The sequence below is a fragment of the Bradyrhizobium tropiciagri genome (genome assembly GCF_018130545.1).
Lineage (GTDB): Bacteria > Pseudomonadota > Alphaproteobacteria > Rhizobiales > Xanthobacteraceae > Bradyrhizobium > Bradyrhizobium tropiciagri_A.
Map to the genome: position 1 here is coordinate 614,140 of NZ_JAFCKF010000001.1, position 57,261 is coordinate 671,400.

Consider the following 57,261-nt stretch of genomic DNA (forward strand, 5'->3'; position numbering starts at 1 on the left):
CGATCGCGCTACTGCGCAAGGCGGCCCGGCAGAACAGCCCGATCGCGCAGAACCGCCTCGCCCATGTGCTGGCGACCGGCGCCGGCGCCCCGGTCGACAAGGTCGAGGCCCTGAAATGGCACACCGTCGCCAAGACCGCCGGCAAGGGCGACCCCGATCTCGACGACATCCTCGCCGATATGACCCCGGAAGACCGCGCCAAGGGCGAGGCAGCCGCGCGAAAATGGATCGGAAACAACGTCAAATGACGCCTTGACGGCGCCACTTCCAGAGGGCACCCAGTCCGGAAACTCGGGTGGCCATGCCGTTCCCCTGCTGACCCGTCATCCTGAGGAGCGCGAAGCGCGTCTCGAAGGATGAACGGCCCGGTCCGGGGCCGTGCACCCTTCGAGGCTCGCTCCGCTCGCACCTCCAGCGGCAAAGGCGTAGCCTTTGCGCAGGGATGACGGGTTGATATTTACGCGCGCCGCCTGATCGACTTTCACATTTCTCGGGTCACAAGTTCTCATCATGCTCTACTCCGCCCTCATCAATGTCATGGTCAAGGCCGCGCGCCGCGCCGGCCGCAGCCTCAAGCGCGACCTCGGCGAGATCGAACACCTCCAGGTGTCGCTGAAGGGGCCGGCGAACTTCGTCTCGCTCGCCGACAAGCGCGCCGAGGAGATGCTCTACACCGACCTCGAAAAGGCCCGCCCCGGCTACGGTTTCCTCGGCGAGGAAGGCGGCAAGCGCGAAGGCTCGGACAAGAGCCACACCTGGATCGTCGATCCCCTGGACGGCACCACCAACTTCCTGCACGGCATCCCGCAATTCGCGATCTCGATCGGGCTGGTGCGCGAGGACACCGTGATCGCGGGCGTGATCTACAATCCCGCCAATGACGAGCTCTACATCGCCGAGCGCGGCAAGGGCGCGTTCCTCAACGACCAGCGGCTGCGCGTCGCCGGCCGCCGCCAGCTCAACGAATGCGTGGTCGCCTGCGGCCTGCCGCATATCGGCCGCGGCAACCACCAGCTGGCGCAGCAGGAGATGGCCGCGCTGCAGACCAAGGTCGCGGGCTTCCGCCGCTTCGGCGCCGCCTCGCTCGACCTCGCCTTCGTCGCCGCCGGCCGCTTCGACGGCTTTTGGGAACGCAATTTGCAGCCCTGGGATATCGCGGCCGGCCTCTTGATGGTCCGCGAAGCCGGCGGCACGATCTCCGGCATCCAGGGCAATGACGACCCGCTGCAGACCGGCCACGTCGTCTGCGGCAACGAGTTCGTGCACGGCGAGCTGATCAAGATCCTCAAGCCGCTCGGGCAATAGGGCGACGGCGCGATCTAATCGTCGTCGTCATCGTCCTCATCGTCTTCTTGCCCGTCACGAAACTCGCCGCTGAGGGTCAGGCCCTCGATGGTCGTGGCGCCCTTCGCCTTGACCACCCGGCGCAGCGGCACCGAGCTCTCGCTGCGCAACGCCTCCATCAGTTGCTCCGAGTGGGTGACGATCCAGATGTCGGCACGGCGCGACGCCCTGGCGATCAGCCGGGCCAACGGCGCCAGCAGCGATGGATGCAGGCTGGTCTCGGGTTCGTTCAGCGCGATGAACGGCGGCAGCCGATAGCCCATGAACACCGCGAGCAGGCAGATATATTTCAATGTGCCGTCGGATAGTTCGTGCGCCTTGAACGCACGCGGCATGCCCGCCTGCTGCAGCTCGAACTCGCACTGCCCACGATCTTCCCACGCCCGGAGCTCGGCACCCGGGAATGCATCCTCGATCGCATCCTGCAGGTCGACGGCATCCTGCCGGATCGCGCTGAGCGTTGCCAAGGCGGCGGCCAGATCGCTGCCATCGGCGCTGAGCGACGGCGTCGTGATCGCAAGACAGGGCTTGCGGATCGGCGATGCCGGATCGGTACGAAAATCGTGATAGAAGCGCCAGCTCTGCAACGCATTCCTGATCAGGCCGACTTCGGGAGATGTCTGGCCGTCGACGAAATCGGCAAGCGCGGTTTCCGACGGCAGCACGGCATTCTTGTGCTCGCTCCAGGCGCCGCTCTCGCCGCGGACGCTGACATGCGAATTGGTCCGCTCCATCATCAGGACCTTGCGCTTGCCGTGGATCGCCTCGATGCGCTCCGACTTGATCATCGGCTCGCCGGGAAACGCCGCCTCGACCGGGCCGGGATGTCCGAGCTCGATCGCGTAATTGACGTGCTCGAATCTAACCGCCAGCCGCAGCCGCGCATCCTCGCCCCGCCTGCGCATGCCGGACCAGCAGACCGAGTTCAATCCACCTTCATCGGCAATCGTGCGCGTGATCCGGCCTGTGGCCGCGTCGCGCAGCAGCGACAGCGACTTGTAGAGATTGGATTTGCCGACGCCGTTCTCGCCGACGAACACCGACAGCGGTTGAATGGCCATCGAGAGCCGCCGGATCGAGCGATAATTCGAGATCGCAATATCGCTCGGCCGCATCACATGCTCTCAATCCTCGGGTTGCCTTAACGCTTCCCGTTCAATCCAGAGCTGCAATTTGGATTGACTATGTCGGGAAAGCAAGCCGCGGGCTTGACGGCAACCGATCTCGGACATCAGTGGCCGCCCGTTACCGGCGCAGGCGGGCCATAGACTTCGGGCTTCTCGACCTTCTCCCGGTCACCGGCCAGCACGCGCTGCACGCTGACGAAGAACACCGGCACCAGGAGCAGCGCGAGGATCACCACCGCGATCATACCGCCCATCACCGAGGTGCCGAGCGCCTGCTGGCTGGCGCCGCCGGCGCCGGTCGCAATCGCCATCGGCAGCACGCCGCAGACGAAGGCAAGACCCGTCATCAGGATCGGGCGGAATCGGAGACTGCACGCCTCGATGGTCGCCTCGACCAGCGGCTTGCCCTGCGCCCGCAAATCCTTGGCGAACTCGATGATCAGGATCGCGTCCTTCGCCGCAAGGCCGATGATGGTGATCAGGCCGACGGTGAAATAGACGTCGTTCGAAAGCCCGCGCAGCGTCGCCGCCACCACGGCGCCGAGAATGCCGAGCGGAATCGTCAGCAGCACCGCGAGCGGAATGGTCCAGCTCTCATAGAGCGCGGCGAGCAACAGGAACACCACCAGCACCGACAGCGCGAGCAGGAACGGCGCCTGCGAGCCCGACAGCTTCTCCTGCAACGACTGGCCGGTCCACTCATAACCGAAGCCGCGCGGCAGCTTGTCGGCGAGCCGCTCCATCTCGGTGATCGCATCGCCCGAGGTGAAGCCCGGCTTCGCCTCGCCGGAGATGCGCACCGCCGGATAATAGTTGAAGCCCGCGATTTGCGTCGGCCCCTTCGACCATTCGACGGTGGCGAAGGCCGAGAACGGCACCAGCTGGCCGCGGCTGTTCTTGACGTTGTAATTGAGGATGTCGTCCGCATTCATGCGGCTGGTCTTGTCGGCCTGCACGATGACGCGCTGCATCCGCCCGCGGTTCGGGAAGTCGTTGATGTAGTTCGAGCCGAGGTTGGTCGAGATCGTGTTGTTGATGTCCTCGAAGGTGAGGCCGAACGCGCCCGCCTTCTCGCGGTCGATCATCAGATTGACCTGCGGCGCCGGCGGCAACCCTTCGACATAGACCTTCTGCAGGATCGGGCTGGCGTTGGCCTCCGCGATCAGGCGGTCGGACGCCGCGATCAGCGCCGCATAGCCCTTCTGGCCGCGGTCCTGCAGGCGGAACGAGAAGCCCGAGGAATTGCCGAGGTTGTCGATCGGCGGCGGCTGCAGCGCCGAGATCCTGGCATCGCGGATCGACGACAGGTCGCGGTTGATGTCGGCGACGATCGCGGCGGCGGAATCCTTCGTGCCGCGCTCCGACCAGTCCTTCAGCGTGATGAAGGCCTGCGCGGTGTTCATGCCCTGGCCGAGGAAGCTGAAGCCGGTGAGGAACGTGACGTTCTCGATGCCGGCGCGGTCCTTCAGGTACTTCTCGACCTGCTCGACCGCAGCCTCGGTGCGTGCATAAGACGATTCCGACGGCGTCTGTACGTCGGTCGTGATGAAGCCCTGGTCGTCGACCGGCAGGAAGCCGCCGGGCAGCCGCACGAAGCCGTAGGCGACGCCTGCGAACAGCACGAGATAGATCAGCATCAGGCGGCCGGTGCGCTTCAGCGAGCCCTGCACCGTGCGCGTATAGCCGGCGCGGCTGGTGTCGAGCACGCGGTTGAACCAGCCGAACACGCCCTTGCGGGCATGACCGTGGCCCTTCTCGACCGGCTTGAGCAAGGTCGCGCACAGCGCCGGCGTCAGCGACAGCGCGAGCAGCGCCGAGAATGCGATCGCCGCCACCATGGTGACCGAGAACTGGCGATAGATGATGCCGACCGAACCCGGGAAGAACGCCATCGGCACGAACACCGCCATCAGCACCAGCGTGATGCCGATGATGGCGCCGGTGATCTGCGACATCGCCTTCCTTGTGGCTTCCTTCGGCGGCAGGCCTTCTTCGGCCATGATGCGCTCGACGTTCTCGACCACGACGATGGCGTCGTCGACCAGGATGCCGACCGCCAGCACCATGCCGAACATGGTCAGCATGTTGATCGAATAGCCTACGGCCATCAGCGTGGCGCAGGTGCCGAGCAGCGCCACCGGAACCACGATGGTCGGAATGATGGTGTAGCGGATGTTCTGCAGGAACAGGAACATCACGACGAACACCAGCACCACCGCCTCGACCAGCGTCATCAAGACCTTCTCGATCGAGGCCTTCACTACGGGCGTGATGTTGTAGGGGATTTCGTAGGAGATGTTGGCCGGGAAGAAGCGCGACAACTCCTTCATCTTGGCCTCGACCGCGCTCGCGGTCGCCAGCGCATTGCCCTTCGGCGACAGCAGCACCGAGAGGCCCGCCGTCGGCTTGCCGTTCACGCGGGTGTTGAACTGATAGCTGAGGCCGCCGACCTCGATCCGCGCGACGTCGCGCAGCCGGACCGTCGAGCCGTCGGGATTGGCGCGCAGGATGATCGCACCGAACTCGTCCGGCGAGGAGAGCTGGCCCTTGACCAGCACCTGCGCGGAGATCTTCTGCGTGTCGGTGCTGGGCTCGGCGCCGATGCTGCCCGAGGCGACCTGGGCGTTCTGCGCCGTGATCGCCTTGTTGACGTCGTCGGCCGACAGGCCGTAACCGACCAGCTTGGCCGGATCGATCCAGATGCGCAGCGAACGCTCGGTCGAATACAGCGTGGCGCGGCCGACGCCGGGGATGCGGCGCACCTCGCCCAGCACGTTGCGGATCATGAAGTCGCCGAGGCCCACTTCATCCAGCGAGCCGTCGGTCGAGTTCAGCGTGATGATCTGCAGCACAGCTGACGAGGCTTCCTCGACCAGGATGCCCTGCTGGATCACGGCGCGCGGAAGCCGCGCCTCGACGCGCTTGAGGCGGTTCTGCACCTCGACCGAGGCCTGGCTGGTGTCGGTGCCCGGCTTGAAGTTGGCGATGATCTCGACCTGGCCGAGCGAGTCGGAGGTCGATTCGAAGTTCAGGATGTTGGCGGCACCGTTGAGCTCTTCCTCGATCAACCGCGTCACGCTGTTGTAGAGGTTCTCCGGCGACGCGCCGGGATAGCTCGTCGAGATCGAGATCGAGGGCGGCGCGATGATCGGATACTGCGCGACCGCAAGCAGCGGAATCGAGATCGCGCCGACCAGACAGATGAACAGCGCGACGACCCAGGCGAAGATCGGCCTGTCGATGAAGAAGCTAGGCATGTCGGATCACTGCTTCGCGTGGGCGGTCTGCTGCGAATCCGACTGTGCTGCAGCAGCATCGACCTCACGCCAGGCCAGCGGCCGGACCTTGTCGCCGGCGGCGAATTTCTGGAAACCCTCGACGACGACCCTGTCGCCGGCCTTCAGGCCCTCGGTCACGAACCAGGTGCCGTCCTGCAACGAGCCGGTGCGCACCGGCTGCACCGCGACGAGATTGTCGTCCTTGACGACGAACACCTCGCTGCCGCCGCCGCCATTGCGCTGGATCGCCTGCTGCGGCACCGCGATCGCGTCCGAGTCGATGCCCTGCTCGATCTGCACGCGGACATACATGCCCGGCAGCAGGATGCGATGCGGGTTCGGGAACTCACCGCGCAGGGTCACTTGCCCGGTATAGGCGTCGACCTTGGCGTCGGAAAACAGCAGCTTGCCCGGCAGCGGATAGATCGAGCCATCGTCAAGCACGAGACGCACCTTCATCGCATCGGGCGCGATGCGGTCGAGATCGCCGCTCTCGAAGGCGCGGCGGAGCTGGTTCATCTCGGTCACCGACTGCTGGAAGTCGGCGTAGATCGGATCGAGCTGCTGGATGGTCGCAAGGCTCGCGGCGTCGTTCTGCACGACGAGCGCGCCCTCGCTGATCACAGCAGCACCGATGGTGCCGTCGATCGGCGCACGGATCGTCGCGTAATCCAGGTTGAGCTTGGCACGCGCGACGTCGGCCTCGCGGCCCTGCACGTCGGCTTCGGCCTGCTTCAAATTGGCGATCGCCTTCTCGTTCTCGGCCTCCGAGGTCGCGCGCTGTTGGGTGAGGGTCGCGATGCGGCGGGCCTGCAGCGCGGTCTGCTCGAGCACCGCCTTGGCGCGCGCCAGTGCCGCCTCGGTCGACTGCAATTCGACCTCGAACGGGCGCGGATCGATCTGGTACAGGGGATCGCCGACCTTCACCTCGCTGCCCTGATGGAACATGCGGTTGACCACGATGCCGGAGACACGCGGGCGCACCTCGGAGACGCGGGTCGGCGCGATGCGGCCCGGCAGCTCGCGCACCATCGCGCGGGCCTGCGGCTTCACGGTGACGACACTGACGTCCGGCTCGGGTGCTTGTACGGCGGCGGTTGCGGTTTTCGGCTCGTCGCAGCCAGCAAGCAGTGGCGCCGTCACGGCCAGCATCAGAGCAATGCATGCCGATTGCGCGCGAAGTCCAGACATTGAGATGATCGCCCCTGTGGTTGTTGGGAATAAACAAACGGCGGCACCACAGCGGCACCGCTCCTGCCGCCAAAAATAAATCCTGCTTGCTGCGACGCAATGCGTTTGTCGGGCGGCTCAATGTCACACAAACCTATCGCTCTGATTTCGCGGCATGTTTTGTCGACTCACCGGATTGTGAGCGGGTTCCATCGCAGGCTGTGGGGATGCGTTAAGGACTGCGGGCGCGGGAACGCGGCCTGTTGCCTGCGCGGGAATGCCGCAGATTGCCAATTCGTCATGTGCGGCGCGCGAATCGCCGATCGCCCGCGCCGATCGTCGCGCACCCACCTGGCGGGTGCATCCCGCGTTCGTCTCGCGATCTGCGCGCGGGATTGGCACCTTCTGCACACGCCGATGCGGCTGTGTCCCCGAAAGCCGCGCAAGTCGGCAACACTCCGCTCCGTATCAACCCAAGGACCTGCCGACAGCCTTTGGATTCGGCTTTCCTCACTCCGCCGCTGTGCCATATTGCTGGCAGATGCGGCCTTCGCGAACGGATGACCAGGCAATGCCCCCTTCCCGCTCCGACATGGAGATCGAACTGAGCAAGCTGTCCTCGCCCAGGATCTTCCTGGTGCGGATGCTGGTGTTCCTGGTGCTCTGCGGCCTAGTCGGGGTGGTGCTTTACAAGCAGATCGTCACCGCCTTCTTCGCCAATCCCGGCCTGAACGCCCTGATCGGCGCGGTGCTCCTGATCGGCGTCATTCTGGCGTTCCGCCAGGTGATCCGGCTCTATCCCGAGGTCGCCTGGGTCAATAATTTCCGCATCGCCGATCCCGGCCTTGCGATCGACCGCCGCCCAACGCTGCTGGCCCCCATGGCGGCCATTCTCGGCGGCGAGCGCACCGGGCGGATGTCGATCACGCAGCAGACCATGCGGCACCTGCTGGATTCGATCGCAACCCGGCTGGATGAGGCCCGCGACATCTCGCGCTACATGACCGGCCTGTTGGTGTTCCTCGGCCTGCTCGGCACCTTCTGGGGCCTGATCGAGACGGTCGGTTCGGTCGGCAAGGTGATCGACGGGCTCAAGGTCGGCGGCGACGCCGGCGCGTTGTTCGACACGCTGAAGGAAGGTCTCGCCGCCCCGCTCGGCGGCATGGGCATCTCGTTCTCGTCCTCGCTGTTCGGCCTCGCCGGCTCGTTGATCCTCGGCTTCCTCGATCTGCAATCGAGCCAGGCCCAGAACCGCTTCTATACCGACCTCGAGGACTGGCTCGCCACCACGGTGCGCGGCATTTCCGGCGACGAGGCCGGCGCTGGCGGCGCCGACATGCAGGGCGCGATCGACCGGCTACGCGCCACGCTCGAGGAAGGTGGCGGCGGCGCGGGCGGCCGCAGCACCACGGCGGCGATGGCCAATCTGGCCGAGGCGATCCAGGGGCTGGTTGCGCACATGCGCACCGAGCAGCAGATGATCCGCGAATGGGCCGACGGCCAGGGCGAGCAGAACCGCGAGATCAAGCGGCTGCTCGAACGCCTCGCCCGCCAGCCCGAGAAGAGCTAGCCGGGGAGCAAGCCCAAGGAGACATTCATGGCCCTCGCCCGCTCGCGCCGCAGCGAATCCGGCTTCAACTACTGGCCCGGCTTTGTCGACGCGCTGTCGACGCTGGTGCTGTCGATCGTGTTCCTGCTGTCGGTGTTCCTGGTGGTGCAGTTCTTCCTGTCGCAGGAAGTCACCGGCAAGGACAAGGCGCTGGAGCAGCTCACCGCGAAGATCGCCCAGCTCAACGACCTGCTGTCGCTGGAGAAGCTCTCCAAGCTGACGCTCGACGACCAGGTGTCGCAGCTCCGCGCCGGCCTTGCCTCCGCCGAAGGCGAGCGCGACCGCATGAAGGGGCTCTACGAGGGGCTCGCCAATTCCGGCAACGACGCGCAGGGCCGCGCAACCGAGCTCAACAAGGCACTGGAATCCGAGAAGAGCGTGTCGTCGCGCGCGCTGGCGCAGATCGAGGTGCTGAACCAGCAGATCAGCGCGCTGCGCCGCCAGCTCGCCGCGCTCGAGGAGGCGCTCGACGCCTCCGAGAAGCGCGACAAGGAATCACAGAACCGGATCGCCGATCTCGGCCAGCGCCTCAACGTCGCGCTGGCGCAGCGGGTGCAGGAACTGTCGAAATATCGTTCGGAATTCTTCGGCCGGTTGCGCGCGATCCTCGGCAACCGCCCCGATATCCGCATCGTCGGCGACCGCTTCGTGTTCCAGTCGGAAGTGTTCTTCGACACCGGCCAGGCGACCTTGCTGCCGGACGGCAAGACCGAGCTCGATACCGTGGCGAACGCGCTGATCGACCTCGACAAACAGATCCCACCCGAGATCGCCTGGGTGCTGCGCGTCGACGGCCACACCGACTCGCGGCCGATCACCAACAGCCCGCTGTTCAAGTCGAACTGGGAATTGTCCTCGGCGCGCGCGATCTCAGTGGTGCAATATCTGATCTCGCTCGGCGTGCCGGCGCAGCGCCTGGTCGCCGCGGGCTTTGCCGAATTCCAGCCGCTCGACACCGCGCAGACCGAAGACGCCTACAAGCGCAACCGCCGCATCGAGCTGAAGCTGACGGAGCGCTAGTCGCCGCGAGGCGAAGGCAACGCGCTAACCATCCGTCGTCCTGGCGAAAGCCAGGACGACACAAAGTGTGTGGCACTGCTTGTATCCACAATCGTCGTCCCTGCGAAAGCAGGGACCCATAACCACAGGGTTCGGTCGTTGCAGAGGGCTGTGGCCCCGGCGTCGCACGACAATTGCCGTCGGTGGTTATCGGTCCCGGGACAAGCCCGGGACGACACTGAGTGTGTGGCTCGACTTCCTTAACGCCCGACCATCTGTTGCAATTGCTCCGGATAGCGCGCGCCCTGCACCTCGATCGCGGCGACCGCCTTGCCGATCTCTGCCAGATCGGCAGCGGTCAGTTCGACGCGCGCGGCGCCGATGTTCTCCTCGAGCCGGTTGAGCTTCGTGGTGCCCGGGATCGGCACGATCCACGGCTTCTGCGCCAGCAGCCAGGCCAGCGCGATCTGCGCCGTCGTCGCGCCCTTGCCGGCCGCGATCCGGCCGAGCTGATCGACCAGCGCCTGATTGGCCCGGCGTGCTTCCGGCGTGAAGCGCGGCACGAGATTGCGGAAGTCGTCACTCGCGAACGTCGTGGACGCGCTGATCGCACCGGTGAGAAAACCGCGGCCGAGCGGGCTGTACGGCACGAGGCCGATGCCGAGCTCCTGGAGCACCGGCAGGATCTCCGCTTCCACCCCGTGTTCCCACAGCGAATATTCGCTCTGCAATGCCGTGACCTTCTGCACCGCGTGGGCGCGGCGGATGGTCTGCGCGCCGGCCTCCGACAGGCCGAAATGACGCACCTTGCCGGCGGCAATCAGGTCCTTGACGGTGCCGGCGACATCCTCGATCGGCACCGCGGGATCGACCCGGTGCTGATAGAACAGGTCGATGACATCGATCTTCAACCGCTTCAGCGAGGCGTCCGCGACCGCCTTGATGTGCTCAGGTCGGCTGTTCAGCGACCGGTGCCGTTCGGCCATGGAGCCGGTATCGAAGCCGAACTTGGTCGCGATCACGACCTGGTCGCGGACCGGCGCCAGCGCCTCACCGACCAGTTCCTCGTTGACGAAGGGGCCATAGACCTCCGCGGTGTCGAAGAAGGTGATGCCGCGCTCGACCGCGCCGCGGAGCACCGCGATGCCCTGTGCCTTCTCGAGCGCAGGGCCGTAGGCGAAGCTGAGGCCCATGCAGCCGAGGCCGATCGCCGATACCTCGAGGTTGCTGCTGCCGAGTTTGCGTTTCTGCATGATGTCTCTCCACGTCGATGACTGGAATTCGTCACCGCGGGATTTAGGGCGTGCTTCGGCGGATCATTAGACGTAAAAATCAGGATGGACTTATGAGCAGGACTCATGAATGGCCCGGCATGACGTCAACGACCTGATCGCCTTTCTCGCGGTGGCGCGCGAGCGCAGCTTCACCCGCGCCGCAGCGAGGCTCGGCGTGTCGCAATCGGCACTGAGCCACACCCTGCGGGCGCTGGAGGAACGGCTGGGCGTGCGGCTCCTGACCCGCACCACGCGCAGCGTCGCGCCGACCGCAGCCGGCGAACGGCTGCTGCAGGGCGTCGGCCCGCGCCTCGAGGAGATCGAGGCCGAGTTGTCAGCGCTCAGCGCGCTGCGCGAGAAGCCGGCCGGTACCATCCGCATCAACGCCGGCGAGCACGCGGCCGAGACGATCCTGTGGCCGGCGCTGGCCGAGTTCCTGCCGCGCTATCCCGACATCAAGGTCGATCTGACCGTCGACAACGGGCTCGCCAACATCGTCGCCGAGCGCTTCGACGCCGGCGTCCGGCTCGGCGAACAGCTCGCCAAGGACATGATCGCGGTGCGGATCGGGCCGGATTTCCGCATGGTCGTGGTCGGTGCGCCCGCCTACTTCAAGCGGCGCGAGCGGCCGAAGCGGCCGCAAGACCTGACCCAGCATGCCTGCATCAACATCCGCCTGCCGACCCATGGCGGCATCTATGCCTGGGAGTTCGAGCGGCGCGGCCGCCCGCTCAAGGTCCGCGTCGACGGACAATTGGTGTTCAACAGCGTGACCTTGCGGATCAAGGCAGCGCTGGCCGGGCTGGGGCTTGCCTATGTCGCCGAGGATCAGGTGCGCGGGCTGCTCGCCAAGGGACAGCTGATCCAGGTGCTCGACGACTGGTGCGCGCCGTTTCCCGGCTACCACCTCTATTATCCAAGCCGGCGGCAATCCGCGCCGGCCTTCGCGCTACTGGTCGATGCGCTGCGCTATCGCGGCTGATATGGGTCGAGGTCCAGCACACGCACATGTGCTTCACGGGTGCGCGATGGGCCCCTTGGAACGGGACCAACACATCCGACGTTATCAGTGATATCATCGCGCGGGCTTGACGGACGTCACATCATCCGCCGCGGCTGTGCATCCCGCTGCAGCCCCCCGCGCCATTTCGGACCAGCTCATGCTCAAGACCACATTCGCCATCATCGTCGCCGCCGGCCTCACCCTCGCGCCGGCCCAGCTTCTCGCGCAAGGCGCCGGCGGCTCCCCCCTGCCGCCGCGGCCCGGCGACCGCGCGGCTCCGTCGGGCGGCGCGGGCGGCAGCGCGCTTCCGACCCAGAGCGGCCAGCGCTATGCACCGTCCTCCGGCGGGAATTTCAGCGCAGCGCCGGTGCTTCCCGGGTCGACGACCGGCAATGCCGGCAACACCAATAGCGCGCAGGGACGATGACCTGAAAGCACGCTTGAGCCTTTTCCGTTCCGATTGAATTGGAACAGGGCTCCGGTTTTTGGTGCGTCTTCTTCACACCAACCCCATCCACGTCGTCCGAATCGTGGAACCCGCAGGGGTTTGACGGTATGCTCTTACTAATCCATAGGTTGTGTTCCAGAGTATAACTGAATATTAAGAGCCGGCACGCGACATGGCCGCGTGACTACCACAGTTGAACTAACGGAACACCACAACCGCAGCCGGATTCTCGGCGCGATATCCGCGATGCTTGTCGCGGTCCACCTCGTCGCGAGCGGATTTCGCGTCCGCTTCATCCAGGTGTTCCTGAACGCCGCAGCCCGGCTTCCGATCTGGTCCAGCTGGAGCATGGGTCGCGCGTTCCAAAATGCACTGCGCGCGAGCGGACAAGCAGGACTACCCGCCGATGCACGCGCCCCTGACCAAGACGCCTGCCACCACGTTCAATTGATGTGCGAAGCGGCTTGGCCGTGGCTGGCGACGGCGGTGGCGCTTGCGATCGTGTTGCTGGCTCCGCTTCTCGTCATCGACGTGCCGCCGCTCACGGACTATCCAAATCACCTCGCGCGGTTCTTCATCCTGGCCCATCCGGACGATCCGGTCCTCTCGAAGATGTATGCGCCGCACTGGACGATCCTGCCCAATCTCGGCATGGACGTCATCGGGGCAGGGCTGCTGCGCGTCACCGATACCCACACGGGTGGCCGAATATTGCTGGCGCTGTGCCTGCTCGCGCCGGTAGGCGGCGCGGTCGTGTACCACCGGGTCGCCTTCGGCTGCCGTTCCTACTGGCCGCTGGCGTCGGGCCTGGTCGCCTACAACGCAGCCTTCTTCATGGGCTTCATGAATTTCCTACTCTCGCTGGGCCTGGCGCTGGTCGGTGCGGCCGCCTGGGTTGCGCTGCGCCGGCGGAATCGTCCCGGGTGGAAGACGCTGGCCGGCGCGATCGCCGCGGTCGCGACCTTCTTCACCCACATCTTCGGGCTCGCCTTTCTATTCCTCCTGATCGGTGCGGAAGAGGCAGCGGAGATCCGGAAACGCTGGTCATCGGGCACGGCCACCGCGCACGATTTCATGCAGGCCGCGATCCCGATCCTGGTCGCGCTCGCTCCGGCGGCCGTGTTGTATCGGCTCAGTCCGTTCGGCGACGCCGCCACGTCGCTCGGCGCGTGGCATGCGATCGTCAAATTGATGAGGCTGTTCAGCCCGTTCACGATACCGGACATCAACCTGACGATCGTGACCGCCGTCGCCTTCATCGTCGCGATGTTCGCCATGCGTCGTCATCTCGCCTTCACTCCGGGGCTGCGGCTTGCGATTGCCGTGCTGGCAATCGTTTACATTGCCGCGCCGCTGCGGATGAAGGGAGGCTCCCACATCGATCTGCGGGCTGCGGTGATGATCGCATTGCTGCTGTTCGCGGGCGTGCAGCCGCGGATCGCGCGGCGCGAGGCAATGATGTTCGGCGTCGTCTTTGCAGCCTTGATTCTCGTCCGCTCGGCCTATGTCGCTGCGACGTGGATGGACAGCCGGGACGACCTTGCCGATCTGCGCGCGGCAATCGCCGGCGTTGAGCCCGGTGCGCGCGTGCTGGCCGCGACGGGCTCGACGGAAGAACGGACGATGGCGCCTCCGGCGCGACGCACGCTGCCCGGCATCTACCGGCTGACCTACCACCTCCCGGCATTGCTCCTCGTCGAGCGCAGAGCGTTCTGGCCATTGTTGTTTGCCGACCCGGCGCAGCAACCGGTGACCATTCTGCCGCCGTTCGATCGAATGTCTCACTCGCTGACGGAGCCGATCGACTGGAAGGTGCTGGCCAACGAACCGTTCTCGGCGGAAACCCTGCGATGGGAGCGCTACCTGGTCGACTGGCGTTCGAACTTCGACTATGTGCTGCTGATCGATCCAAAGCCCGGATTTCAGGCGATCGAGAAGCTCTCGCCGCTCCATGACGGCCAATTCGCGAAGCTCTATCGGGTCGAACGGCCGGATGCGCTCGCGCCGCATCGAACGGGCCGCGAGGCGGTAGCGCCGTCCGGCTACACCGCGCCGGCAGGCTCCGCAGCCGGTTCATCCGGTTCGGCTTCCGCCATCACGAATTTGAGCCCATAGGTGTTGCCGCGACGCCAGACCACCTCGCAGGGGTAACGCTTGGCGTGATCAGCGAGCAGCGTCAGCGCAAGGCGGTCCTTGACGTCGAACGCGACCTCGGTGGTGATCTTGGCGCCGCCAGGCGAAATATCGACCACCGCACATGCGCTCTCGGTTGCGCCATCATCGACCGTGATCCACGCCGCACGATTGTTGAGCTGGCGCCGCGGCTCGCGACTGACCTTGATCCGTGCTCCATTGCTCGCCATCGTCATCGTCCTTGAAGACATTGGTCATTGAAAACTGGAGACCGCGCAGGTCGATCGACGCGCCCGGCACAGAACCGCACCGGCCACAATGCCGTTCCCCCGTAAAGTCCGGCTTAGCGTGATCGCTTGAACTTTACCGGAATCTTGACGGGGCTTTTATCGAATGGGGATTCCGCAATTCCATCAGCGGGATACCGGCCGCGTGCAGAGACATCGGCTTGACATCGGGACTGCATAGTTGGTGAAGTGGTCGCCGTGGCGTTGGCCACATCCCTGCAACAAGAGCGCTTCAAGCCGCCATTTTCCGACGGAAACGACCCATGCTTCTCCCCCTCGCCGACGTGCCGCGCTGGTATGCCGAACGCAAGCCCGCTGATGCGATCGCCGTCAGCCATGGCGCGGAGACACTGACCTGGCATCAGCTCGAGCGCCGCGCCAATGCGCGGGCGCGCGCCTTCGCCGCCAAGGGCGTCAAGCCCGGCGACTTCGTTGCGATCGGGCTGCCCAACAGCAACGCGTTTTTCGAGACCAGTTTCGCGGTGTGGAAATGCGGCGCGACGCCGACCTCGCTGTCGTGGCGGCTGCCGCGCGGCGAGGCCGCCGCGGTGCTCGAGATCCTGAAACCGTCATTGGTGGTCGGCGGCGAGGCCGACTGGAATGCGCCGAACTCGCTGCCGGTAAATTTCGTGCCGGAGGGATTTTCCGAGGAGCCGCTCGACGCGCCGGTCGCGCGCTACTGGAAGGCGATGACCAGCGGCGGCTCGACCGGGCGGCCGAAGGTGATCCTCGATCACAACCCCGCCGTGATCGAGACCACGACACCGCTGATGCTCGGGATTCCGCATCAGGCCTCGCTGCTCAATCCGGGCCCGCTGTATCACAACGCGCCGTTCATCCTGGCGCACTCCGCGCTGTTCGGCGGCGGCAAGCTGACCGGCATGGTGAAGTTCGACGCCGAGGAGACGCTGCGGCTGATCGAGCGCGAGCGCGTGCAATGGGTCAATTTCGTGCCGACCATGATGCACCGGATCTGGGCACTGCCGGACGACGTGCGCAACCGTTACGACGTCTCCAGCCTGCAGATCGTGTTTCACATGGCTGCTCCGATGCCGCCCTGGCTGAAGGAGAAGTGGATCGAATGGCTCGGGCCGGAGCGGGTCTGGGAGCTTTATGGCGGCACCGAGCGACAGGGCGCCTGCGTGATCTCGGGTGTCGAATGGATGGCGCACAAGGGCTCGGTCGGCAAGATCGGCGAGACCGCGAAGCTCCGCATCATCGGCGAGGACGGCAACGACGTTAAGCCCGGCGAGACCGGCGAGATCTATTTCCTGCCCAATGACGGCGCCGGCTCGACCTATCACTATCTCGGTGCTGCGCCGAAGCGGCGGCCAGACGGCTGGGAATCGCTCGGCGATATCGGCCGGCTCGATGAAGAGGGCTATCTCTATCTCGGCGACCGGCTCGCCGACATGGTGCTGCGCGGCGGCGCCAACATCTATCCGGCCGAGGTCGAGGCCGCGGTCAGCGAGCATCCCGAGGTGCGTTCCTGCGTCGTGGTCGGATTGCCCGATCCGGAATTCGGCCAGCGTGTGCATGCGATCCTCGAACTCGCCGACAACGCCGATGCGCAAGCGATCGCCGACGGCATGGGCGATTTCCTGAAAGACCGGCTCAGCCGCTACAAGCATCCGGAAAGTTTCGAGCGCGTCGGCACCGCGCCGCGCGATGATTCCGGAAAAGTCCGCCGCACCATGCTGCGCGATGAGCGCGCCAGCTGGATCAAGGATAACCGCGCCTTCCGCATCATGCCGGCACGCGCGGCAAAAACCGAATAGGTTCATTGATCTTGCGAGGGGCAGGTCTGCACGCCAGATGAGCTGTGCAGGCCGCCGCGCAGGGTATATCATTCCATCTTCCCTGCCGGCAGAACCTCGGACTACCATGAGGTTCCAGCACGCTGCACGCCAGGAGATCCCTAATGCCCTCCACGACAGAATGGAAAGTGCCAGCGGCCTTTCAGCCCCGCCCCGAGGATTATCGCTATGACCTCGATCGTGCACTGATGAGCGTGGTCGGGCTGCATTCGATCATTCCACCTGACGCGTTCAGTGCCGAGACGCTCGGCACGGAGCGCACCGGCAACGGCGTGGTGATCGACCGCGGGCTGGTGCTGACGATCGGCTATCTGATCACCGAAGCCGCCACGGTGTGGCTGCATCTCGGCGACGGACGCGCGGTCGAAGGCCACGCGCTCGGCTTCGATTTCGAATCCGGCTTCGGCCTGGTGCAGGCGCTGGGACAGCTCGACATCGATCCGCTGCCGATCGGCTCGTCGGCGGCGACGCAGGTTGGCGACAATGTCGTGCTCGGCGGTGCCGGCGGCCGCACCCGCTCGGTCGCAAGCCAGATCGCGGCCAAGCAGGAATTCGCCGGCTACTGGGAATACTTGCTCGACGAAGCGATCTTCACCTATCCGGCGCATCCGAACTGGGGCGGCACCGGACTGATCAACAAGGACGGCGAGCTGATCGGCATCGGCTCGCTGCAGCTCGAACGCGAGCGCTCGAGCCGTTCCGAACATGTCAACATGATCGTGCCGATCGATCTGCTGCGTCCAGTGCTGAGCGACCTGCGCAGGTTCGGCCGGGTCGACCGACCGGCGCGGCCGTGGCTCGGCATGTACACGACCGAGATCGACAACCGCCTCGTCGTGGTCGGCGTCGCCAGCAAGGGGCCAGCGGCGCGCGCCGAGCTGAAGACCGGCGACGTGATCCTCGCGGTCGACGGCGACAAGGTGACCAGCCAGACCGCCTTCTATCGCAAGCTCTGGTCACTCGGCTCGGCCGGCGTCGACGTGCCGCTGACGGTCTACCACGAGGGCGTCACCTTCGACGTCGCGCTGACCTCGATCGACCGTATGAAGCTGTTGAAGGCACCGCGGCTGCACTAACCAAAAGAAGAGGCGGTGGCGATGAGCGAGGCCGTGGTTGACGACATCGTGGCCGTGCTGCCGCCGCTGTTGCAGACGCTGGAGTCGCTGGCCTTCGTGGCGCGCAACCTCAATCCGCCGGACTTCGATCGCGTGATGCAGATCGCGGGCGAGCCGGAGCAAGCCTTGCAGGCGGTGCGGCCGCGGCTTGCCGGCTGGCCGGAGAAGTTCGCGCACATCAAGACTGCACTTGAGGCAGCGATCGAGCCGGCGCTCGCCGGCTATGCGGGGCTGCGCGCGGTGCAGAACGGCGAAGGCGATCTGGTCAGCGTATTCCGCGCGCTGCGCTACCTGCCGCGCGCGCAGGAGGCGCTTTATCCGCTAACGGAATTGCCGCCGGTCAGCGGCTTCTTCATCGCGCCCGATTTGCGCGAGAATGCTGCTCTGCAAGCCAAGCTCGCCGCGACGCCCAACGCCGACACCGGCATCTTCCACGAGCGCAACGAACCCGGCAGCCGCGGCGGCTTCTCGATGTATGTGCCGGAATATTACACGCCGGATCGCGCCTGGCCGCTGGTAATGGCGCTGCATGGCGGCAGCGGCAACGGCCGCGGCTTCCTGTGGAGCTGGTTGCGCGACGCGCGCAGCCGCGGCGCCATCCTGGTGGCGCCGACCGCAACCGGCCAGACCTGGGCGCTGATGGGCGACGACAGCGACACGCCGAACCTCAACCGCATCCTCGACCAGGTGCGCGAACGCTGGCGGATCGATGAAACGCGCATGCTGCTGACCGGCATGAGCGACGGCGGCACGTTCAGCTATGTCAGCGGGCTCGACGGTGCCTCGCGCTTCACGCATCTGGCGCCGGTCGCGGCGACCTTCCATCCGCTGATGGCCGAGATGGCCGATGCGGAGCGGCTGCGCGGTCTGCCGATCTTCATCACCCACGGCAAGCTCGACTGGATGTTCCCGGTGCAGACCGCGCGGCAGACCCAAGGCTTGCTGTCGGCGGCCGGTGCCAGGGTGGTCTATCGCGAGATTGACGACCTCAGCCACACCTATCCGCGCGAGATCAACGCGGAGATCATGCAGTGGCTGAGCGGTGAACAGAGCGACGCCGCGTAACGAATCTTTCTCCGTCACCCTGAGGAGCGCAAAGCGCGTCTCGAAGGGTCGACGGCCTCGGTGCGGCTGCATCGGGGCCGTGCACCCTTCGAGGCTCGCAAGCGCTCGCACCTCAGGATGACGGTTGATAGATAGATGCCGTGGATAGGGCGCAGCGGACTACTCATTCACCCGCGGCTTGAGCAGGTCTGCGAAACCGACCCGGTGCAGCATCTCGTTGCGGACGCGGTCGATCACGGCGAATGCGACCTCGGCACCGTCCTGGGTCGGATCGATATGGACGCGGAACGGCCGCTTGCCGAACGGCGTGTCGACGACGTCAACGATCGCGTCCGCAACCAGCGACGCGTCCGCATCCTCGGGCACGATCGCCGCGAACGCCTTCATGATCTCTTCGCCGAAGCCGGCATAGGGACCGGCTTCATATTCGGCGACGCGCGCTTCATCGGCCGGACGGCCGGAATGCGCGAAGTGGTTGGTGCCGCCGGTGAAGGCGCCGGGCACGATGATCGAGGTCTCGATGCCCCAACGAGACAGCTCGCGGGCATAGATCACCGCCATCGCATCCATGCCGGCCTTGGCCGCGAAATACGGCGCGAGATAGGGCGGCGTGCCGCCGGCCGAAGAGCTGCTCGACACCCAGACCACGAGCCCCCGGCCCTGCTTGCGCAGCTGCGGCAACGCTGCGCGATTGACGCGCTGGGTCGAGAGCACGTTGACGTCGTAGAGCTCGGCGAGCTGCTCGGGCGTGAAGGCTTCCGCCGGACCGAACACCATATGGCCGGCATTGTGCATCACGACGTCGAGGCGGCCTTCCTCAGCAACGATCTGCGCGATCGCCTGATCGACCGACGCCTGCGAGCCGACATCGAGCTCGAGCGAACGCAGATCGACTTTATTGTCGCGAGCGAACTCCTCGATATCGGCGACCGCGGCGGCATTGCGGCCGGTGGTGTGACGCATCGAGGCGTAGACAGTGTGGCCGGCCTTGGCGAGCGCGTTGGCGGTGAGGCGGCCGAAGCCGCTCGAGGCGCCGGTGATGACGATGACCTGTTTCATGACAAACATCCTTGTGAAGTCGGGCTGAACGAGCGTTGGGTTGAGGGACGGCGTCAGACCAGGCCGCCATTGGCGCGCAGGGTCTGGCCGTTGATCCAGGAGCCGTCGGGGCCGGCGAGGAACGACACGGCATTGGCGACGTCGTCGGGCGTGCCGAGCCGCTCCAGCGGCACCATCTTGGCGAAGCGCTCGATCAGCTCATCCGACTTGCCGTGCAGGAACAGGTCGGTCGCGGTCGGGCCGGGCGCGACGGCATTCACGGTGATGCTGCGGCCGCGCAATTCCTTGGACAGGATCGCGGTCAACGATTCCACCGCCGCCTTGGTCGCGACATAGATGCCGTAGGTCTCGAGCTTCGTTCCGACGACGCTGGTCGAGAGGTTGACGATGCGGCCGCCGTTGCGCAGCCGGCGGGCCGCCTCGCGCATGGTGTTGAAACTGCCCTTCAGGTTGATCGCGATCTGCTGGTCGAACGCCGCATCATCGCTGTCGGCGATCTTGCCGAGCTTCATGATGCCGGCATTGTTGACCAGCACGTCGACGCCGCCGAACGCCGCTTCCGCCGCGTCGAACATGCCGCGCACCCCATCGGCGTCGCTGACATCGGCCTTCGCGGTTAGCGCCCGGCCACCGGCGGCCTCGATCCTGTCGGCCACCGCCTGGGCGGCTTTGGCGTCGCCGGAGTAGTTGATGACGACGGTGAAGCCGTCCTTGGCGAGGCGTTCGGCAACCGCTGCGCCGATTCCGCGCGAAGCGCCCGTTACCAGTGCTACCTTGTTGGTTTGGTTGGTCATTTTCAGTCTCCATCGGGTTATGCGGCTCAGCCGCGTTCGATGGAAGAACCCTAGATCTTGGCACTGTCCGGATAATCATGCATCATCTGGCATCACTATTCGGATATATCGGACAATAAATGGACCGCTTCGACGCGATGCGCGTGTTCACCCGGGTGGTGGAGCGGCGCAGCTTTTCGCTGGCCGCCGACGATCTCGGCCTGCCGCGCTCGACCGTGACGGACGCGGTGAAAGGACTGGAAGCCCGGCTCGGCGTGCGGCTGCTCGAGCGCACCACGCGCACGGTACGCCCGACGCTCGACGGCGAGGCGCATTACCGCCGCTGCCTGTCGTTGATCTCGGACCTCGAAGACGCCGAGGGCGCGTTCGGCGGCGCGCGGCCGAAGGGCCTGCTGCGGCTCGAGGTACAGGGCACCCTGGCGCGGCACTTCCTGCTGCCGAACCTGCCGGGCTTTCTCGCGCAATATCCCGATATCGAAATCAACATGAGCGAGAGCGATCGCTGGGTCGATCTGATCCGCGAAGGCGTCGACTGCGTGCTGCGCTTCGGCCAATTGCCCGACAGCGACATGATCGCGCGGCAGGTCACGATGCTGGAGCGACTGACTTGCGCCACGCCGGATTATTTTGCGCGCTGGGGCATGCCGACCGATCCGCTCGCGCTCGACGGTCATCGCATGATCGGCATTCGCTCGCTGACGACAGGACGGTTGCGGCCGATGGAATTCGTGATCGACGGCGTGCTGAAACAGTTTCCGCTGCCCGCACCGATGTCGGTGACCGGCCCCGAGAGTTATCTCGCAAGCGCCAAGCTCGGCCTCGGCCTCGTGCAGGTGCCGCGCTTCCACGCCGAAGCCGATCTCGCCAACGGCACGCTGATCCCGGTGCTGCAACACTGCCCGCCGCCATCGGTGCCGGTGAGCCTGCTCTATCCGCGCAACCGCCAGCTGTCACCACGCGTGCGCGTGTTCATCGATTATGTCATGCGTGTGTTCGCGCGCAGTTGAGCGACCGCCGGAACACAGCGAACCCCACGACGTTATCCTTCCGACACCGGAGGGATTGAGCGATGCGGACGTTTTTCGGCATGATCTTGGGCGCGCTGCTGCTGGTTTGCGGCGTCTATGTGGCCGATTCGATACGAACATCGGGCGCGGCCAATGGCGAGGTTGCGCAGGAGACGCGCACCATCGTCAATTGGGATGTCGCAGCCCATGACTGGAATCTGCTGAAGACGCGGACCCGCGAGCAGTGGGACAAAATCGCGTCGAAATAATCGCTGACGTCACAATCCAATCGCGGACGCCGCCAGGGCCGCGGCGAACCCGGCTCCCAGCGCGGCCCATTCGCGCGTCGTGATCGCCATCGTCACCAGTGCGACCACGGTCCCGACAAGGCCTGCCGGCCCGCCCGACAGGCAGCCGCCGACAATGAACGCAATGAACAGATTGCCGGGCGCGAGCCGGAGAAACCGCGCGGCGATACCATCCTCGCGCATCGATGCGGCGAGCAAATATCCGCCGGCGCGCATGGCATAGCATGTGATGCCGAGCATGCAGATGACGGCGAACACTTGCAGATCATGCATCGGTCGGCTCCATCATGCTCACGAGCGTGCCGCATCCGCCCCCGATCAGCATCGACCAGCTGGGATCCACGAAGCGGGCAACGAGCAGCGCTGCGGCCGCCGAGGTCAGCCACGGCCAGGGCGATCGCGCGTTCTTCCACTGGCTCGGAATAAGGGTCGCGATGAACATCGTCGGCAGCAACGCGGCGGCAAGCCTGAGCGGGCCGTTTGCGGCGAGCGGGGCGGCATAGGCGAACGCGGTACCGCCAACCCAGCCAACCGCCATCGGGATGCTCGATCCAAGCAGATAGCCCGCGTCAGGTCCGTTGCGGTCGACGTCCGCGCTCGTCATCAGCCACGACGCATCCGCGAGCAGAAACAAGGTTGGCAGCATCTTCCGGGGTGCCAATCCGCCAAACAGCTGGCGCAGATGGGCGCCCATCAGTAAGTATCGCGAATTCGTGGCGATGCAGGCGACCACCATGGCGACGATCGGCAGCGGACTGGCCCACATGCTCAACGTGATCGCTTGCGCCGTGGCGGAGTAGACCAGCAGGCTGAACAGGATTGCATGCGCCGCGCCCAGCCCAAGCCCCTTGCAGGTCAACCCCATCACCAGGCCGGCGGCGCCATTGCTGAGCAGGAAAGGCAGCGCCGCGACCAGGCCCCGCCGGAATCCGGCTGTTGTCATCGTCGGGACGGATCGGGATGGCTGAACGCTTGTAATGGTCATGACCATTAGATTAGACTTTGTGAGAGGCCGTGATGTCAAGAGACCCCGCGCGGGCAGCGACGCAGTTCTTTGGTGGACGGGTCTGCCTTGACTTCGCCAACACGCTCGATTGGCGCACCTCCAACGATCCGCAGGAGCTGATCCCGGATTATGCGGCGCTGTTGGCCTGGAGCGAACGCCGCGGGACCTTGCCGCTTGCCGCGACCAAGAAGCTGAAAGCGCGTGCGTCGAGCAGCGAGGCCGCTAGCGCGATGCAGACGGCGTATGATCTGCGCCGCGACATCTGGAGCATCTCGGACGCGCTGCGTGGCGGCCGCGGCGCGAACCTTGGTCTCGTCAATCGGCTGCTTGCGGCGGCACCGCGGCAGCCCGACCTGGTGCGGCAGGATCGCGGCTATCGCCATGCGCTGGCGGGGATCGACGTGACCGAACCGCTATGGCCGGTGCTGTGGTCGCTGACGGCGCTGCTGGCGTCCGACGACGCCAGCCGGATCGGATGCTGCGAGGCTGATGGCTGCGGCTGGTTCTTTGTCGACGAGAGCCCGAACCGGACCCGCAGATGGTGTTCGAGCGAAGTGTGCGGCAATCGCGAGCGCGCGCGGCGCGCCTATGCCAAGCGCAAGGGCTCCGCGTGAGTCAACGCCAGGAGGCTCAGTTCTGCTCGGTCTTGCGGCCCATATTGGCCTTGCGGGCGTCGGCGATCACCTGCTCGAACTGATCCATGCTGAGCACACCAGGCACGCGATACTTGCCGACGATGAAGGACGGCGTGCCGTTGAAGCCGAACGCCATCGCCTGCTCGTTGTTGCGCGCCAGGACCGCGTCGATCGCCTTGGCGTTGGTGTCGAGATCCTTCTTCAGCCGGTCCATGTCCAGCCCGGCGCCCGCGAGCAGCTCTGCGATGCGCGGCTCGGTGATGCGCGAATTGGACGAGATCATCGCCTCATGCGCGGCCTCGAACTTGTCCTGGTATTTCGCCGCCAGCGCCATCCGCGCCGCGACCTTGGAGACCGGCCCGAGGATCGGCCAATCCTTCAGCACGAGGCGCACCTTGCCGTCGTCCTGCACCACCTGGCGAAGCTCAGGCGCGAGCTTGCGGCAATAGGGGCAGTTGTAGTCGAACCATTCGACGATGGTGATGTCGCCCTTGCCATTGCCGATCACGGGAATATCCGGATCGCGCAGCACCTGCTCCTCGGTCAGGACCTTGTCGTCCTCGGCGCGCACGCCGCCCGCGGCCATGAGCGCGATGCCGGCACCGATCAGGCCGAGCGCGCCGCGCCGGGTGGCACTGGCGTTGATCAGGGGCGATGTCGTCAATTCGTTCATGGCTGGCTTCCGGAAGGGCTGTTTGCCCTTCTACGTTCAGGACAGATTGATGTTACGCAGCAGCATATAGATCGCCACCACGATAATCACAGTCGCAAAGACAATATTCAGGGCGCCGCGGCGTTCCGACAGGTGCCGGGCGCTACGGGTGCCCAACAGGCCACCCGCGATGCCGCCGGCGACGAATAGCCCCGCCAGGCCCCACGACACCAGCCCGGACCACGCATAGCTCAGGGCCGTGGTCATGCCGAAGGCAGTGACGGCCACCAGCGAGGAACTAACCGCGTTCATGATCGGCATTCCGGTCGCCAGCATCAGCGCCGGCACGATCAGGAAGCCGCCGCCGATGCCGAAGAAGCCGGACATGGTTCCCGTGGCAAGCCCAAGGCCGATGATCGCCGGCATGTTGGACATCGAGATCTTGACGTCGGTCAGCCCGACCCGCGCGCGGGTCTTCAGCATCAGGCCCGCGATGACCAGCATCACGATCGAGAACAGCGCGAGCAGCTTCTGCCCGTCCAGCATCTTGCCCAGGATCGAGCCGCCGAAAGCGCCGAACATGCCTGACAGCGCGAACACCAACGCACAGGACCAGATCACGGTGCCGCCGCGGGCGTGGTTGGAGAGGTTGATGGCGGCATTGGCGGCGACCGCGATCGCGGAGGTGCCGATCGCGATATGCGGTTGGGGCACGCCGACCACATAGACCATCAGCGGCACGGCCAGGATCGACCCGCCGCCGCCGACCAGGCCCAGCGAAAAACCGACCAGCATGCCCGATGCCAGCCCAAGCACGCTTTGAGTTGCAGAGAAGACCAAGGGGAACAGACTCGCGTTTGAGGCGGCGACCCTAGAAGGATTTACTGTCCAGCGCCACACCAATAGCACAAAACTGCCCTGCAACCATGCTCAGCGCAGCAGATATGTCACAGCCAGCGGCACCAGCAGCGAGGTAACCAGCGCATTCAGGCTCATCGCAATGCCGGCAAAGACCCCGGCGACCTCGTCGACCTGGAAGGCGCGCGCGGTGCCGATGCCATGCGCGGCGATCCCTGCGGCAAAGCCGCGGCCGCGATAGTCGGTGATGCCGGTGAAGTTCATCAGCGGCGTGACGATGATCGCTCCCATGATGCCGGTGAGGATCACCGACACCGCGGTCAGCGACGGATCGGCATGGAGGGATTCGCTGATGCCCATCGCGACGCCGGCGGTCACCGATTTGGGCGCCAGCGACAGGATGACGTCGCGCGGCAGGCCGAAGGCCCGCGCCAGCAGCACCACCGAGACGATCGCCGTCAGCGAGCCGACCGTGAGCGCGACCAGCATCGGCAACACCGCGGCCGCGACCCGCTTGCGGTTCTCGTAGAGCGGCACCGCAAGCGCCACCGTCGCCGGCCCGAGCAGGAAGTGCACGAATTGCGCACCGGCAAAATAGGTGGTGTAGGAGGTTTTCGTCAGCAGCAGGAATGCGCCGATGATCCACAGCGAATGCAGCACCGGATTGGCGAGCGGATGCCGCCTGGTCTTCAGCGACACCGCATCGGTCGCGGCATAGGTCAACAGCGTCACCGTCAGCCAGAGCAACGGCGACTGCGAGAGGTAGACCCAGAGCGAGAACGGGTTGTCGCTCACGGCGCCTCCTCATCGCGCGAGAACAGACTGCTCGCCGCGACGAAGGTCGCGACCGTCGCCAGCAGCGTGACGATGACCGATACCGCGAGGATCACCAGGATCGCCGTGCCGTGCTCGGCGAGCAGATCGAGCTTCTGCACCACGCCGACGCCGGCTGGAATGAACAGCAGCGACAGATTGGCGAGCATGCCGCGGCTTACGCTCTCGACGCTGTCATTCCCGAGCGGCCCGCGCGCGAGCACCGGAAACCGGTCACGCGCCAGCAGCAGCAACAGCAGGAGCACCAGCCCGACCACCGGGCCCGGCACCGGCACGGCGAGCGCACGCACGGCAACCTCGCCAACGAGCTGGCAGAGCAGGATCAGACTGAGGCTGGCGATCATGGCAGGGCGCTCGCGCGAAGCATCCGCGTATCAGGTCGTTGCGACGGGAGCTTGTCAATGCGGCGGCATGCACACAGTCGCGTCATTGCGCTCGATCGAACGGCACGATCCGTCATCCTGAGGTGCGAGCCTTGCGGCGCAACTGCGCCGCTGGGCGAGCCTCGAAGGATGGACGGCCCCGGTACATCCGCGCGTTGCAGCTCCGTTGCAGAGAGCGCCGGGCCGTCGACCCTTCGAGACGCCGCTGCGCGGCTCCTCAGGGTGACGGGAAAGATTGTTCGTCCCGCTGATTGCTTAAGCCCGCCGCTGCAGCGCCATCAGCGTCCCGCTCATGGTCGCGACCAGCGTCTCGACGCCGTCCTGCACCGCATAGGCGCGGCCGTCACAGACGGTGAGCGTCCGACCGGGCTTGACCACGACACCGCGGAACACGAACCGCTCGCCGCGCGCCGGCGCCAGCAAATTGGTCTTGAACTCCACGGTGAGGATGTCGGAGCCTTCGGGCATCAGCGTGAAGGCGGCGATGCCGCAGGCATTGTCGAGACCCGCGGTGATGATGCCGGCATGCACGAAGCCGTTCTGCTGGCAAAACTCCGGTGCGTAGGGCATCGCGAGATCGACCTCACCGGGCTCCATCCGCGCGATCGAGATGCCAAGCGTCTGCATCGCGCGCTGGCGCGCGAACGTATCGGCGGCGATCGCGCGAAAATCGGGATTCTTCGGCTCGAAGCGGGGCATCGCGGTCACGCGCTCACCGGTTCGGACGGCACGAGATGCGGCATCGCGGCGTAGCGGATTGCCGGCGCGAACGGCGCCGCCTTGCGCGCGGCGCGATCGATATGCACGGCCGTGATCTCGCAGGTCGCCGCGATCTCACCAGCCTCTGCATTGCGCATCTCGTGCAGGATGCGGATCGACTTGTCGCGGAACTCGACCAGCCGGCTCTTGACCTCGACGAGGTCACCGGCGAGCAGTTCACGCTTGTAGGAGATGTTCTGCTGCACGGCAGCCATGCCGCGGCCGGAGTCGCGCAGATAGCTCGGCGTCAGGCCGAGCCGCGCGAACATGTTCCAGCTCGCCTCGTCGAACTTGCCGACATACCACATGACGTTCATGTGGCCGATGTGGTCGCAGTGCCAGGGATAGACCGTGCCGCGATAGGTCGCCTCGCCCTCCATCGCTCCCTCCTCGATTGTTGATACGGTAGCGTATCAAGGACGGAACAGGCTAGCAATACGGTACCGTATCAGACCCGCTCCGCGGAGATCACATGACTGAAAGCCATGACTGAAAGCAAAGGCGACGTCTGGGTCGCGGCCGGCTTCGCCGAACTTGCGCATAGCGGCATCGACGGCGTGCGGGTCGAGGTGCTGGCGAAGAATCTCGGCGTCACCAAGGGCGGCTTCTACCGCCGCTTTCGGGATCGCGCCGCGCTGCTCGAGACCATGCTGACGCGATGGCGCGACGGCCGCATCGCCGCGATCGAGAAGCAGACCGCGCTCGACGGCGCCAGCGCGCGGGAGCGGCTGAAGGCGATCATCACGCTCTATTCGGAGCGCATGAATACCGAGGCGATGGCGGTCGAGCTCGCGATCCGGCAATGGGCACGCACCGACGAGGCCGCCGCCACCGCCGCCGCGAGCGTCGATGCCGCGCGGCTGAAGCAGGTCGGCCAGCTCTACCGCGCCACCGGGCTGCCGGCTGAAGAGGCCGATGCGCAGGCCTTCCTGTTCTACTGCTTCATCTTCGGCCAGAGCATGCTGTTTCCACAGCGCGGCTCGCGCAAGCGCGCGCAACTGCTGGCGCAATCGGCGGACAAGCTGCTGGTGGAAGGCCGGTAGAAACGGCGTCAGAGAAAAGCGGCCGGCTTGCGCCGGCCGCTCGTCAAATTTCGCTCGTCAAACTTCAATGTCGGCTGGGCTCAGGCGCCCTTGAGATGCTTGTTGCATTCGCTCCAGTAGCCGCCGCCCTTCTGGATCCACTTCAGGCCGCCATTGCCGCCGGTGGCCTTGTTGGCCTTGTACTGGTCATCGCAGGTCTTGAAGCGCTGCTTGCCCGGGGTCTCCTGGGCGTATTTGGGATCGACCGCGTTCGGAAACACGGCGGGTCCAGCCGGCATCGCCGGTGCCGCGGCGGGAGCGGCTTCCCGCTTGGCTTCCTTGGGCGCGGCCGGAGCAGGCGCGGCGGCAGCGGGCGGCGGAGCGGCGGGCGCCGCAGCCGGGGTCGCGTCGGCGCTGCACTGGGCCTTGCGGAAATCATTCCACTTCTGGCCGTTGAGGGTGCCGGCCGACTTGGCCGCCTGGTACTTGGCGCTGCATTCCTGCGCGGTCAGGGCCTGCGCCGGCGCGCTCGCCGCAAAGGCTGCAAAGCCCGACACCGCAATCACGCACAACAATCTGGTCTGAATGGTCATCCCTGGTCTCCCGTCATCCCTGGTTTCCCGTTGGTTTCCCGTGGGGGGCATTGGCGTAAGACCATTATCCTAGCGCAACCCCGACTTGCGACAACGTGCGGGCGCGCCTGGGCGTTAAAATATTGTGGCGGCAGGACCTCGGCATGTTCATCCACGGTTCAGCATCGCCGCGCAACGTTTCGGCTCCCTTCCTTACGAGGTGCCCCATGAAGACGATTTCCACGCTCGCGACCGCAACTGCCCTTGCCTCCCTGCTGCTGATGGGCGGTGCTTTCGCGCAAACTGCCGCGCCCGCCGCCAAGGACGCCGCTCCGGCGGCCACTGCGGCCAAGGCGCCCAAGGAAGCCAAGCCGCGCACCGCCGAGTCGCTGGAATGCTCGAAGCAAGCCGACGCCAAGGGCCTGCACGGCAAGGAGCGCAAGAAATTCCGCTCCGAGTGCAAGAAGTCGGCCGGCGCTGCCGCCGCGCCCGCTGCGACCAAGTAATACGCAGACATATCTCCACGTTCTTCACCCTCCCCGCCGGGGAGGGTGAAGAACTGTGCGCCCGCGAGCCGGGGTGCAATGCTGCAATCGCGAGATGCATTTGTCCCGCGGTTGCGAATTTGCCATAAGGCGGCGTGACCCTGATCCGCGCTTCGATGGCATCAGCCATTCCCGATCGCAGCAAAGTTCTGAACGGGCTCGAGACTCTCGTCATCGGCGCCGGCGGCGGCTTGCTGTTTTTATGGGCGGAATTGCCGGGCGGCCTGATCTCGGGCGCGATGGTGGCGGTCGCGATCGCCGCACTGGCCGGCCGGCCGCTGGCGGTGCCGCCGGTGCTGACGCAGTCGGTGCTGGTGTTGCTGGGCATCTCGCTGGGCTCGCTGATGTCACAGCAATTGCTGCAGCACATGAGCTCCTATCCACTCACCATCGGCCTCTTGGCGCTGGCGACGTTCTGCTCGACCTTCGGCTCGAGCCTCTATCTGCAGCGCATCCATGGCTGGGACCAGACCTCGGCCTTCCTCGCCGGCAGCCCCGGTGCGCTGTCGCAGATCACGATCCTGGCCGCCGAGAAGGGCGCCGACGTCGCGGCGATCGCCGTGGTGCAGACCATGCGCGTCATCATCCTGACCGCGGCGCTGCCGCTGGTGCTGGCACTGACCGGGGTGACGCATGCGGCGCCACCGCCACTGCCGACCACGGTCGCTTCGCCGTTCGGGCTCACAGCCCTGGTCGCCTTGTCGATCGGCGTGTCGCTGCTGCTGCGCTGGATCAAATTCCCCGCCAGCTGGATGTTCGGCGCGATGCTCGCCTCCAGCCTGCTGCACGGCTCAGGCCTGGTCGATGGCGGCCTGCCGCCCTGGCTGCGCAACATCGCGCTGGTCGGCATCGGCGCCATTATCGGCACCCGCTTCGCGCGGATGAAGACCTCGACCCTGCTCAGCCACGTCAATGCCGGGCTCGGCTCGTTTGCGATCGCGATCCTGATTTCGGCGGTGTTCGTCGCGATGATCGGGTTCACCACCCATGTGCGGCTCGCCGACGTCGTGGTCGCCTTCGCGCCCGGCGCGATGGACGCCATGCTGGCGCTGGCGCTGACGCTGCACATCGACCCGATCTTCGTCGGCGCGCATCACCTGTCGCGCTTTTTGTTCGTCACCATCTCGACGCCGGGCATCGTCCATCTGTTCGGACGGCCGCAGGACGACGTTGACGATTAGGCGGGGAAGCGCCAAAGCGCAGGGTGGGTTAGCGAAGCGCAACCCACCAGCTTTCCAGCCGCGACATGGTGGGTTACGCCCTCGGCTAACCCACCCTGCGACCTCAGGCCTTCGCGGCCCGCATCACGCCCCAGCCGGCGATCGCGGCCATCAACAGCGAGATCAGCACGTTGTAGCCGGCAAGCGAGATGCCGAGGAAGCGAAACTGCACCTCGTCGCAACGGACCACCTTGACCTTGTCGAGCTGGTCCAGCAGCGAACCGGCCTTGCCGAAATCCACCATCGGGCCGGTGCAATCGGTCGGCCCCGGCCAGAAACCCCATTCGACGCCGGCGTGATAGGTGCCGAGCCCGGCATTGGCCAGCGCGGCGAGGCCGAGGATAACAAGGCCCGCCAGCAGCAGCGGACGCGCCGCGCCGCGGGTGGCCGCGAGCGCCACCACCGCACCGAGCGGGACCGCGAGGTAATAGGCATAGCGCTGCTCGAGGCAGAGCGGACAGGGCATGATCTCCAGCACCAGCTGAAAGAACCAGGCACCGGCCAGCGTCGCGGCCGCGATCACGGCAATCGCCAGGGCCGGGGTCAGCGTCGGATTGGCGGTCGTGGAAGCATGCGACGGATGGGCGGTGGCGGTCGTCACGGCAGTCCTCCTGCGAGCATCGATCGGGAGGGTCATGGCCGTCCTCCATGCTCATTCCGGGTCGTATCGCGCCAAAATATCGCTGTCGAGGCGCGGGACAATCACTTCCGCGCGGGTTGACCGTGACGGGCCGCCCGCTATAGTCCGCCGCGCTTCGCGACCCCGGCCCTGCTTGGCCTGGACCACCGCGAATGCCCCTGTGGCGGAACTGGTAGACGCGCTCGACTCAAAATCGAGTTCCGCAAGGAGTGCTGGTTCGATTCCGGCCAGGGGCACCATCCCGCCGTCCGTCCTCATCTGCCAGCGTTCGTTTTCCTCAACAACGACAGGCACAAGTCGCATTTGCGACATCGCGGCCGTTCGCCCAGCTCTCATGGTATCCGGCGGGTTTCAAGATCGCCCGAATGGGCCGAGGCTGCTTCACCGGCGGCACGAGCATGAATGGCATTGACCTTGCTACAGGCACTGTACAACAGCGACCCACGGCGGGTTGTTTCAGCTTGAGGCAATCACGATGGACCAGACGTCCCATTCCGGAATTACCAGTGCGATGAAGCTGCAGGCCTTGATCGCAGATCTGAACTGGAAAATTCAGCTCCTGAACTCGGACATCGCTGAGGAGAACCTAAGCGGCGCTTCGCGTTCAACTCTGGCGCTGCATTTGAAATCGCGCCACCACAATCTCCTTACCACCGTTGCCTTGCTGGAGAAGCAGTTGGCGTCAATTGGCTCGTTGGTCCCTGTAGCCCGACCGGCGTCCCAGGGAATGCACCGTAAACTCCGATCCTCTGCAACGGCGGCGCTCTCGCATAAGGGCCGGCGCCCCTACCCGGTCGCAAGAACGACGACCACAACGACGATCGTCAGCGCAATGGCAATGAACCCGGCAAGAGCGGTCCAGTCATAGCGCTCGTCTCACGTCGCGCACCGTTACCCTGAGATTCTACGGTTTGAATAAGGTCCATGAACGCTATTCGTCGCGACGGACAACGCCATCTCGCCGCCTGCCTCGGATCGGCTTGGACTGCGTCTCGTATGGACCGAAAGTCACCGCATGCTCAGCACGAAGTGATCGAGCGGCGCATGGTCACCCGTCTGCTGCGCCGCAGATGTCTAGTCTTTCCCGAGCGCCGCCATGGCCTGGGCGAGGCCCCGGAACGATAGCGAGATGCCGACGTCCCGTTGGGCCGCATCCTTGAAGGCGATGCTGCCCGGCTCGCTGCGCGATGCGAGGCGGCCGACCATCTCGTCGGTGACCGTTGCTGTGGCCAGGCAGCCAGCGGGGACGCATTCCGTCCATGAGAGTTCGAGAGGAGCGCCATCTTCCGCCGAAGCTTGAAGCCGTGGCCTCGCCGGAATGCTGACATTGACCGGCAGAACCATCGTCAACCGCAGCGGAACGCGCGTGCCCGGGCGCCCGATGGCCACTTGCGCAATCACACCCTGCTGGCCCTTGGCGGCGATGGCTTGGGCGACTTCACAGCGACGCACGGGCTGCTCACCCGCGCCAACCATCTCGCAGCGGAGGATCCAGTCGCCGAACGACGCGGCGGTCCGTTCCGGCGCAGCGCCGACAGGCGGCTGCACCGGCTTGGCAGCGGGCGACGCCGCCGGCGGGCTGGGCTTCGTCTGGGCCCAGCCAAAACGCGTTGAGAAAGGGCTGGCAGAGACCGCACAACCGGCGATCAGCGCTCCGACTGTCCATGCGACCCTTTGCGACGACACAAAAAATGCTCTCGCGTGCCGCTTGGGCTGCACCTTGTTGTTTTCTAACGGCTGACGTATCGGCATTCACATCCGCATTGTTTGCGCTCAATATCCGCCATACTATTCATGAGTCACGACGACGGCATTGGAACGCGTTGTGAATGATCGTTCGCAATCACCCTGACCGACTCCTTTTGATCTGAAGTCTCAGACCCGGATGGCGCTTGAGAGGAAAGACGACGTAGTGCCGCCTGCTCCCGCCCCTCACGATTCGCGCGGCCCTCAGCGGGAGCGGCTCGTCGTCGTGGAAGACGATCCGGTGACGCAGACGATGCTGGTCGACTATTTCAGCGAGAACAACTTCGACGTGGTCGGCGCCGGCAGCTGCGCGGAATGCCGCCAGGCGCTCCGCGCCCGCACCGACCTGGTATTCATCGACGTCCATCTGCCCGACGGCGACGGCTTCGAGCTCGCCAAGGAAGTGCAGTCCCTGAGCAATGCCGGCATCATCTTCGTGACCCGCCGCGACACCGACGTCGACCGCATCCTCGGCCTGGAGATCGCCGGCGACCACTATGTGACCAAGCCGATCAATCTGCGCGACCTGCTGGCCCGCGCGCGATCGGTGCTGCGGCGCCGCTTGATCGAACGCAAGGCGACCCGCAACCGTAACGCCATTGCATTCGGCGACTGGATCATCGATCTCACGCGCCGGGAATTGACCGGCAGTGACGGCAAACCGGTCGCGCTGACGCGGGCCGAGTTCGATCTGCTGGCTGCCCTCGTCGGTGCCGACGGACGTCCGCTCAGCCGCGATTATCTCATCGAGGTCGTCAGCAATCGCCAGTCCGATGTCGACGTGCGCACTGTCGATGCGTTGATTGCCCGGCTGCGTCGCAAGCTCGTCAGCGACGGGACCCCGGTCATCGCAACCATCACCGGCATCGGCTACAAACTATTGCTGAACGAGCGACTCTGATGCGATTTCTTCGCGTTCAAGCCAACCATCGAACCCGGCGAGCGACTGCCGTTCCAGCGAGCGAAGCGCTGCAATCGAGGCATCATGCGCAAAATGCCCAGTCCTGGCCGCCTCCTCGAGCTCGCCGCATTGCACAAACAGGCGTGACATGCCGAGCGCGGCGGCCGCGCTGCCGAGCCGATGAATCGCCTGCTTGACACCTGCCCGGTCGCCACCACAAGCCGCCTCTTGCATTTGCGCGAACAGCTGCCCGGCCGACGTCGCGAAGATATCGCGCAGGCGGCGCAGCCGCACCTGCCCCAGCAGCTCGAGCTGACCGTCGAGAAACGGCTCATCGATGAACTCGGTGCTCGCCAAGGACGGCGGCGCTGCTGCGGCGAGGCCGCTGTCGGCGAAACTTAATGCGCTTTCCAGCGCGTCGAGCATCACCGGCTTGCGGATAAAGGTGTCGATGCCGCGCCGGCGGGTGTCTTCGGAGACGTCGGCGGTCACGGCAATGATACGGGGTCTCGTTGCATCGGCATTGGCAAGGATCGCCGCCGCGGCATCGAAACCGTCAATGACCGGCATATGCAGGTCCATCAGGATGACATCGAACCTGGTGGCTTTTGCCAGCTCGATCGCCATCGCCCCATCGCGCGCTTGCGTCACATGATGACCGAGCCGATGCAGCATGGCCTCGGCCACATCGCGGTTGATCGGATCGTCGTCGACCAGCAGCACCGTGAGCGGCCGGCTGACGGCAGGCGGTGCGGCCGGTCGCCGCTCCGGCCCAGCAAGCGGCAGCGGCACCGAAAGACGAAACGTGCTACCGGCGCCGGCAACGCTTTCGACCGTCAGCGAGCCCTTCATCAGTTGAGCGAGACCGCGTGCGATCGCAAGACCGAGGCCAGTGCCACCGAACCGGCGAGCGATGCTGCCATCCGCCTGGGTGAAGTCGGTGAAAATGCGCTGCTGCTGTTCCGGTGCGATGCCGATGCCGGTGTCGGTCACGCTAACGGTCAGCTTGCCGGCCTCCCGATCCTGCTGCCACGTCGCGCCAAGCCGGATCCGCCCTGTGCTGGTGAACTTGATGGCGTTCGACAGCAGATTGAACAAGATCCGGTTCAGGCGCACAGGATCGCCGATCACCATCGGCGCGTCGGGGATATCGAGCTCGAGGTCGAAGACAAGCCCCTTGGCTTCGGCTTGCGGCCGCATCAGCCCGGCGACGGTCTCGATGGTGCGGCGCAGCTCGAAGGCGCGAGGCTCCAGTGCTTCCGTGCCGGCCTCCAGCCGCGCATAGTCGAGGATGGTGTCGATCAACTTGATCAGCGTGTCGCCGGATGCATTCGCGATGTCGAGCAGACGGCGTTGCTCCGGATCCCTTTCCTTGGTGTCAAGCAGCTGAAGCACGCCGAGCACGCCGTTCATCGGAGTGCGCAATTCATGGCTGATCACAGCAAGGAAGCGCGACTTGGCCGCATTGGCAAGTTCGGCCGTATTCCGCGCGCGCTCCGCCGCGGCGTGTTCTGCCATGGCGGTGTCGCGCGCCGCCGCGAGCTCGGCCGTGCGGTCCACCACGCGCTGTTCGAGCGTGGCATAGGACTGCTGCAATTGCTCGGCCATGCTGTTGAACTGCCCGCCGAGACTCTCAAGCTCGTCGCCGGTCTTGATGGAGATGCGCTGGTCGAGCTGACCGCGGCCGATCAGCGAGGCGCTGCGGGCCAACGCATGGATCGGCACGACCATGCGGCGGCTCAGCAGCCACGCGGCGAGGACTGCGCAAACCAGCAGCACAAACAGCAGTAGGACCGATCGCAGCGCCGATCGATAGATGGTGGCGTAGGCTTCGCGCAGTGGAAGCTCGACAAAGACCGGCCAGCCGAGCAAGGGAACGCGCGCATAGGCCGACAGCACATGCTTGCCGCTGATCTGGCTGATGCCCTCCTCGGCGGCCGCCTCGTCCCCTCCAGAAATCGCTGCGCGCACCTGCGGCAGCGTCGAGAGATCCGTCCGCCGCAGCACCTGGCGCAGGTCGGGATGCGCCACGACACGGCCTTTCTCATCGAGCGCATAGGCATTGCCGCTGCTGCCGACCTTGATGGCTGAAACGACCTCCCATACGAAGCGCAGGTTCACCTCGGCGAGGATCACATCTCCGTTCTTGCCGCCGGCAGCGAGTCCGAGTCTCATGTGAGGCTCCGTCTCGCGCGCGAAATAAACCGGACCGTAGTAGGCGCCATTGGCCTTCACCGCACGAAACGCTTCGGATCCGGAGAAATCCTCGCCACTGCCGATGCGATCAGGGTCGCGGCTCGACACGTGCAGGCGCTCGTGTCCCTGCGCGTCGAGGATCGTGATCTCGGCAACGGCCGGATTGAGCCGCATCACACGGATCGCATCAATCCGCGGGTCTTGCCCGACCGCAATTCCCGCCGGCAGTTGGGTCAACCAGCCCAGCTGGTTGCGGATCTCGATGACGAAACGGCCGATCCGGCCAGCGGCGGCCTCCGCCTTCTCGCGCTGAATGTTGCCGAGCAACCTGTTCTGCTCGACATAGGAGAACCAGCCATCAATGGTCACGCTGGCGACAAGCGCAATGGCCGTCACGGCCACGAACGAGACCAGATACTTGAAGAACAGATTGCCACGCGGGGGCTGGTCCGGGTTCGGCATCGCCGGCGGCTGTGCGTTCATCCGAGAAGCTCGTCGGCGCGCAGCAGCAACGCGTCCGTCAATGAGAGGCCGAGCTCGCGCGCCACCGTGCGATTGATACGCAGTTCGTACTTGCGGGGCGACTGCACCGGCAATTCCGCAGGGCTTGCGCCGCGCAGGATCAGATCGACATACGGGCCCATGCGAACCTCATCGAGATTCGCGCTGTATGACATCAATCCGCCGACGTCCATGAACGGATGCAGGGAGTAGATGGCCGGAATGCGATGGCGGGCCGCTGCGGCGACGATGGCGGCACGGTGCGAGAATGTGAAACTGTCAGGCGGCAGGATCAAACCACGGCCGCGTTCGGTTGCGAACGAGCCGATGATGTCGTCGATCTCTGCCGGATCGGTGACGCGCAATTCCGTCAACGCAATACCGAAGGTAGGCGACATCGGACGCATGGTCTCGAGAAAATAGTCGCCGCCCCGTGGGGTCGAGCGCGGATTGAACAGCACGCCGGCGCGCTCGATGCGCGGATCGACCTCCTTGAGAAACTGCAGCCACTTGCCGCCGATGGAATTCTCGCTGTTGGTGAAACCGGTGGCGTTGCCGCCAGGCCGGGCAAGGCTCTGCACGAAGCCACTGCCGACCGGATCGGCCGCCGTCCCGAAGACGATCGGGATCGTCTTGGTATGCCGCAACAAGCCCGCCGTCTCATAGCTCGAACTGACGACGATCACGTCAGGCTTGAGGGCGACGACCTCCGTCACAGTCTTCTCAAGCACGTCTTCTCCGCCGAATGTCGAGCGCAGGACAATGCGTGCGGTCTTGCCGTCGACCCAGCCCAGCTGCGCAAGATCGGCTAACAGAGTATCCAGTCGCGGCTGACGATCGGTCAGGGTAACGCTCACGACGATCGCGATCAGCTTAGGCTGCCCGTCGGCGGCACGCGCGGCCCTGCCGCCTGACGCCAGGGCTGCTGCGGCGAGCCTCAGCACGCCGCGCCGGTCAATCCTGTGCATGCGCGACGTCATGTCGTGAAATGCGGCTCATCCGTCATGATTTGTCGCTGCACGCTGCGACAAATCCCTCTACCCACAGCGCTCCAAGCTCTGACGGCCCGCCCCTGGCTGGCCGTTTTCCGCTTACAATGCACTAAAGCATACAGTTCCGAAGCAGACCAGCGCCCGGTCCGAACGCGGATCGGCATAGAATGTCGCGAGCCCGTTCGCGGTCGCGATCTGCGGCGCCCCCCCGATGGCGGTCGCTCCGACCGGTAGCTCGATCGGCGTGGCGTTGGCGGCGAGGATGCGGTCGATGATGGCGGAATAGTTCAACGTTGGCCGCGGCTGCACAATCAGGTTGGTGCCGACATAGGTCAGCAGGTAATTGGCCGATGCCGCGACGCTGCCCTGTGTGATGGCGTAGCTGCCGACCAGCGAATTGGTGTCGGCCGTGGTCGCGAGCGCTCCCGTCAGGGTGTCGCCGTTGACCAAGCCTCGGCCACCGATGACGTAGGTCAGTGCCGGATTGGGCTCGCCATTGAATTTGGTCTTGGCGTCGGCGATCACCGTGATCGGCCGTTGCGTCACGTTGAGTGTCGAACCGGTGAAGCCGGCCAGCGTGTAGTTGCTTGAGGCCGCGAGCGAGCCCTGCGTAATGGCGTAACTACCGACATTGCTGGTGGCGGTCGCCGACGTAAACAGACTACCGGACAGCGTATCACCGTTCACCAGGCCCATGCCGCCGACCGTATAGCTCAGGAAATTGGCATCGCCATAGATGCGGCTGGCGGCATCAGCCGACACGGTGATGGTGCGTGGCGTCACTGCCAGCGTCGCGCCGGTGTAGGTCAGCGCGTAGTTCGACGAGGCCGCGAGCGAACCTTGCGTAATGGCGTAGTTGCCGACATTGCTGGCTGCGTTCGCTGCCGAGACAAGGCTGCCGGACAGCGTATCGCCGTTGACGAGGCCCGCTCCTCCGAGCGAGTAGCTGAAGGCAGGATTGGCGTCGCCATAAATGCGGCTCCTGGCGTCCGCGGTCACCGTGATCGCGCGCGGCGTCACGGTCAGCGTCGCACCGGTATAGGTCAGCGCGTAATTCGACGAGGCCGCGAGCGAGCCCTGGGTGATGGCATAGCCGCCGACATTGCTGGTCGTCGTCGCGAGCGAGGCGAGGTTGCCGGACAGTGTATCGCCGTTGACAAGACCGCCGCCACCGATGGCGTAGCTGAGAGCCGGGTTGGTGTCGCCATAGGTCCTGCTCTGCGCGTCCGCCGTCACCGTGATGGCGCGCGGCGTGATCGAGAGCGCGGTGGCGTTACCAGCGGCCTGGGCAAGCACGTAGTTGCCGTTGTTGAGGGTCAGTCCCGAACCGGTGATGGCGTAGCCGCCGACTCCGGATGTACCGTTGGCGCCGGTCGCAAACGTCAGGGTGCCGGTGACGGTCGTCAGTTGGGTATCGCCGTTGACGAAGCCGCTCACCGTGCCGGACAGCGCCGGATTGGCATCGCCATATTGCCGGGTCGCGGCATTGGCCACGTAGGTCAGGGTCGCGGGGGTGATGGTCAGAGTGTTGCCGGTGTAGGTGATGGCATAGTTCGGGTTGTTGGCGTTGCTGACGCTGCCCTGGCCGATGGCATAGCCGCCGCCGATCACGTTCTCGCCCGCGGTGCGGCTCAGCAATCCCGACAGCGTGTCGCCGTTCGCGAGGCCGTTGCCGCCGACCGTGTAGCTCAGCTCCGGATCGGCCGCGCCATAGACCTTGCTCTGCGCGTTCGCCGTCACCGTGATGGGCCGCGGCGTCACGGTCAGATCCGCCGCCACGTACGACACCGCATAGTTCGAGGATGCGCCGAGCGATCCCTGGACAATGCCGTAGCCGCCGACACCGGACGTCGCCATCGCCGACGTCGTCAGCGCGCCGGAGAGCGTGTCGCCGTTGACCAGGCCCGGACCACCGCCCGGCCCACCGACCGAATAGGTCAGGGCTGGATTGGTGTCCCCGTAATAACGCGACTTCGCGTCGGCGGTGATCGTGATCGGCCGCGCGGTGACGCTGAGATTGGCGCCCGTATAGGTGATCGCGTAATTGTTGTTGGAGAGAGTCCCCTGCGTGATGCCATAGGCGCCGATGCCTGAGGCTGTGGTCGCCGAGGTGTCGAGCGATCCGTTCAAGGTGTCGCTGTTGACGAGACCGAGGCCCCCGACCGCATAGGTCAGCACCGGGTTGGCGTCTCCGTAATAGCGGGACTTCGCGTCCGCGGTCACGGTGATCGCGCGCTGGTTCACCGTCAACCGGCCGTCGCTGACGAAACTGAACCCGTAGCCGCTCTGGCTGGTCAGTGTGCCCAGCGCCGCGGTCATGATGTAAGGCGAGCCAGCGACATCAGCGGTCACGTCGGCGCCGGTGGATGTGATGCTCGCCGTGCCACTGTGCGCCGTCGCGGCGCTGTCACCGAGATACGCGCCGGCGACGCCGGGATCGTAGCCCGTGATCACGTAGTTTCCGGCGATCGCGGCGCTGGCATCGTCGCCATAGGTCTTGCTGGCGTCGGTCGAGGTGACGGTGAGGGTCCGCGTGGCGGAGAAGATGTAGCGGTTGCCGCCGAGCGCGATGCTGCCGGGCGCCAGCGTCGCAAAGGTGTTACCGAAGATCGCGGTGTTGCCGCTGTCCAGACCACCGAACGTGTTGCCGGTGGGATCGGCGGAATAAACCAGCCAGCGCCCGCTGGTCGCCGTCACCGCATCCGAGCCGCGGTTGTTGATGAAGGCACCGGTCGCCGCGAGCACCGGGTTGGTGCCGCTCACAGTGACGTCGGATGCGATGGTGAGATCGCCGTTCGTTGAAACGCTCACTCCGCCTGAAGTCGCAACTCCGCCTGTCGTCGCGCCCGGCGCGTTCGCGAGCGTACCGATGGTCAGGTTTCCGGTGTTGACGACGGTCAGGTCGCCGACATTGGCAGCCAGCGTGCCGATCTGGTTGCCACCGGCACCCAGCGTGAAGGAGCCGGGTCCGGTGAGCAGCAATCCGCCGGCGGAAACGGCCGCGCTCTGCGTCACCGTGCCGCTCGACGACAGCGACAGCGTTCCCGGGAGCGAAAATGCCTGATCCAGCGCGAAGCTCGATGCCACGGTGTCGATCTGGCGATTGGCGGGCGACACGCTGGACGCCGCGGTCGAGCCAACAGCCGTGCTGAACGCCGCGTTGAGGGCAGACAGCGAGCCGATCGAGCTATCCGACGTGTCGCGACGCCAGCCATCGGTCAGATTGAGATTTGTCGTGAGCTGACCAACCGCGCCGGTGCGGAATGCGATCGCGCCGTTGGAATCCGACGTCGAGGCGGCAACGCCGCTCGCGTTGGAGGCCGTCCCCGCAGGCGCGAACACATAGTAGTAGCCGTTGACGCCCGTCGACGACGTCCCCACAAGCGCGCCGCCATTGGCGACCGACACCGTCGTCCGCCAGGGCGAACTGCCGTCCTGCTGCACGGCGTAGCCGGACACGACCTGCACGCCGTTCGGGAAGAAGCTCTTGAGATAGGGATAGAGGCCATTCGCGCCGCCGACAAAGGCGTTGCCGAGACCGCTGGCCGCGCCGGACTGCAGATCAGCTGTCGACAGACTTGTCGCGCTCCCTGTTGCGTTGATGACCCAGCCGAATGGTCCGGTCCCCGAAGTGGTGGTGTCGGCATAGCCGTTGGTCAGGACGGTGCTGTGAAGCCCTATCAGCGCCCCGGCATAGGTGCTGCCGGCGACTGCCCCCGTCGCATAGGCGTTGGTGAGCGAGCCACCCTGGCCATAACCGATCAACCCGCCGACATATGAACTGGTACCGCCGGTTACGCTTCCCGTCGCGAAGACATCTCGCACCGTGCTGCCGAAGGCGTAGCCAATCAGCCCGCCGACGGAGTTGAATACCCCGGCTGTGACGTCCCCCGTCGCGAACGAGTTCACCAGCGTGCCGTCCAGTGAGCCGATCAGTCCACCTGCCGTCCCGGCGGTGCCGTTCAGGGCGACGGACGTCGAAGCGTAGGCGTTGGCGATGATGCTGCCGGACTCGGCGGTGGCGGCGAGCGCGCCGACCTGGCTAGTCCCGATCACCGAACCGCCGATCATGCCGATGTCGCGCACGGTGCCACCTTGAACAATGCCGAACAGCCCGGCGTAACTGCCGCTGACGGTCAGCCCGGTGATGGTGTGGCCAAGTCCTTCGAAGACGCCGTAGAAGTGGGGAACGACGGCGTCGGAGTAGCTGCTGGTCGGGCTGAGCGAATTGACCAGCGCATAGCTGCCGCCGTACATTCCGGGGAGATCGTTCATCGTGTACAGCAGCTGGTAGCCCTGGCCATTGATCGAGAGCGACCCGCCGGCGCTCGCTGCCGCCGCGGAGCCGTCAGCGTTGGTGTAGGTCAGCGGAGCGCCGATCGCGAAGGTGAGGTTGGCGGGATCGCTCGCGTCGTAGCCGAGCGCCGCCGTGCTTGCGCCTTGCATCGTGACCGGCGCGTTGAAGCGTAGCGCGCCGGCGCTGTTGAGCGTCAGGCTTCCGCCATCCTGTATGGTGATCGCGTTGGAGACGATGAGCGGCGCGCCCGCCGTCGTGGTGCGCGCGGCGAAGCTGCTCGCATTGATGGTCTGGTTGACGGTGAAGCTCGCGCCCGTGGCGGTGACATCGTAGAGCGTCGTGGCGTTGATTGCCGCGATTGCCGCGGCGTTGCCGCCCGCCGCGGCGGCGACATTGGTCTTGACGTTGGACAGCAGTGTCGCCGAGGTGGACGCCGTCAGCGTCTGGCCGTAGAGATTGACGCCGTCCCGTATCGCCGCGCCGGTCGCCATGGTCAGCGTGGCGGAGTTGGCGTTGGAATAGCTCAGCAGGGTCGCGCCATTGCTCAGCGTCCCCGGCGCCATGCTGAAATAATAATAGCCGTTGGCGCCGGTGGAGACGGTTCCGAGATTGGCGCCGTTGGCGATGAGGCCGATCGATCCGCCGGCAAGCCCTGTTGAGCCGCCGTCGGAGTAGGCCGTTCCGGACAGGACCTGCGGACCGGCTGGATAGAACGTCTTGAGATAAGGGTAGAGACCGGCGCCGGTGCCCCAAATGGCGGATGACAACCCGGCCGGCTGGGTGCCGTCCTGCAATTGCGCGGTGGCGAGGCCGGTCGCCTGTACCGCACCGGAGACCATATAGCCGGCCGCGGCCGACGTGCCGCTGGTCTGCGCGTCCCAGTACAGATTGGTGCTGCTCGAAAAGGGAACGGCCGGCGGGACGTAGCCGACGATGCCGCCGGCGTACCCGCCGCCGTTGATCACCAGGCCGGTGAACAGGCTTTGCTGGATCGAGCCGCCCTCGAGCCTGCCCACCAGGCCGCCAACATATTGTCCCGCGCTGACCGTGCCTGATGCGAAGCTGTTCTTGATGAGTCCAGTATTTCGTCCGACCAGACCGCCGCCGTACTGACTACCCGTCGTCACATTGCCGGTGGCGAAGCTCGACTGGATCGTGCCGGTGTTGAAGCCGACCAGGCCGCCGACGTCTTGCGAGCCGTAGATGGTCGCTGACGAATAGCTCGTCTGCACCACGCCGCCATTGTTGCTCCCGGCAAGCGTGCCGGCGGTGAGATTGCCGTTCACCGAGCCGCCGACCATGCCGAAATTCGACAGCGTGCCAAACAACACACCGATCATGCCGTTGTTGCTGAGGCCACCGCCGATCGTCAGGTTCGAGACGGTGTGGCCGAGGCCGTCGAGCATGCCACCGAACCCGCCCATGAGCTGCTGATTGTAGGTGATGCCGCTGGCGTCGAGATTGGTGGCGAGCGCGTAGTTGCCGGTGATGCCGGCGCCATAAGTTGCGATCGTGGCGCCGTTCGTCGAATTGATGCCGTCAATGGCGTCGAAATTGGCCATCGAATAGACCAGCGTATAATTCTTGCCGTTCAGCGTGAACGTGCCGCCATTGTTGATCGCGCCGTAATCGATCGACGCGCCGAGCGCGAAGGTGAGGCCAGTGGTGCTGACATCGGTCACAGGTGCCGCGGTGATGCTGACCGCGCCTGCACCGGTGACGCTGATGGTCTTGTTGACCTGCACGCCGCCGCCTGCGCTGAGGGTCAGGCCGCTGGATCCGTTGATGGTGACCGGGGCGTCGACGGTGATGTTGCGATAGGCGTTGAGCGTCAGCGTCGAGCCGGACGACCACGCGATCGGCGCCGCGACGGTGATGTCGCCGGCCTGCGATCCGCCGGAACCCGTCGCCACCGTGACGTTGGCGGCGCTCAGAGCGGTCTGCAGCGTGCCGACATTGATGATGCTGTCGTCGCCGGTGGCGGTGAACCCCGCCTGGTTCGAGTCCACCGCATTCGAGATGGTGACGTTGTAGGGATCGAGCAGCAGGGTGCCGAAGCTGCCCTTCGCCGCGGAGAGGTTGGTGAAGCCGGTATAGCCGAGTTTCGCCTTGCCGGAGACCTCCGCCTCGCCGCCGTTACCGCCGCCGACGCCACCTTTCGCCGAGATCGTGCCGGCAAAGCTCGTCTGCACATCCGACCAGACCACCACATTGCCGCCGTCACCGGTGCCGGTGGAATCCGCCTTGATCGTGCTCGCGGCATCGACCGTCGTGGTCTGCGCACGTTGCAGCGTGCCGCCGCCCTGGCGATCGCCACCGATCCTGATGTTGCCGCCGCCGGTCCGACCGGACGCATCGAGCTGTGCGCCGCGCAGCGCGATGTCCTTGCCAGTGACCGTGATGGTGCCGCCCTTGGCCTTGTGCGAGGCCGTGGTCAGCTTGCCGCTGACGGTGACTTGCCCGCCCTCGCCGCCGCCGATCTCGATCGCGCCGTTCTTGCCGCCGATCGAGCGCGCCTGCACCACGCCGGAAATGTTGATGGCGTTGCGCGCAGCCTCGCGCGCGGTCGCCGCATTCATGATCACGGCGCCGCCGTCGGCCTTGATGGTGCCGGCGTTCTCGATCAGCGCGCCGTCCGCCTTGCCGGGCCTGGCATTGGTCGGCAGCGCGACCTGCAGGAAGCCGTCGCCAGAGAAGTCGAGCGTCGCCTGCTCACCGGAGCCGAGGCCCACTTTGCCGAGCGGCACATAGATGTTGCCGGAGTTCGATACCGTGCCGCCGATCAGCGCCGCATAGCCGCCGCGGCCGACCGTGATGGTGCCGGCATTGCTGACCGCAGCCGACGCGCCGTTGCCGCTGAAGCTGCGCTTGCCGCTCATGAAGTCGGCATCGGAGATACCCAGCGTCGAGGCGACGAAGCCGCCGCCGACATTGACTGTGCCGGTCGGCGTGATGGCGATGCCATTGGGGTTGACCAGATAGACCTGGCCGTTGGCGGTCAACGAGCCTGCGATCGTCGAGGGCGTCGAACCGGTGACGCGGTTGAGCAGCGCCGACGACGCATTGGGTTGAGTTATATTGACGGAATAGCCTTGGCCGACCGAAAAACTCTGCCAGTTGACGACGGCGCTCTGGCTCGATTGCGTGATGCCGAGCGATGTCGGCGACGGTTGCGAGACGGTGGCGCTACCGGCGGCCACACTACCGCCGGTCGGCAGATTCTGCGCGGCAACGGCACCGACAAAGCCGGGCGCAGTCAGCGCCGACGTGGCGAGCAACAGCGCGAGCCGCGATGCACGGAGGCGGTGACGCTGACTAGCAGTCAAGGAATCTACATCCATGGCTTGTTCCTTCAAAACCTGAAAGCGGACGTGACGACGACACGATGATTGCTGCCCACGGCATTGCTTTCGCCGTGGGCATATTCGACCTGTAACGTTCCGTTCGACAGGGTGCCGGGAACGGCACTGCCAAAGCGCACGCCGCCGCCAAACGCACTGGCGCGAGTCACCGGCACCTCGAGCGCCGTCGGCTTGACCTGGCGCACCTCGCCATAGGCGCCGAAGATGTAGGGCATGGCCACGGCGCCGAACGGCACGTTCTGGATCGGCAGCGTCCAGGGTGAGATCAGCTCGCCGCGCGTCACAAAGCCGCTGTCGCCGATGATCGATCCGGTATCGAATGCGGACAGGCTCGCGGTATCAGCGACGCTATAGCGCTCGCTGGCGAGCAGCGGCTGGCCGAACGAGGTCTGCGCGCGCACCGCCAGGTTGACCGCGAGATGCTCCATGAAACTCTGATAGTAGTTCAGCGATCCGTCGAGCTTCTGGAAGCTCGCATCGGCGCCCTGGCGCGACAACGGCAGTAGCACGGTAGCCTCGTTGAGGCCGCGGGCGCCAAGCCCGTCGATACCGAACGACGCCCGCAGCCGTCCGCTCAACGTCGCGCCCCAAGGCGTGTAGTAGTCGGCGTCCTGGGTGAAGCGAACGATGCGCAGCCTGTCGCGCGACAGCGGCACCGGATCGGCGCCGACGAACAGGCTGTTGGTTTCATCCTGTGCGTCGAAGGACAGCTCCTGGCTGTAATTGAGCATGCGGCTGCGCAGCCAGGAATAGCGCAGGCGCAGCGACATGCGCTCGAACAAATCCGTGGTTGCGACATTGGCCTGCGGCAGCGGCGTGGTGCGCGACTGGGTGTATTCCGGGTTGAAGCTGAGGCCGTCGATCCAGAGCGGGACCACCGCGCCGGCGGCCAGCGTGCGGTTGCGGGGATATGATCCGAAGAACTCGTCGCCTTCCGGATGGCCGTTGGCGCGCAGATAGATGAGCTCGCCGAGCCCGGCGACACTGTTGAAGTCGAGCCCGACGCCCCAGACGGTCTGTCCCAGCGCCTTCGACAGCGAATTGTCGATCGACACCATTCCGCTGACCGGTTGATAGCTGGCCTCGATGACCAGGACGGCTGCGCCCTGGCCCTCGCCGGGCGCGAGCGTCGAGCGCAGGATCACACCCGGCGTATCGCCCGCGAGCAGCAGCGCCCGCTCGATCTCGCGCTGGGTGACATGATGTTTGCCTTGGAGCGGGGCGAGTAATGAGCCGATGCGCCCGCGCACCCGTTCCGGAACGCCCTTGAGCTCGAGCCGCTGGATGTGACCGTCGATGACGACGAGCCGCAGCCGGCTGCCGTCGACGAGCTTCTGCGGTGGCAGGATGACGCGTGCCAGCACGTAGCCAGCCGCGGCGTACGCTGCTTCGAGGTCGCGCGCGGCGGCAAAGATCTCGGCGCCGGAAACGGGCTTGCCGATCAGCCGCGCTTCAAGCGCAGCGGTCGCGTTCCTGAGCTCAGAAAAGCCGCCTTCGACGCGAACGCCGGAAAGCCTGACGAACAGCTTCTCGGCGCCGGCGGGCGTGGCAAGCCCCGGTGCACCCGGCAGCGAGAAACCACCCGGTCGCTCGAGATTGGGCCGGAAGCTCGGCGGTGTGATCTGTGAGGCAGTCTGCGCAAACGCTGTAGATTCGTACGTCGCGGAGAACGCTAGGCCGGTGACGCAAGCTGCAGCGCATCGGATCCAGCGGGGCCTCGCTCGCAGGGAAAATCGAGGTCGCCATTCTTCCGTGAACATAATTTCTAACCGAAACAAAGCCCCAGGGCGGGATACAATCGCCCCGTCTTATCGGCAGGTGTTCGACAACACGCGAATAGGATTTGAACGGCCGTTCACATCCCCCACTCAGTAGCTTCAGTGTGGTAAAAAGGCCGACCATCCTGGATGGCCAAAGCACGTGCGTAGATCGATCAATCGATAGCGGATGGGACGTGCGTGGCCGCCGGTGATTCAACGTCCACTTCGATCGAGGTGGACGATGGCGAGAGCGCTCGGCGAGGACTTGCGGTTACGAGTCGTGAAGGCTGCGGATGAGGCTGCGTCAGGCCGCGGCACGGTTCGGCGTCCGAGCACGGTCGAGGCCGACGCTTTGGCTAACCCCGGCCTTCATCTTCGGAAAATGTCCTACGCAGCCGGTCGCTGGCTGCGACGAGGTGAGCGCGCATGGCATTCCCGGCTCCATCGCAATCACCGACGGCAATCGCATCTGCAATTGCTCGATGCTCCGAAACTGTCCTCTCCTTGGTTTCGGGAATATAGTAAGTCCTCGGATACCAGATCCGCACGATTGATTGAATTGTCGATCCGATGTTCTCGAAGATCGGGTTGCTAGCGGCCCGTGCGATCGCCAGATGAAACCGTGTATCGGCGTCCATGAAGGCACCGTGATCCATGGGCTCGGCGCCCATCTCATCAATACTGCTGCGCAGCTGCCTCAATAGTTCGTCGGTACGGTTGGCGGCAGCGCGACGCGCGCACTCCACCTCAATATGAGCGCGCACGTCGACGAAATCGTCGAGGTTGCCCTCACTCAAGAGCACGCCCCAGCGGAATGCGCCGGAGAGCAGCTCTGAGGTTGGCTCGCGCACAAACGATCCCTCTCCGGCCCGCGCCTCCAGCACGCCGAGAACGACAAGGCTCTTGACTGCCTCACGGATGGTCGACCGCCCGACTTCGAAACGGATCGCCAGCTCCTTTTCGGAAGGGATCAGATCTCCGGGTTTCCACACCCGTTTCATGATGAGGTCGGTAAGCGCCTTCACGATCTCCTGCGGCAGCGTTGCGCGGCTCACCGGCTTGATGAGCATCGTCGTATCCGTCGTCGGCGTGTCCCGCCCTGTACGTGCCGTCATCTTCAAACCGTCGCAAGCATGCAGATTTTCGCGTGTCGCCGCCGCGTCTAGTTCGCGTCCCTGCCGACCGGAGCGAGCATGGAACCTCCCTAAACCGCCTTGACACTGGATATCTCATAATATCAGATATTATGAATAACAAAAAGCAGGGATGAAAATGTCCAGGCAGCCTCTGTATTGCGGAGCGCCGCAAGGAGGGTCGATCCAGGTCCGCGGCGGCGCTGGCCGGATCGACGCGACTGATCAGGACGCTCACAGGAAGGGTGGCGCAGCCGTTGCTGCCGTCAGCACCCGCGGCTTGGTGCGGTCATCCGACCTCCGCGGCCAAGGTTGCGTGAGCCTCATCGTCAACGATAGCGACATCCTGGCGACGGCTCCGATGCCGCGTGCACTTTGGCATGCGCCGAATGGGACGCGGGCAAGATCCGGCCAGCCAAAACCCCGGGGGCTCGCAGCACCGCCGCCGCGTCGCGGGTCCGATCCCGCACTGCGGTCAACAGCTCACACAACCAACGAAGCAATCAAGAATTGATCGGGAGGACTCCATGCTCAAGCGACCGCATGAATATGCCTTGAGAGTTAGCCTCACACGGCTTGCCGTGCTCAGCGCGGTGCTCGTTCCGGCAACGATCGCGGCCGGATCAGCTATTGCCGAAACCCGCGCGGAGCCATTCCCCGCTTGGCCAGAACCTGTGATCCAGGAGAAGCTCTCCGTCGACGAAGCGAAGGCAATCGTCGCCGAACGCACCAAGCCGCAGACCGAATGGAAGGGGCCGACCAGCGGACCGAAAGCGCCTACAGGCGACTTCACCATCGCCTATGTCTCGCCAGACCAGTCATACACGCCGCATGTGCTATGGGGTAAAGGCGTCGAGGAAGGTGCCAAGGCTCTCGGTTGGAAGGTCATGACCTTCAACGGCCAGGGCACCGTGAGCGGCACGCTGGCCGCCATGCAGCAGGCGCTTGCCGCGAACCCAACCGCGATCGTCACTCCGGCGGACGCCAATGCGCTGCAAAAGCCCATCAAGGATGCAGTCGCCCGACACATCCCGGTGATTGGCATTCACGCCACTGCTTTCCCGGGCCCTAGCCCTGATCTTGGCCTCTATCACAACATCGTCTCGAATCCGGCCGAGATCGGCCAAACTGAAGCAGCCTACGTGATCGCCATGTCGGCGGGCAAAGCCCACAACATTCACATGGTCGATAACAGCTACGCCATCGCCCGCTTCAAGGCCAAGGCGACGACAACACCGATCGCCAACTGTTCAGACTGCAAGATGCTTGAGACCATCAACATGCCGCTCGGCGATGCCTCCGCGCGCATGAACGCGGCGGTGTCCGGCCTCCTTGCGCGTTACGGCGACAGCTGGTGGATGACCACGTGCTGCGACGGCTATTACACCAACGTCGCGGCCGCCCTCAGAGCGGCGGGCGCTTCCACCGACAAGATCAAGCTTGTGGGCGCCGACGCCCCGCCCTCCGCCTACGACATGATCCGCAAGGGTGGTTTTGAGGTGGCGAGCGTGCCGGAGCCAAGTTCCCTGTTCGGATACATGGCAGTTGACGCTGTGGTCCACGCCATGGCCGGTCAAGAGCCTGCGCACTTCGTGCAGCCCGTGTTCCTGATCGTGAAGGACAACGTGGACAGCGAGGGCGGCAAAAACAACGAGTTCGTTCCGAGCAACAATTTTGCTTGCCACTATGTCAACATCTGGAAGGGCACCAACACCGCGTGCAAGTGATGGCGATCGCGGTGGAGGCGGAGCGGCATGCCGCCCTCTCCACCGCTTCCTCCAAGACACTCAGGAAGACACTCAGGCCAACGCAACATGGCAACTGATGCGCAGCCCGCGATCGCGATCCGGGGCGTCACCAAACGCTTTCTGAGCACGCTCGCCCTCGACAGCGTCGACCTGACGATCGGTCGGGGCGAGATCCATGCGCTGGTGGGTGAGAATGGGGCCGGAAAGTCAACGTTGATCAAGATCCTCGCGGGGATCTATCCGCCCGACGCAGGCGAAATCGTTCTGGATGGACGCAGCCTCAATCCGCATCTCGAGCCCGTGCCGATCGCCTTCGTCCATCAGGATCTCGGTCTCGTCGACGAGCTGAGCATTGGCGAGAACGTGGCGCTGGTGGCCGGCTTTCCGCGACGCGGTGGGCTCATCTCGTGGAAAGATGTCTGGGAGCAAACCAAGCGTATTTATGCCGGCATGGCCATCGACCCTCCTGATCCACGCGCTCCGGTCGGATCCCTGAGCGCTGCAGGCAAGGCAATTCTCGGCGTTGTGCGCGCCCTGTCACGCGATGCGCGGATCGTGGTGCTCGATGAACCGACTGCCTCGCTGCCGGGGCCCGACGCATTGCACCTCTTCGAGGTGTTGCGGCGCCTGCGGGCGTCAGGCACGAGCATCCTGTATGTCAGCCACCGGCTCAACGAGCTGTTCGGCCTGGTCGACCGTGTCACAGTGCTGCGCGATGGCCGGAATGTGAGTTCTGGTTCGATCGACGGGCTGACCACGGAGACGATCGTGCGCGATATGCTCGGCCGCGACCTGCAGGTCCACCACGTCACTGCGGCAACCGGGCGCGAGGCGACACCTCTTCTCACCGTCGAGAATCTGTGCGCCGGCAACCAGGGACCGCTGTCGTTCACGGTCGGCAAGCACGAGATTGTCGGCCTTGTGGGATTACGCGGCGCCGGGCACGAGATTGTTGGCCGCGCGATCTTCGGCGCCAATTCTCACTCCGCGGGCACGATCAGACTTGCGGCCGATGTCATTCCCGCCGATCTGCCAATCAGCGCGCGGATCGGCAAGGGTATTGCCTTGCTTGCCGGCAACCGTCTTGTCGAAAGCACGCTTGGCGGCATGTCGGTGCGCGAGAATCTCTTTCCCAACGTTCATGCCGTATCAGGGGCACTGTTGAGGCCCATCGATACGGGGGCGGAGCTGAGGGCCGTGCGCGACGAGCTTGAGCGCTTTGACGTCCGCCCGCGCAGTGCCGCCGCGCTCATCGATTGGTTGAGCGGCGGAAATCAGCAGAAGATATTCGTGGGCCGCTGGCTGGCGACGGGTGCGAAGCTCTTCATCATGGAGGAGCCTACCGCAGGGGTGGACATCGGCGCAAAAGGCATCATCCACCGCACGCTGCGCAAGATTGCCGACGATGGCGCAGCAGTACTCGTCATTTCATCCGATTTTGAGGAAGTCGCCACCCTTTGCGATCGCGCACTGGTCATGGGGCGCGGCAAGATCACCTCCGAGTTGACCGGCTCGACGCTGACCCTTGAAGGGCTTCTCACCCGTTCATCCATGGCAGGTGGTCAGAGCGAGCGGGTGCATTGATGGCAGAGAGGGATATGACGGAGACCACATTCCAGCACAGCACGGCTTCGCCTCCCCGTCAGGCAGCGCCGTCGGGCGCTCTATCCAATCTGGTGGCCACCTATGGCCTCCTGTTCGTCTTCGCTCTGGTCATGCTGGTGTTCGGCGTGCTGAGGCCTTCGAGCTTCTTCAGCGCCATTAACATCAACACGATCCTGGTCAGCCAGTCGGTGACGGCCATGCTGGCGCTCGCGGAAATGGTCCCGCTCGCCACAAAGCAATTCGACTTGTCGATCGGCTACCACCTCGGCATGGCACAGGTGCTGGCCGTCGGCTTGCAGGTCAACCAGGGCCTGGGCTGGCCGGAAGCGGCGGCACTGATCCTTTTGCTGTCGGTCATAGTCGGCCTCAGCAACGGCTTGCTGGTCAGCGTCTTCCGCATTGACTCCTTCATCGCAACGATGGGAACGGGAACGCTGCTCTTTGGCGTGACCAACTTCTATTCCAACGGCGAGCAGATCAGCGGCTTGAACCTTTCGGTCAGCTTCACCAACCTCACGCAGATTGTTCACGGCATACCGCTGCCGGCGGTCTATGTCGCGATCATCTCCCTCGTACTTTGGATCGTGACCGAGTACCTTCCCATCGGCCGCAATCTCTACGTGATCGGAGCCAATGTCCGTGCGGCAGAACTCACGGGCATCAACGTGCGTCGCCACATCATCGGTGCCTTTATCGTATCGGGCCTGCTCAGCGGCTTTGCCGGCATCGTGCTCGGCAGCATTCTACAAACGGGCACGCCGAGCGTCGGCCCGGAATATCTGCTGCCTGCGTTTGCGGCGACGTTGCTCGGAGCAACGTCGATCAAGCTTGGACGCGTGAATGTCATCGGGACGCTTCTGTCGGTGCTACTGCTGGCCTTCTCGTTCTCGGGAGTTCAACAACTCGGCGCCCCGTTCTACATCCAGTACTTCTTCAACGGTGGGATCCTTATTGTTGCAGTGGGCCTGTCCGTCTACGCCACGCGACGACGTCAGCGCGCTGCCACGACCACCCGCTCGCAAAAGACCTAACCAGGGAGGATGCCCATGGACCCATTCGAGGTCTACGACAAGCGCTTCGTGCAGTACACCATACCGATCGTTTTCCTGGAGAAGCTGCATACCGGCCTGCGGTGGGCCGAGGGACCGGTCTACTTCGCCGATCAGCGCAGCCTCCTGTTCAGCGACCTGCCGAGCAACCGGATGCTGCGTTACGATGAGGAGACCGGACAGGTCTCCGTGTTCCGTAACGACTCCAACTTTTCCAATGGAAACACCCGCGACCGCGAAGGGCGGCTCGTAACCTGCGAGCATCGCGGGCGTCGGGTGACGCGGACCGAATATGACGGCACGATCACGGTTCTGGCCGATCGATACGAAGGCAAGCGCCTCAACTCGCCCAACGATATCGTGGTGAAGTCGGATGGCACCGTTTGGTTCACCGATCCCACCTACGGCATCAGCGCCGAGTACGAAGGCAGCAAAGCCGAAAGCGAGATCGGGAGCTGCAACGTCTACCGCTTCGATCCGCGCGACGCCAGCTTGCGCGTCGTTGTCGACGACTTCAAACGACCCAACGGACTTGCGTTCTCACCGGATGAGAAGATTCTCTATGTTGCGGACTCCGGCTTCTGGCCCAACCCCGACTGGCCTCATCACATTCGAGCATTCGACGTGGCAGACGACGAGCGGCTGCGCAACAGCCGCGTTCTCGCCGAAATCGCCCCGGGCATCCCGGATGGCTTCCGCGTCGACGTTGACGGAAACGTATGGACCAGCTCGGGCGATGGCGTACGCTGCATCACGCCGGGCGGCGACATTATCGGCAGAATTCCCGTGCCGGAGAAGACTGCGAACGTGTGCTTCGGTGGGCCGAAGCGCAATCGCCTCTATATCTGCGGCCACACCTCACTCTACGCGATCTATGTGAACACCCGCGGAGCGCAGACGCTCTAAGCACCTCCAGGGTTCATCAGGATATTGTCATGACACGGATTGCGTTGATCGGAGCCGGCGTCGTCGGCTCGTCCTGGTCGTTTGTCTTTGCGCGAGCGGGCTTCGAGGTCGCACTCTACGATGCCGATTTGGCCTCTGCCGAGCGCGTACCCGCCTTCGTGCGGACAGCGGCTGCCAGCTTCGAGACGTTGGGCCTCGTCCTGCCTGAGTCTGCGGAAACGATCGCTGCGCGGGTCAAACCGGCGAAGAGCATCGAGGATGCGCTCGCTGGCGTGGACTACGTCCAGGAAAGCGTGCCTGAGCGGCTTCCCATCAAGATCGAGCTCTACAGGACGCTAGACTCCCTGGCCGCGCCACAGGTGGTCCTCGCGAGCTCGACATCGGGCCTCCCCGCCTCGGCTTTCACAGAGAGTATGGCGACGCGCGAGCGTTGCCTCGTCGTCCATCCAATCAATCCGCCCCACCTTATCCCTCTGGTGGAGATCGTCCCGTCGCCATGGACGAAACTGGATGTGGTGGAGCGTGCCCAAGGCCTGATGCTGCGCATCGGCCAGTCTCCGATCCAGTTGCGGCGTGAAATCAACGGCTTCGTGGTCAATCGGCTGCAGAGCGCGCTGCTCGGCGAAGCCTTCCGCCTGGTGGAAGACGGTATCGTGGATGCAGAAGAGGTCGATCGGGCGATTGCCGACGGTCTCGGACTGCGCTGGAGCTTCATGGGTCCATTTCAGACCATCGACCTCAACGCCAAGACCGGCATCGCGGAATACTGCCGTAACCTTGGCCCGATGTATCACGCTCTCGCCAAGGAGCAGGCGGATCCACGGCCTTGGTCTGACGAGCTGGTCGCAACGATCGAAGACACGCTGCGCAAGCGAACGTCAGCAGCGGACATCCCAGCGAAGCAGCGGTGGCGCGACGATTTCCTCGCGAAACTGGTCGACTTCAAGAGGCGCTAAGTCGGGCTCCGCCGCGCCGAACGGCATCGTCTCGATCAACAAGACCACTTGATGCCGATATTTGCGGCCATCACCGCCTCACTGATTCAAGATCGGCGGAATATCCTTCGCGTCCCGCCGGCCCGGCAGCGAGCTGAGATAGGCGTGGATGTCGGCGGCGTCCTTGTCCGAGAGCACGTCGGCGGAGAACGACGGCATGTCGTTCGGCGCCTCGCGCAGGAAGGCGATGAAGGACTCCACCGGCAACGCGATCTGCGCCAGCGCCGGCGTCAGGTAATTGAAGCGGCCGCCCTGCCCGGCGCGGCCGTGGCATTCGAAGCAGCCATCGGCAAGATAGAGCCGCTTGCCGTTGACGGGATCGCCGGCCGGCGCATCCTCGGCGCGCGATGCCGCGACGCCACCGGCGATAGCGAAAGCCGCCGCGATCGCGGTGACGGCGGCCAGGCGTTTCACAGATCCGATCATCATCGCCATCCCCGCTTCACCGCTGATCCATCACGACGTCGAGCAGCGCCGGCTGGCCACTCTTGACCATGGCGATGGCGCGCTTCAGCGCCGGCGCCAGCGCGTTCGGATCACTGATCGGCCCCTCGCCATAGACGCCGAACCCCTTGGCGACGGTCGCATAGTCGACGAACGGATCCTTCAGCGTGGTGCCGATATCGGCGTTGGTGATGCCGCGGCCGAGGCGCGCCGCCATCGCCTGCAGATACATGTATTCCTGATGATAGGCGCGGTTGTTGTGCACGATGTAGAGCATCGGAATCTGATGATGCGCTGCGGTCCACAGCGTCGACGGCACGAACATGAAGTCGCCGTCGCCGCCGATCGCAACCGTAAACCGGCCGCGCCGCTTGTTGGCGAGCGCGGCCCCGAGCGAAGCCGGCAGCGTGTAGCCGACACCGCCGCCGCCGGCGAGACCGTTCCATTGATACGGCTTGGTGAAATTCCACAGCCGATGCGGCCATGCCAGGCCGATCGAGGTGCCGACCAGCGACCAGTCCTCATCCTTGATCTGGCTGTAGAGCTCGGCGCACAGCCGCGCGGTGGTGATCGGGCTCGCGTCCCAACCGATCGTGGCGTCAAGCTTCGCCTGCTCGACGGTGGCGAGCTTGGCCGCCGCAAGCTTCTTGCCGCGCGCGTCGAACGCGGCCTTGCGGCCCTCGTCGATGCCGCGTTTGACCTGCTCGATCAGGGTCGGCAGGCTCGCCTCGGCGTCCCCCGCAATATCGAGGTCGACGTCCTGGTAGCGGCCGAGATCCTGATAGTTGGCCTTCATGTAGAGACCGCGGGTACCGAGCGTGACGATCTTGGCGGTCTTCTTGTAGCGCGGCTCGGAGGTGCGCACGATGCGATCGTGGAAATCACTCAGCGAGCCCCAGATGTCGTTGACCTCCATCGCCACAATGAGATCGGCCTGCGACAGGATCGAGCGGCGGAACGACTGGTTCAGCGGGTGGCGCGAGGGGAAGTTCATCCGCCCGTAATTGTCGATCACGGCGCATTGCAGGGTTTCCGCAAGCTCCACCAGGCGCGGCATGCCGGCCGGCGTGCGCGCCATCCGATCGCACAGGATCACCGGATTGTCAGCTGCGACCAGCATCTTGGCGAGCTGCGCCAGCGCCGCATCGTCGCCCTGCGGCGGGATCGCCGGGGTGAATTTCGGAATCCGCAGGCGGTCGCGATTCTCGATCGGATTCTCCTGCAGCTCCTGGTCGAGCGACAGCATCACCGGCGCCATCGGCGGCGTGGTCGATATCTTGTAGGCGCGCAGCGCGGATTCCGCGAAGTGCTGCAGCGAGGCCGGCTGGTCGTCCCATTTGACGAAGTCGCGCGTCAGCGCCGCGGGATCGATCGCCGAATGCGGCCATTCGGCGCCCGGTGCACGCTTGTCGGCCTCCATGATGTTGCCGCCCATCACGATGACGGGGACGCGGTCGCACCAGGCGTTGTACATCGCCATCGAGGCATGCTGCAGCCCGACCACACCGTGGCAGATCATCGCGAGCGGCTTGCCTTCGATCTTGGCGTAGCCCTGACCCATATGCACCGCGATCTCTTCATGCGGGCAGGTGATGATCTCCGGCTTCTTGTTGCCGCCATGATTGATGACGGCCTCGTGCAGCCCGCGGAAGCTCGAGGCGCAGTTCATCGCGAGGTAATCGATGTCGAGTGTCTTCAGCACGTCGACCATGAAGTCGCCGCCGCTCGAGCTCTGGTTGACCGATCGGCCGGCGGCGGCATCGCGTCCGCGGCCGCGAGCTTCGGGCCTGGCAACGCAGCCTTAAGCGCTCCCTTGGGCCGTTGGTCCGGAAATGCCGACATCGCGGTGTTGGCCGCGGCCGGCGTGCCCAGCGCCGCGGCACCCGCGATGGTTGCACCCTTCAGAAAATTGCGGCGGCCCGCATCGGGCGCGCCGTCGCGGCGCCTGCTGCTGCGTTTCGACATGGATTCCTCTCCGGGAACGTGACCAGATGCCTACGAGCTGTTTGCTTGTTGGCAGCAATGTCGACCCGGAGCTCGGGAGGCGTCAATACACAGTCGCGTAAGCGTGCGGCTTCGGCCGGACACCTCTCACGAAACAGCATGGCAAAGGCGCGAAGCGCCGCGCCGGCCTAGCGCGCCAGCGCTGCGATCAGCTCGACCTCGATCGCTGCGTTACGCGGCAGCTGCGCGACGCCGACGCTGGTCCTGGTGTGCAGGCCGCGCTCCGGACCGAACAGCTCGATGATGAGTTCCGATGCGCCGTCGGCGACCGCCGTCTGACCGCTGAAATCCGCGGCGCTGTGCACGAACACGGTGAGCTTCAAGATCTGCGTGACATTGTCGAGCGACCCGAGATGCGCCTTGATCGCGGCCAATCCGCGGATCAGCGCCAGCCGCGCGCCGCGCTTGGCTTCCTCCAATGTGACATCGCGGCCGACCTGCCCGACGACATGCACCTTGTCGCCGTCGCGCGGCAGCTGACCACTGACGTAGATGGTGTCGCCGTGGACCACCACCGGAGCATAGGCGCCGCCGGCCGCCGCCGAGATCGGCAGCTCGATTTTGAGTTCGTTCAGACGTTGCTCAAGTTTCACGATTGTCCGCCAGCGAGCTGGCCTCCTCTGGGGAGAGCGCCGCGGCTTCACGCACCGTCGATAGGC

Annotated in this window: 50 protein-coding genes and 1 tRNA gene (1 of these 51 only partly in view); 24 read left to right on the forward strand and 27 right to left on the reverse strand. The window is 65.1% G+C overall.

Features of this window, described 5'->3' with window-relative positions; genetic code table 11:
• Together JQ616_RS03015 and JQ616_RS03020 are read left to right on the forward strand one after the other, a co-directional pair.
• Window positions 1–248, forward strand: the 3' end of a protein-coding gene (locus JQ616_RS03015) for a tetratricopeptide repeat protein (protein WP_212012113.1). 850 nt of this gene lie to the left of the window's left edge; only the last 248 of its 1,098 coding nucleotides appear in the window; its start codon lies beyond the left edge, outside the window; its stop codon occupies window positions 246–248.
• Between the two features lie 262 nt (window positions 249–510).
• Window positions 511–1,305: an inositol monophosphatase family protein gene (locus tag JQ616_RS03020; protein WP_212012116.1), complete on the forward strand. Its 795-nt coding sequence runs from the start codon at window positions 511–513 to the stop codon at window positions 1,303–1,305.
• 14 nt (window positions 1,306–1,319) lie between these two features.
• On the opposite strand, the gene JQ616_RS03025 is transcribed toward JQ616_RS03020, so the two are convergent.
• The 3 genes from JQ616_RS03025 to JQ616_RS03035 all read right to left on the reverse strand — a co-directional run bounded on the left by JQ616_RS03025 (window position 1,320) and on the right by JQ616_RS03035 (window position 6,940).
• Entirely contained in the window at window positions 1,320–2,459 is a 1,140-nt protein-coding gene (locus JQ616_RS03025; protein ID WP_212012118.1) for an AAA family ATPase, read from the reverse strand.
• Between the two features lie 116 nt (window positions 2,460–2,575).
• The gene (locus JQ616_RS03030; protein ID WP_212012120.1) at window positions 2,576–5,728 is read right to left on the reverse strand and encodes a multidrug efflux RND transporter permease subunit; all 3,153 of its coding nucleotides are present in this window, start codon (window positions 5,726–5,728) and stop codon (window positions 2,576–2,578) included.
• Window positions 5,729–5,734: 6 nt separating this feature from the next.
• A complete protein-coding gene (locus JQ616_RS03035; protein WP_212012121.1) occupies window positions 5,735–6,940 on the reverse strand; it encodes an efflux RND transporter periplasmic adaptor subunit in 1,206 nt (401 codons plus the stop codon).
• A 550-nt stretch (window positions 6,941–7,490) separates the two neighbouring features.
• On the opposite strand from JQ616_RS03035, the gene JQ616_RS03040 reads away from it, so the two are divergent.
• On the forward strand, window positions 7,491–8,489 hold the full coding sequence (locus tag JQ616_RS03040) for a flagellar motor protein MotA (RefSeq protein ID WP_212012122.1): 999 nt from the start codon (window positions 7,491–7,493) through the stop codon (window positions 8,487–8,489).
• 27 nt (window positions 8,490–8,516) lie between these two features.
• Entirely contained in the window at window positions 8,517–9,548 is a 1,032-nt protein-coding gene (locus JQ616_RS03045) for a peptidoglycan -binding protein (protein ID WP_212012123.1), read from the forward strand.
• A gap of 239 nt (window positions 9,549–9,787) precedes the next feature.
• Here JQ616_RS03045 and JQ616_RS03050 read toward each other — a convergent pair whose 3' ends face one another.
• Entirely contained in the window at window positions 9,788–10,780 is a 993-nt protein-coding gene (locus JQ616_RS03050) for an aldo/keto reductase (protein WP_212012124.1), read from the reverse strand.
• Window positions 10,781–10,889: 109 nt separating this feature from the next.
• Here JQ616_RS03050 and JQ616_RS03055 point away from each other — a divergent pair, with 109 nt between their 5' ends.
• The 3 genes from JQ616_RS03055 to JQ616_RS03065 all read left to right on the forward strand — a co-directional run bounded on the left by JQ616_RS03055 (window position 10,890) and on the right by JQ616_RS03065 (window position 14,367).
• Window positions 10,890–11,783: a LysR family transcriptional regulator gene (locus JQ616_RS03055; RefSeq protein WP_212012125.1), complete on the forward strand. Its 894-nt coding sequence runs from the start codon at window positions 10,890–10,892 to the stop codon at window positions 11,781–11,783.
• Between the two features lie 178 nt (window positions 11,784–11,961).
• Entirely contained in the window at window positions 11,962–12,231 is a 270-nt protein-coding gene (locus tag JQ616_RS03060) for a hypothetical protein (protein ID WP_212012126.1), read from the forward strand.
• A 201-nt stretch (window positions 12,232–12,432) separates the two neighbouring features.
• Window positions 12,433–14,367, forward strand: a complete 1,935-nt coding sequence (locus tag JQ616_RS03065) for a hypothetical protein (protein ID WP_212012128.1) — start codon at window positions 12,433–12,435, stop codon at window positions 14,365–14,367.
• Here JQ616_RS03065 and JQ616_RS03070 read toward each other — a convergent pair.
• Window positions 14,295–14,615 carry a PilZ domain-containing protein gene (locus JQ616_RS03070; RefSeq protein ID WP_212012130.1) on the reverse strand — a complete coding sequence of 107 codons (321 nt, stop codon included), beginning with the start codon at window positions 14,613–14,615 and terminating at the stop codon, window positions 14,295–14,297. The two genes, JQ616_RS03065 and JQ616_RS03070, sit on opposite strands and share 73 nt — an antisense overlap.
• Window positions 14,616–14,935: 320 nt before the next feature.
• On the opposite strand from JQ616_RS03070, the gene JQ616_RS03075 reads away from it, so the two are divergent.
• The 3 genes from JQ616_RS03075 (at window position 14,936) to JQ616_RS03085 (ending at window position 18,669) form a co-directional block, all read left to right on the forward strand.
• Window positions 14,936–16,450, forward strand: coding sequence for an AMP-binding protein (locus tag JQ616_RS03075; RefSeq protein WP_212012131.1), 1,515 nt, complete (start codon window positions 14,936–14,938; stop codon window positions 16,448–16,450).
• Window positions 16,451–16,593: 143 nt separating this feature from the next.
• Window positions 16,594–17,565 carry a S1C family serine protease gene (locus JQ616_RS03080; protein ID WP_212012132.1) on the forward strand — a complete coding sequence of 324 codons (972 nt, stop codon included), beginning with the start codon at window positions 16,594–16,596 and terminating at the stop codon, window positions 17,563–17,565.
• 21 nt (window positions 17,566–17,586) lie between these two features.
• The gene (locus JQ616_RS03085) at window positions 17,587–18,669 is read left to right on the forward strand and encodes a phospholipase (protein WP_212012133.1); all 1,083 of its coding nucleotides are present in this window, start codon (window positions 17,587–17,589) and stop codon (window positions 18,667–18,669) included.
• 159 nt (window positions 18,670–18,828) lie between these two features.
• Here JQ616_RS03085 and JQ616_RS03090 read toward each other — a convergent pair whose 3' ends face one another.
• Together JQ616_RS03090 and JQ616_RS03095 are read right to left on the reverse strand one after the other, a co-directional pair.
• Window positions 18,829–19,728, reverse strand: coding sequence for an SDR family oxidoreductase (locus JQ616_RS03090; protein ID WP_433995942.1), 900 nt, complete (start codon window positions 19,726–19,728; stop codon window positions 18,829–18,831).
• A 53-nt stretch (window positions 19,729–19,781) separates the two neighbouring features.
• Window positions 19,782–20,522: an SDR family oxidoreductase gene (locus JQ616_RS03095; RefSeq protein WP_212012135.1), complete on the reverse strand. Its 741-nt coding sequence runs from the start codon at window positions 20,520–20,522 to the stop codon at window positions 19,782–19,784.
• Between the two features lie 119 nt (window positions 20,523–20,641).
• Between JQ616_RS03095 and JQ616_RS03100 the strand changes: the two genes are divergently transcribed.
• Both JQ616_RS03100 and JQ616_RS03105 read left to right on the forward strand, forming a co-directional pair.
• On the forward strand, window positions 20,642–21,529 hold the full coding sequence (locus tag JQ616_RS03100; RefSeq protein WP_212012136.1) for a LysR family transcriptional regulator: 888 nt from the start codon (window positions 20,642–20,644) through the stop codon (window positions 21,527–21,529).
• 62 nt (window positions 21,530–21,591) lie between these two features.
• Window positions 21,592–21,798, forward strand: a complete 207-nt coding sequence (locus tag JQ616_RS03105; RefSeq protein ID WP_212012138.1) for a hypothetical protein — start codon at window positions 21,592–21,594, stop codon at window positions 21,796–21,798.
• A gap of 9 nt (window positions 21,799–21,807) precedes the next feature.
• Here the strand turns inward: JQ616_RS03105 and JQ616_RS03110 are convergent, their stop codons facing one another.
• Together JQ616_RS03110 and JQ616_RS03115 are read right to left on the reverse strand one after the other, a co-directional pair.
• Window positions 21,808–22,110 carry an AzlD domain-containing protein gene (locus tag JQ616_RS03110; protein ID WP_212012140.1) on the reverse strand — a complete coding sequence of 101 codons (303 nt, stop codon included), beginning with the start codon at window positions 22,108–22,110 and terminating at the stop codon, window positions 21,808–21,810.
• Entirely contained in the window at window positions 22,103–22,780 is a 678-nt protein-coding gene (locus JQ616_RS03115; protein WP_212012142.1) for an AzlC family ABC transporter permease, read from the reverse strand. Before JQ616_RS03115 ends, JQ616_RS03110 begins: the two co-directional genes overlap by 8 nt.
• A 74-nt stretch (window positions 22,781–22,854) precedes the next feature.
• On the opposite strand from JQ616_RS03115, the gene JQ616_RS03120 reads away from it, so the two are divergent.
• Window positions 22,855–23,457: a CGNR zinc finger domain-containing protein gene (locus JQ616_RS03120; protein ID WP_212012144.1), complete on the forward strand. Its 603-nt coding sequence runs from the start codon at window positions 22,855–22,857 to the stop codon at window positions 23,455–23,457.
• A gap of 16 nt (window positions 23,458–23,473) precedes the next feature.
• On the opposite strand, the gene JQ616_RS03125 is transcribed toward JQ616_RS03120, so the two are convergent.
• The 6 genes from JQ616_RS03125 to JQ616_RS03150 form a co-directional block, all read right to left on the reverse strand.
• Window positions 23,474–24,151, reverse strand: a complete 678-nt coding sequence (locus JQ616_RS03125; RefSeq protein WP_212012146.1) for a DsbA family protein — start codon at window positions 24,149–24,151, stop codon at window positions 23,474–23,476.
• A gap of 36 nt (window positions 24,152–24,187) precedes the next feature.
• Entirely contained in the window at window positions 24,188–24,925 is a 738-nt protein-coding gene (locus JQ616_RS03130) for a sulfite exporter TauE/SafE family protein (protein ID WP_212012148.1), read from the reverse strand.
• Between the two features lie 135 nt (window positions 24,926–25,060).
• Window positions 25,061–25,783 carry an LrgB family protein gene (locus tag JQ616_RS03135; RefSeq protein ID WP_212012150.1) on the reverse strand — a complete coding sequence of 241 codons (723 nt, stop codon included), beginning with the start codon at window positions 25,781–25,783 and terminating at the stop codon, window positions 25,061–25,063.
• On the reverse strand, window positions 25,780–26,166 hold the full coding sequence (locus tag JQ616_RS03140; RefSeq protein WP_212012152.1) for a CidA/LrgA family protein: 387 nt from the start codon (window positions 26,164–26,166) through the stop codon (window positions 25,780–25,782). Before JQ616_RS03140 ends, JQ616_RS03135 begins: the two co-directional genes overlap by 4 nt.
• A gap of 294 nt (window positions 26,167–26,460) precedes the next feature.
• Complete coding sequence (locus JQ616_RS03145) at window positions 26,461–26,904, reverse strand: PaaI family thioesterase (protein ID WP_212013129.1); 444 nt, start codon at window positions 26,902–26,904, stop codon at window positions 26,461–26,463.
• Window positions 26,905–26,909: 5 nt separating this feature from the next.
• The gene (locus tag JQ616_RS03150) at window positions 26,910–27,344 is read right to left on the reverse strand and encodes an acyl-CoA thioesterase (RefSeq protein ID WP_212012154.1); all 435 of its coding nucleotides are present in this window, start codon (window positions 27,342–27,344) and stop codon (window positions 26,910–26,912) included.
• A gap of 105 nt (window positions 27,345–27,449) precedes the next feature.
• On the opposite strand from JQ616_RS03150, the gene JQ616_RS03155 reads away from it, so the two are divergent.
• The gene (locus tag JQ616_RS03155) at window positions 27,450–28,007 is read left to right on the forward strand and encodes a TetR/AcrR family transcriptional regulator (RefSeq protein ID WP_212012156.1); all 558 of its coding nucleotides are present in this window, start codon (window positions 27,450–27,452) and stop codon (window positions 28,005–28,007) included.
• 80 nt (window positions 28,008–28,087) lie between these two features.
• Here JQ616_RS03155 and JQ616_RS03160 read toward each other — a convergent pair whose 3' ends face one another.
• Window positions 28,088–28,579, reverse strand: a complete 492-nt coding sequence (locus tag JQ616_RS03160; RefSeq protein ID WP_212012158.1) for a hypothetical protein — start codon at window positions 28,577–28,579, stop codon at window positions 28,088–28,090.
• A gap of 206 nt (window positions 28,580–28,785) precedes the next feature.
• Here JQ616_RS03160 and JQ616_RS03165 point away from each other — a divergent pair, with 206 nt between their 5' ends.
• Both JQ616_RS03165 and JQ616_RS03170 read left to right on the forward strand, forming a co-directional pair.
• Window positions 28,786–29,064: a PsiF family protein gene (locus tag JQ616_RS03165; protein ID WP_212012160.1), complete on the forward strand. Its 279-nt coding sequence runs from the start codon at window positions 28,786–28,788 to the stop codon at window positions 29,062–29,064.
• A 134-nt stretch (window positions 29,065–29,198) separates the two neighbouring features.
• Window positions 29,199–30,284, forward strand: coding sequence for an AbrB family transcriptional regulator (locus tag JQ616_RS03170; protein WP_433995943.1), 1,086 nt, complete (start codon window positions 29,199–29,201; stop codon window positions 30,282–30,284).
• 103 nt (window positions 30,285–30,387) lie between these two features.
• Here JQ616_RS03170 and JQ616_RS03175 read toward each other — a convergent pair whose 3' ends face one another.
• Window positions 30,388–30,960 (reverse strand): disulfide bond formation protein B, encoded by a 573-nt coding sequence (locus JQ616_RS03175; protein ID WP_249136355.1) that lies wholly within the window; start codon window positions 30,958–30,960, stop codon window positions 30,388–30,390.
• Between the two features lie 157 nt (window positions 30,961–31,117).
• Here JQ616_RS03175 and JQ616_RS03180 point away from each other — a divergent pair.
• A tRNA-Leu gene (locus tag JQ616_RS03180) sits at window positions 31,118–31,202 on the forward strand.
• Between the two features lie 236 nt (window positions 31,203–31,438).
• Entirely contained in the window at window positions 31,439–31,831 is a 393-nt protein-coding gene (locus JQ616_RS03185) for a hypothetical protein (protein WP_212012166.1), read from the forward strand.
• A 206-nt stretch (window positions 31,832–32,037) separates the two neighbouring features.
• Here JQ616_RS03185 and JQ616_RS03190 read toward each other — a convergent pair whose 3' ends face one another.
• Entirely contained in the window at window positions 32,038–32,715 is a 678-nt protein-coding gene (locus tag JQ616_RS03190) for an invasion associated locus B family protein (protein ID WP_212012168.1), read from the reverse strand.
• A 133-nt stretch (window positions 32,716–32,848) separates the two neighbouring features.
• On the opposite strand from JQ616_RS03190, the gene JQ616_RS03195 reads away from it, so the two are divergent.
• Complete coding sequence (locus tag JQ616_RS03195) at window positions 32,849–33,610, forward strand: response regulator transcription factor (RefSeq protein ID WP_212012170.1); 762 nt, start codon at window positions 32,849–32,851, stop codon at window positions 33,608–33,610.
• Here JQ616_RS03195 and JQ616_RS03200 read toward each other — a convergent pair.
• The 5 genes from JQ616_RS03200 to JQ616_RS03220 form a co-directional block, all read right to left on the reverse strand.
• Window positions 33,587–36,208: a hybrid sensor histidine kinase/response regulator gene (locus tag JQ616_RS03200; RefSeq protein ID WP_212012171.1), complete on the reverse strand. Its 2,622-nt coding sequence runs from the start codon at window positions 36,206–36,208 to the stop codon at window positions 33,587–33,589. The two genes, JQ616_RS03195 and JQ616_RS03200, sit on opposite strands and share 24 nt — an antisense overlap.
• Before the next feature lie 77 nt (window positions 36,209–36,285).
• A complete protein-coding gene (locus JQ616_RS03205; RefSeq protein ID WP_249136356.1) occupies window positions 36,286–37,287 on the reverse strand; it encodes an ABC transporter substrate-binding protein in 1,002 nt (333 codons plus the stop codon).
• 111 nt (window positions 37,288–37,398) lie between these two features.
• Window positions 37,399–44,937, reverse strand: a complete 7,539-nt coding sequence (locus tag JQ616_RS03210) for an MBG domain-containing protein (RefSeq protein ID WP_212012172.1) — start codon at window positions 44,935–44,937, stop codon at window positions 37,399–37,401.
• An 11-nt stretch (window positions 44,938–44,948) separates the two neighbouring features.
• Window positions 44,949–46,718, reverse strand: a complete 1,770-nt coding sequence (locus JQ616_RS03215; RefSeq protein WP_212012173.1) for a ShlB/FhaC/HecB family hemolysin secretion/activation protein — start codon at window positions 46,716–46,718, stop codon at window positions 44,949–44,951.
• 356 nt (window positions 46,719–47,074) lie between these two features.
• The gene (locus JQ616_RS03220) at window positions 47,075–47,788 is read right to left on the reverse strand and encodes a FadR/GntR family transcriptional regulator (RefSeq protein WP_212012174.1); all 714 of its coding nucleotides are present in this window, start codon (window positions 47,786–47,788) and stop codon (window positions 47,075–47,077) included.
• A 590-nt stretch (window positions 47,789–48,378) separates the two neighbouring features.
• Between JQ616_RS03220 and JQ616_RS03225 the strand changes: the two genes are divergently transcribed.
• The 5 genes from JQ616_RS03225 to JQ616_RS03245 all read left to right on the forward strand — a co-directional run bounded on the left by JQ616_RS03225 (window position 48,379) and on the right by JQ616_RS03245 (window position 54,115).
• On the forward strand, window positions 48,379–49,578 hold the full coding sequence (locus tag JQ616_RS03225; protein ID WP_212012175.1) for a substrate-binding domain-containing protein: 1,200 nt from the start codon (window positions 48,379–48,381) through the stop codon (window positions 49,576–49,578).
• An 87-nt stretch (window positions 49,579–49,665) separates the two neighbouring features.
• A complete protein-coding gene (locus tag JQ616_RS03230; RefSeq protein WP_212012176.1) occupies window positions 49,666–51,183 on the forward strand; it encodes a sugar ABC transporter ATP-binding protein in 1,518 nt (505 codons plus the stop codon).
• A 14-nt stretch (window positions 51,184–51,197) separates the two neighbouring features.
• Window positions 51,198–52,235 (forward strand): ABC transporter permease, encoded by a 1,038-nt coding sequence (locus JQ616_RS03235; protein WP_212012178.1) that lies wholly within the window; start codon window positions 51,198–51,200, stop codon window positions 52,233–52,235.
• A gap of 9 nt (window positions 52,236–52,244) precedes the next feature.
• On the forward strand, window positions 52,245–53,159 hold the full coding sequence (locus tag JQ616_RS03240) for an SMP-30/gluconolactonase/LRE family protein (protein ID WP_212012180.1): 915 nt from the start codon (window positions 52,245–52,247) through the stop codon (window positions 53,157–53,159).
• A gap of 29 nt (window positions 53,160–53,188) precedes the next feature.
• Window positions 53,189–54,115 (forward strand): 3-hydroxyacyl-CoA dehydrogenase, encoded by a 927-nt coding sequence (locus JQ616_RS03245; protein ID WP_212012182.1) that lies wholly within the window; start codon window positions 53,189–53,191, stop codon window positions 54,113–54,115.
• Between the two features lie 78 nt (window positions 54,116–54,193).
• Here the strand turns inward: JQ616_RS03245 and JQ616_RS03250 are convergent, their stop codons facing one another.
• From JQ616_RS03250 to JQ616_RS03265, 4 genes are all read right to left on the reverse strand, one after another.
• Entirely contained in the window at window positions 54,194–54,583 is a 390-nt protein-coding gene (locus tag JQ616_RS03250; protein ID WP_212012184.1) for a c-type cytochrome, read from the reverse strand.
• A gap of 13 nt (window positions 54,584–54,596) precedes the next feature.
• On the reverse strand, window positions 54,597–56,309 hold the full coding sequence (locus JQ616_RS03255) for a thiamine pyrophosphate-binding protein (protein WP_212012186.1): 1,713 nt from the start codon (window positions 56,307–56,309) through the stop codon (window positions 54,597–54,599).
• Complete coding sequence (locus tag JQ616_RS03260) at window positions 56,294–56,563, reverse strand: twin-arginine translocation signal domain-containing protein (RefSeq protein ID WP_212012188.1); 270 nt, start codon at window positions 56,561–56,563, stop codon at window positions 56,294–56,296. Before JQ616_RS03260 ends, JQ616_RS03255 begins: the two co-directional genes overlap by 16 nt.
• A gap of 167 nt (window positions 56,564–56,730) precedes the next feature.
• Window positions 56,731–57,195: a RidA family protein gene (locus JQ616_RS03265; protein ID WP_212012190.1), complete on the reverse strand. Its 465-nt coding sequence runs from the start codon at window positions 57,193–57,195 to the stop codon at window positions 56,731–56,733.
• Window positions 57,196–57,261: the final 66 nt, after the last annotated feature.

Coding starts and splice junctions, on each gene's coding strand:
- JQ616_RS03140 (WP_212012152.1), bottom strand. CDS start 26,166: ATGATCGCCAGCCTCAGTCTGATCCTGCTCTGCCAGCTCGTTGGCGAG.
- JQ616_RS03110 (WP_212012140.1), bottom strand. CDS start 22,110: ATGCATGATCTGCAAGTGTTCGCCGTCATCTGCATGCTCGGCATCACA.
- JQ616_RS03040 (WP_212012122.1), top strand. CDS start 7,491: ATGCCCCCTTCCCGCTCCGACATGGAGATCGAACTGAGCAAGCTGTCC.
- JQ616_RS03160 (WP_212012158.1), bottom strand. CDS start 28,579: ATGACCATTCAGACCAGATTGTTGTGCGTGATTGCGGTGTCGGGCTTT.
- JQ616_RS03215 (WP_212012173.1), bottom strand. CDS start 46,718: ATGTTCACGGAAGAATGGCGACCTCGATTTTCCCTGCGAGCGAGGCCC.
- JQ616_RS03155 (WP_212012156.1), top strand. CDS start 27,450: ATGACTGAAAGCAAAGGCGACGTCTGGGTCGCGGCCGGCTTCGCCGAA.
- JQ616_RS03095 (WP_212012135.1), bottom strand. CDS start 20,522: ATGACCAACCAAACCAACAAGGTAGCACTGGTAACGGGCGCTTCGCGC.
- JQ616_RS03075 (WP_212012131.1), top strand. CDS start 14,936: ATGCTTCTCCCCCTCGCCGACGTGCCGCGCTGGTATGCCGAACGCAAG.
- JQ616_RS03250 (WP_212012184.1), bottom strand. CDS start 54,583: ATGATGATCGGATCTGTGAAACGCCTGGCCGCCGTCACCGCGATCGCG.
- JQ616_RS03025 (WP_212012118.1), bottom strand. CDS start 2,459: ATGCGGCCGAGCGATATTGCGATCTCGAATTATCGCTCGATCCGGCGG.
- JQ616_RS03145 (WP_212013129.1), bottom strand. CDS start 26,904: ATGCCCCGCTTCGAGCCGAAGAATCCCGATTTTCGCGCGATCGCCGCC.
- JQ616_RS03045 (WP_212012123.1), top strand. CDS start 8,517: ATGGCCCTCGCCCGCTCGCGCCGCAGCGAATCCGGCTTCAACTACTGG.
- JQ616_RS03090 (WP_433995942.1), bottom strand. CDS start 19,728: ATGAAACAGGTCATCGTCATCACCGGCGCCTCGAGCGGCTTCGGCCGC.
- JQ616_RS03220 (WP_212012174.1), bottom strand. CDS start 47,788: ATGCTCATCAAGCCGGTGAGCCGCGCAACGCTGCCGCAGGAGATCGTG.
- JQ616_RS03085 (WP_212012133.1), top strand. CDS start 17,587: ATGAGCGAGGCCGTGGTTGACGACATCGTGGCCGTGCTGCCGCCGCTG.
- JQ616_RS03060 (WP_212012126.1), top strand. CDS start 11,962: ATGCTCAAGACCACATTCGCCATCATCGTCGCCGCCGGCCTCACCCTC.
- JQ616_RS03030 (WP_212012120.1), bottom strand. CDS start 5,728: ATGCCTAGCTTCTTCATCGACAGGCCGATCTTCGCCTGGGTCGTCGCG.
- JQ616_RS03125 (WP_212012146.1), bottom strand. CDS start 24,151: ATGAACGAATTGACGACATCGCCCCTGATCAACGCCAGTGCCACCCGG.
- JQ616_RS03050 (WP_212012124.1), bottom strand. CDS start 10,780: ATGCAGAAACGCAAACTCGGCAGCAGCAACCTCGAGGTATCGGCGATC.
- JQ616_RS03260 (WP_212012188.1), bottom strand. CDS start 56,563: ATGTCGAAACGCAGCAGCAGGCGCCGCGACGGCGCGCCCGATGCGGGC.
- JQ616_RS03255 (WP_212012186.1), bottom strand. CDS start 56,309: ATGGTCGACGTGCTGAAGACACTCGACATCGATTACCTCGCGATGAAC.
- JQ616_RS03070 (WP_212012130.1), bottom strand. CDS start 14,615: ATGGCGAGCAATGGAGCACGGATCAAGGTCAGTCGCGAGCCGCGGCGC.
- JQ616_RS03080 (WP_212012132.1), top strand. CDS start 16,594: ATGCCCTCCACGACAGAATGGAAAGTGCCAGCGGCCTTTCAGCCCCGC.
- JQ616_RS03130 (WP_212012148.1), bottom strand. CDS start 24,925: ATGCTGGTCGGTTTTTCGCTGGGCCTGGTCGGCGGCGGCGGGTCGATC.
- JQ616_RS03185 (WP_212012166.1), top strand. CDS start 31,439: ATGGACCAGACGTCCCATTCCGGAATTACCAGTGCGATGAAGCTGCAG.
- JQ616_RS03240 (WP_212012180.1), top strand. CDS start 52,245: ATGCCCATGGACCCATTCGAGGTCTACGACAAGCGCTTCGTGCAGTAC.
- JQ616_RS03245 (WP_212012182.1), top strand. CDS start 53,189: ATGACACGGATTGCGTTGATCGGAGCCGGCGTCGTCGGCTCGTCCTGG.
- JQ616_RS03055 (WP_212012125.1), top strand. CDS start 10,890: ATGGCCCGGCATGACGTCAACGACCTGATCGCCTTTCTCGCGGTGGCG.
- JQ616_RS03230 (WP_212012176.1), top strand. CDS start 49,666: ATGGCAACTGATGCGCAGCCCGCGATCGCGATCCGGGGCGTCACCAAA.
- JQ616_RS03235 (WP_212012178.1), top strand. CDS start 51,198: ATGACGGAGACCACATTCCAGCACAGCACGGCTTCGCCTCCCCGTCAG.
- JQ616_RS03035 (WP_212012121.1), bottom strand. CDS start 6,940: ATGTCTGGACTTCGCGCGCAATCGGCATGCATTGCTCTGATGCTGGCC.
- JQ616_RS03120 (WP_212012144.1), top strand. CDS start 22,855: ATGTCAAGAGACCCCGCGCGGGCAGCGACGCAGTTCTTTGGTGGACGG.
- JQ616_RS03020 (WP_212012116.1), top strand. CDS start 511: ATGCTCTACTCCGCCCTCATCAATGTCATGGTCAAGGCCGCGCGCCGC.
- JQ616_RS03100 (WP_212012136.1), top strand. CDS start 20,642: ATGGACCGCTTCGACGCGATGCGCGTGTTCACCCGGGTGGTGGAGCGG.
- JQ616_RS03195 (WP_212012170.1), top strand. CDS start 32,849: ATGGCGCTTGAGAGGAAAGACGACGTAGTGCCGCCTGCTCCCGCCCCT.
- JQ616_RS03175 (WP_249136355.1), bottom strand. CDS start 30,960: ATGACCCTCCCGATCGATGCTCGCAGGAGGACTGCCGTGACGACCGCC.
- JQ616_RS03165 (WP_212012160.1), top strand. CDS start 28,786: ATGAAGACGATTTCCACGCTCGCGACCGCAACTGCCCTTGCCTCCCTG.
- JQ616_RS03225 (WP_212012175.1), top strand. CDS start 48,379: ATGCTCAAGCGACCGCATGAATATGCCTTGAGAGTTAGCCTCACACGG.
- JQ616_RS03210 (WP_212012172.1), bottom strand. CDS start 44,937: ATGGATGTAGATTCCTTGACTGCTAGTCAGCGTCACCGCCTCCGTGCA.
- JQ616_RS03105 (WP_212012138.1), top strand. CDS start 21,592: ATGCGGACGTTTTTCGGCATGATCTTGGGCGCGCTGCTGCTGGTTTGC.
- JQ616_RS03190 (WP_212012168.1), bottom strand. CDS start 32,715: ATGCCGATACGTCAGCCGTTAGAAAACAACAAGGTGCAGCCCAAGCGG.
- JQ616_RS03115 (WP_212012142.1), bottom strand. CDS start 22,780: ATGACAACAGCCGGATTCCGGCGGGGCCTGGTCGCGGCGCTGCCTTTC.
- JQ616_RS03205 (WP_249136356.1), bottom strand. CDS start 37,287: ATGACGTCGCGCATGCACAGGATTGACCGGCGCGGCGTGCTGAGGCTC.
- JQ616_RS03150 (WP_212012154.1), bottom strand. CDS start 27,344: ATGGAGGGCGAGGCGACCTATCGCGGCACGGTCTATCCCTGGCACTGC.